Source organism: Pedomonas sp. V897, from assembly GCF_051304405.1.
In the GTDB taxonomy this organism is placed as follows: Bacteria; Pseudomonadota; Alphaproteobacteria; order Sphingomonadales; family Sphingomonadaceae; genus Pedomonas.
The window spans coordinates 286,685-329,700 of record NZ_JBPPGG010000001.1 but is presented as its reverse complement, the minus strand read 5'-3'; the positions used below and the strand labels follow the sequence as shown (position 1 = coordinate 329,700).

The 43,016-nt window shown below is 67.9% G+C and carries 38 protein-coding genes and 1 tRNA gene (1 of these 39 cut by a window edge); 27 read left to right on the top strand and 12 right to left on the bottom strand.

Features of this window, described 5'->3' with window-relative positions; genetic code table 11:
- Nucleotides 1-374 precede the first annotated feature (374 nt).
- Both metC and sseA read right to left on the bottom strand, forming a co-directional pair.
- Complete coding sequence (gene metC, locus ACSJJU_RS01665) at nt 375-1,601, bottom strand: cystathionine beta-lyase (protein ID WP_435913413.1); 1,227 nt, start codon at nt 1,599-1,601, stop codon at nt 375-377.
- A gap of 4 nt (nt 1,602-1,605) precedes the next feature.
- Entirely contained in the window at nt 1,606-2,445 is an 840-nt protein-coding gene (sseA, locus tag ACSJJU_RS01660) for a 3-mercaptopyruvate sulfurtransferase (protein WP_435913412.1), read from the bottom strand.
- 256 nt (nt 2,446-2,701) lie between these two features.
- Here sseA and queF point away from each other — a divergent pair, with 256 nt between their 5' ends.
- Nucleotides 2,702-3,160: a preQ(1) synthase gene (gene queF / locus ACSJJU_RS01655; RefSeq protein ID WP_435913411.1), complete on the top strand. Its 459-nt coding sequence runs from the start codon at nt 2,702-2,704 to the stop codon at nt 3,158-3,160.
- Nucleotides 3,161-3,284: 124 nt separating this feature from the next.
- On the opposite strand, the gene ACSJJU_RS01650 is transcribed toward queF, so the two are convergent.
- The 4 genes from ACSJJU_RS01650 to ACSJJU_RS01635 form a co-directional block, all read right to left on the bottom strand.
- The gene (locus tag ACSJJU_RS01650) at nt 3,285-3,548 is read right to left on the bottom strand and encodes a hypothetical protein (RefSeq protein WP_435913409.1); all 264 of its coding nucleotides are present in this window, start codon (nt 3,546-3,548) and stop codon (nt 3,285-3,287) included.
- Between the two features lie 383 nt (nt 3,549-3,931).
- The gene (gene queE / locus ACSJJU_RS01645) at nt 3,932-4,564 is read right to left on the bottom strand and encodes a 7-carboxy-7-deazaguanine synthase (RefSeq protein ID WP_435913408.1); all 633 of its coding nucleotides are present in this window, start codon (nt 4,562-4,564) and stop codon (nt 3,932-3,934) included.
- A gap of 26 nt (nt 4,565-4,590) precedes the next feature.
- Nucleotides 4,591-5,289, bottom strand: a complete 699-nt coding sequence (gene queC, locus ACSJJU_RS01640) for a 7-cyano-7-deazaguanine synthase QueC (RefSeq protein ID WP_435913407.1) — start codon at nt 5,287-5,289, stop codon at nt 4,591-4,593.
- An 86-nt stretch (nt 5,290-5,375) separates the two neighbouring features.
- Entirely contained in the window at nt 5,376-6,821 is a 1,446-nt protein-coding gene (locus ACSJJU_RS01635; protein WP_435913406.1) for a hypothetical protein, read from the bottom strand.
- Between the two features lie 754 nt (nt 6,822-7,575).
- On the opposite strand from ACSJJU_RS01635, the gene gcvA reads away from it, so the two are divergent.
- From gcvA to acuI, 4 genes are all read left to right on the top strand, one after another.
- A complete protein-coding gene (gene gcvA, locus ACSJJU_RS01630) occupies nt 7,576-8,484 on the top strand; it encodes a transcriptional regulator GcvA (protein ID WP_435913405.1) in 909 nt (302 codons plus the stop codon).
- 129 nt (nt 8,485-8,613) lie between these two features.
- Nucleotides 8,614-9,600 carry an SPFH domain-containing protein gene (locus tag ACSJJU_RS01625; protein ID WP_435913404.1) on the top strand — a complete coding sequence of 329 codons (987 nt, stop codon included), beginning with the start codon at nt 8,614-8,616 and terminating at the stop codon, nt 9,598-9,600.
- 7 nt (nt 9,601-9,607) lie between these two features.
- Nucleotides 9,608-10,057 carry an NfeD family protein gene (locus ACSJJU_RS01620; protein ID WP_435913403.1) on the top strand — a complete coding sequence of 150 codons (450 nt, stop codon included), beginning with the start codon at nt 9,608-9,610 and terminating at the stop codon, nt 10,055-10,057.
- 25 nt (nt 10,058-10,082) lie between these two features.
- Nucleotides 10,083-11,084, top strand: a complete 1,002-nt coding sequence (acuI, locus tag ACSJJU_RS01615; protein ID WP_435913402.1) for an acrylyl-CoA reductase (NADPH) — start codon at nt 10,083-10,085, stop codon at nt 11,082-11,084.
- A gap of 124 nt (nt 11,085-11,208) precedes the next feature.
- Here the strand turns inward: acuI and ACSJJU_RS01610 are convergent, their stop codons facing one another.
- A complete protein-coding gene (locus tag ACSJJU_RS01610; protein ID WP_435913400.1) occupies nt 11,209-12,666 on the bottom strand; it encodes a peptidoglycan DD-metalloendopeptidase family protein in 1,458 nt (485 codons plus the stop codon).
- 330 nt (nt 12,667-12,996) lie between these two features.
- On the opposite strand from ACSJJU_RS01610, the gene ACSJJU_RS01605 reads away from it, so the two are divergent.
- The 7 genes from ACSJJU_RS01605 (at nt 12,997) to ACSJJU_RS01575 (ending at nt 19,219) form a co-directional block, all read left to right on the top strand.
- Nucleotides 12,997-15,570: a helicase-related protein gene (locus ACSJJU_RS01605; RefSeq protein ID WP_435913399.1), complete on the top strand. Its 2,574-nt coding sequence runs from the start codon at nt 12,997-12,999 to the stop codon at nt 15,568-15,570.
- A gap of 33 nt (nt 15,571-15,603) precedes the next feature.
- On the top strand, nt 15,604-15,909 hold the full coding sequence (locus ACSJJU_RS01600; protein WP_435913397.1) for an RNA-binding S4 domain-containing protein: 306 nt from the start codon (nt 15,604-15,606) through the stop codon (nt 15,907-15,909).
- A gap of 110 nt (nt 15,910-16,019) precedes the next feature.
- A complete protein-coding gene (fdxA, locus tag ACSJJU_RS01595; RefSeq protein ID WP_435913396.1) occupies nt 16,020-16,358 on the top strand; it encodes a ferredoxin FdxA in 339 nt (112 codons plus the stop codon).
- 276 nt (nt 16,359-16,634) lie between these two features.
- A complete protein-coding gene (locus tag ACSJJU_RS01590) occupies nt 16,635-17,135 on the top strand; it encodes a CarD family transcriptional regulator (RefSeq protein ID WP_435913394.1) in 501 nt (166 codons plus the stop codon).
- Nucleotides 17,136-17,397: 262 nt separating this feature from the next.
- Nucleotides 17,398-18,036, top strand: a complete 639-nt coding sequence (locus tag ACSJJU_RS01585; RefSeq protein ID WP_435913393.1) for a YceI family protein — start codon at nt 17,398-17,400, stop codon at nt 18,034-18,036.
- 38 nt (nt 18,037-18,074) lie between these two features.
- Nucleotides 18,075-18,641, top strand: a complete 567-nt coding sequence (locus tag ACSJJU_RS01580; protein WP_435913392.1) for a cytochrome b — start codon at nt 18,075-18,077, stop codon at nt 18,639-18,641.
- 11 nt (nt 18,642-18,652) lie between these two features.
- Nucleotides 18,653-19,219: a YceI family protein gene (locus ACSJJU_RS01575; RefSeq protein WP_435913391.1), complete on the top strand. Its 567-nt coding sequence runs from the start codon at nt 18,653-18,655 to the stop codon at nt 19,217-19,219.
- Between the two features lie 191 nt (nt 19,220-19,410).
- Here the strand turns inward: ACSJJU_RS01575 and ACSJJU_RS01570 are convergent, their stop codons facing one another.
- Nucleotides 19,411-20,514 carry a 6-phosphofructokinase gene (locus tag ACSJJU_RS01570; RefSeq protein ID WP_435913390.1) on the bottom strand — a complete coding sequence of 368 codons (1,104 nt, stop codon included), beginning with the start codon at nt 20,512-20,514 and terminating at the stop codon, nt 19,411-19,413.
- Between the two features lie 142 nt (nt 20,515-20,656).
- On the opposite strand from ACSJJU_RS01570, the gene ACSJJU_RS01565 reads away from it, so the two are divergent.
- Both ACSJJU_RS01565 and ACSJJU_RS01560 read left to right on the top strand, forming a co-directional pair.
- A complete protein-coding gene (locus ACSJJU_RS01565; protein WP_435913389.1) occupies nt 20,657-22,099 on the top strand; it encodes an NAD-dependent succinate-semialdehyde dehydrogenase in 1,443 nt (480 codons plus the stop codon).
- A 90-nt stretch (nt 22,100-22,189) separates the two neighbouring features.
- Entirely contained in the window at nt 22,190-22,891 is a 702-nt protein-coding gene (locus tag ACSJJU_RS01560; RefSeq protein WP_435913387.1) for an Hsp20/alpha crystallin family protein, read from the top strand.
- A gap of 147 nt (nt 22,892-23,038) precedes the next feature.
- Here the strand turns inward: ACSJJU_RS01560 and mutL are convergent, their stop codons facing one another.
- Nucleotides 23,039-24,949 carry a DNA mismatch repair endonuclease MutL gene (gene mutL / locus ACSJJU_RS01555; RefSeq protein WP_435914359.1) on the bottom strand — a complete coding sequence of 637 codons (1,911 nt, stop codon included), beginning with the start codon at nt 24,947-24,949 and terminating at the stop codon, nt 23,039-23,041.
- Nucleotides 24,950-25,205: 256 nt separating this feature from the next.
- Here mutL and ACSJJU_RS01550 point away from each other — a divergent pair, with 256 nt between their 5' ends.
- From ACSJJU_RS01550 to ACSJJU_RS01520, 7 genes are all read left to right on the top strand, one after another.
- Nucleotides 25,206-26,252 (top strand): rod shape-determining protein, encoded by a 1,047-nt coding sequence (locus tag ACSJJU_RS01550; protein WP_435913386.1) that lies wholly within the window; start codon nt 25,206-25,208, stop codon nt 26,250-26,252.
- 64 nt (nt 26,253-26,316) lie between these two features.
- A complete protein-coding gene (gene mreC, locus ACSJJU_RS01545; RefSeq protein WP_435913384.1) occupies nt 26,317-27,294 on the top strand; it encodes a rod shape-determining protein MreC in 978 nt (325 codons plus the stop codon).
- The gene (gene mreD / locus ACSJJU_RS01540) at nt 27,291-27,821 is read left to right on the top strand and encodes a rod shape-determining protein MreD (RefSeq protein ID WP_435913383.1); all 531 of its coding nucleotides are present in this window, start codon (nt 27,291-27,293) and stop codon (nt 27,819-27,821) included. Before mreC ends, mreD begins: the two co-directional genes overlap by 4 nt.
- Before the next feature lie 28 nt (nt 27,822-27,849).
- On the top strand, nt 27,850-29,871 hold the full coding sequence (gene mrdA / locus ACSJJU_RS01535) for a penicillin-binding protein 2 (RefSeq protein WP_435913382.1): 2,022 nt from the start codon (nt 27,850-27,852) through the stop codon (nt 29,869-29,871).
- A 3-nt stretch (nt 29,872-29,874) separates the two neighbouring features.
- Nucleotides 29,875-31,011 (top strand): rod shape-determining protein RodA, encoded by a 1,137-nt coding sequence (gene rodA / locus ACSJJU_RS01530; protein ID WP_435913381.1) that lies wholly within the window; start codon nt 29,875-29,877, stop codon nt 31,009-31,011.
- 114 nt (nt 31,012-31,125) lie between these two features.
- Nucleotides 31,126-31,201 (top strand) — tRNA-Lys (locus tag ACSJJU_RS01525).
- A gap of 641 nt (nt 31,202-31,842) precedes the next feature.
- Entirely contained in the window at nt 31,843-32,388 is a 546-nt protein-coding gene (locus ACSJJU_RS01520; RefSeq protein WP_435913380.1) for a hypothetical protein, read from the top strand.
- A gap of 95 nt (nt 32,389-32,483) precedes the next feature.
- Here the strand turns inward: ACSJJU_RS01520 and ACSJJU_RS01515 are convergent, their stop codons facing one another.
- The gene (locus ACSJJU_RS01515) at nt 32,484-32,753 is read right to left on the bottom strand and encodes a dodecin (protein WP_435913379.1); all 270 of its coding nucleotides are present in this window, start codon (nt 32,751-32,753) and stop codon (nt 32,484-32,486) included.
- Nucleotides 32,754-32,994: 241 nt separating this feature from the next.
- Between ACSJJU_RS01515 and ACSJJU_RS01510 the strand changes: the two genes are divergently transcribed.
- The gene (locus ACSJJU_RS01510) at nt 32,995-34,197 is read left to right on the top strand and encodes an LptF/LptG family permease (protein ID WP_435913378.1); all 1,203 of its coding nucleotides are present in this window, start codon (nt 32,995-32,997) and stop codon (nt 34,195-34,197) included.
- 16 nt (nt 34,198-34,213) lie between these two features.
- Here ACSJJU_RS01510 and ACSJJU_RS01505 read toward each other — a convergent pair whose 3' ends face one another.
- Complete coding sequence (locus ACSJJU_RS01505; RefSeq protein ID WP_435913376.1) at nt 34,214-35,425, bottom strand: glycosyltransferase family 4 protein; 1,212 nt, start codon at nt 35,423-35,425, stop codon at nt 34,214-34,216.
- Between the two features lie 465 nt (nt 35,426-35,890).
- Between ACSJJU_RS01505 and ACSJJU_RS01500 the strand changes: the two genes are divergently transcribed.
- Nucleotides 35,891-36,511: an SOS response-associated peptidase gene (locus ACSJJU_RS01500; RefSeq protein WP_435913375.1), complete on the top strand. Its 621-nt coding sequence runs from the start codon at nt 35,891-35,893 to the stop codon at nt 36,509-36,511.
- On the opposite strand, the gene ACSJJU_RS01495 is transcribed toward ACSJJU_RS01500, so the two are convergent.
- Nucleotides 36,508-37,695 carry a glycosyltransferase gene (locus tag ACSJJU_RS01495; RefSeq protein ID WP_435913374.1) on the bottom strand — a complete coding sequence of 396 codons (1,188 nt, stop codon included), beginning with the start codon at nt 37,693-37,695 and terminating at the stop codon, nt 36,508-36,510. The two genes, ACSJJU_RS01500 and ACSJJU_RS01495, sit on opposite strands and share 4 nt — an antisense overlap.
- 164 nt (nt 37,696-37,859) lie before the next feature.
- Here ACSJJU_RS01495 and ACSJJU_RS01490 point away from each other — a divergent pair, with 164 nt between their 5' ends.
- From ACSJJU_RS01490 to ACSJJU_RS01475, 4 genes are all read left to right on the top strand, one after another.
- A complete protein-coding gene (locus ACSJJU_RS01490; protein WP_435913372.1) occupies nt 37,860-38,690 on the top strand; it encodes an outer membrane protein assembly factor BamD in 831 nt (276 codons plus the stop codon).
- Nucleotides 38,691-38,700: 10 nt separating this feature from the next.
- Nucleotides 38,701-40,359, top strand: coding sequence for a DNA repair protein RecN (gene recN / locus ACSJJU_RS01485; protein ID WP_435913371.1), 1,659 nt, complete (start codon nt 38,701-38,703; stop codon nt 40,357-40,359).
- A gap of 234 nt (nt 40,360-40,593) precedes the next feature.
- Nucleotides 40,594-42,762 carry an NAD-dependent DNA ligase LigA gene (ligA, locus tag ACSJJU_RS01480; RefSeq protein ID WP_435913370.1) on the top strand — a complete coding sequence of 723 codons (2,169 nt, stop codon included), beginning with the start codon at nt 40,594-40,596 and terminating at the stop codon, nt 42,760-42,762.
- A gap of 129 nt (nt 42,763-42,891) precedes the next feature.
- Nucleotides 42,892-43,016: the 5' portion of a hypothetical protein gene (locus ACSJJU_RS01475; RefSeq protein ID WP_435913368.1), read on the top strand. It continues 61 nt past the right edge of the window; the window shows 125 of its 186 coding nt (coding positions 1-125); its start codon is at nt 42,892-42,894; its stop codon lies beyond the right edge, outside the window.

Below are 43,016 nucleotides of genomic sequence, written 5' to 3'. Positions count from 1 at the left end.
GGGAAACAAAGAAAAAGGGGGGGGGGGGGGGGGGGTTTGGGGTGGGGGGTCCCCCCCCCCCCCCCCCCCCCCTTGGGAAACATCTAACAAGAATTAGATTTATACACTGCTCCATACTGCTAATTATTCTTGGTTAATTCAACTTTAATTATCCATTTTCCGGATATTTTGCTTCTTACTAAGTAATATTGCTAGATAAAATTATTTTATTTGAAGCCATTGTTCGCCTTTAGGCTCATGCCTGCTCTCTTTGCGGGCCTGTGCTGGAGGCTATTCTGATTTCGTTGAGGTGGTCATGGAGAGGGATTCCGCAGTGTAACGGGATTCGGGAGAAGGTGCTGCCATGGCTCCTTCTCCCTCAACAGTCCTGCAACTCAGGCGATCGGGTTCTTCGCCGTGGCGGCGGCGTAGCGTTCCAGGCCCTGGGCGAGGTCGGCGATGAGGTCGTCCGGGTCCTCGAGGCCGATGTGGAGGCGCAGCATGGGGTGGTCGGTGTGCCAGCGGGTGGCGGTGCGGATGGAGGCCGGATTGATGGGCAGGATCAGGCTTTCGTAGCCGCCCCAGGAGAAGCCCATCTTGAAGTGGTGCATGTGGTCCACCATCGCGGCGAGGTCCGCGCGCTGACCCCGGTTCAGCACCACGGCGAACAGGCCGGTCGCGCCCTTGAAGTCGCGCTTCCAGAGCTCGTGGCCCGGGCAGCCGGGCAGGGCGGGGTGGATGACCCGCTCCACCAGCGGGTGCCCGGCCAGCCACTGCGCCACCTTGAGGCCGCTGGCCTGGTGGCGCTCCAGCCGCACGGGCAGGGTGCGCAGGCCGCGCAGGGCAAGCATGGCGTCGTCCGGCCCGACGCAGTGGCCGAGCTGGGCGGCGGTGGACTTGAGCGGGCCGTACCAGCGCTCGTTGGCGGTGACCGCGCCCATCATCACGTCCGAGTGGCCGCCCACATACTTGGTGAGGGACTGGATGGACATGTCCACGCCCAGCGAAAGGGACGGGAGATACAGCGGCGTCGCCCAGGTGTTGTCGAGAAGGACCGCCGCGCCGTGGGCATGGGCAACCTCGGCGATGGCGGGGATGTCCTGCACCTCGAAGGTGAGCGAGCCCGGCGACTCCACAAACACCGCGCGGGTGTTGGGGCGGATCAGCGCGGCGATGTCCGCGCCGATGGTGGGGTCGTAGTAGGTGGTCTCGACGCCGAGCTGGGCCAGCATCTTGTCGCAGAAGTGGCGGGTGGGCTCGTAGACGCTGTCCACCATCAGGATATGGTCGTTGCCGCCGCCCTTCAGCGTTGCGAACAGCGCAGTGGCAATGGCGGCAACGCCCGAAGGAAACAGCCGGGTGCCAAAGGCCCCCGGCTCAAGGCTGGTGAGCGCTTCCTCCAGCGCCCAGGTGGTGGGCGTGCCATGGCGGCCGTAGAACAGCCCGGCGGCGGGGTTGCGCAGGGCAGCATCGAACGCGGCAAGCGTCGGGAAGACGCAGGTGGAGGCGTGATAAACTGGCGGGTTCACCACGCCGTGGGTCCACTCGGGGCGGCGGCCGCCCTCGATCACCCTGGTCTCTGGTCTGGTTGCAGTTCGGTGTGCTGCCGTCTTGTCCGTCATGCTCTCATGCGCCTGTTACAACGGGGGTGTCGGGCTGACTGCCCCACTCGGTCCACGACCCGTCATAGAGCGCAACCTTGTCATGGCCAAGTAGATGCAGCCCGAAGGCCAGCACCGCCGCCGTAATTCCCGAGCCGCAGGTGGTGACGACCGGGCGGGAGAGGTCGATGCCCGCCTGCTCGAAGGCAGCACGCAGGTCCTCGCCGCGCTTGAAGGTGCCGTCCTCGGCCAGCAGCTGCCGGTAGGGCAGATTGCGCGCGCCCGGGATGTGCCCCGCCCGGAGGCCGGGGCGCGGCTCGGGCTCGGCACCGGCAAAGCGGCTGGCGGAGCGGGCGTCCAGCACCTGCTCGGCCTTGGTGGTGAGGTTGGCCTTCATCTGCTCCAGGGTGCGGACGGCGCTGCGGTCCTCCCACGGGGTGAAGTGGCGATGACGCACCACCGGCTTGCCGGACTCGACAGGGCGACCCTCCGCCTGCCATTTCTGGAAGCCGCCGTCGAGAATGGCGACGCGATGCGCGCCGAACACCCGCAACATCCACCACGCACGGGCGGACGAGCGCAGATCCGAATTGTCGTAGACCACGATGCGGCTGCCGTCGCCCAGCCCCAGCGCCTGCGCGCGGCTGGCGAACTTCTCGGGCGAGGGGAGCATGTGGGGCAGCGGGCTGGAGGTGTCCGCGATCTCGTCGATGTCGAAGAACACCGCGCCCGGAATGTGCGCCGCCTCAAACTCCGCGCGGGCGTTGCGGTTCTCGGCCGGCATATGCCAGCTGGCGTCCACGATCCGCAGGTCGTTCGCGCCAAGCTCGCCCGCCAGCCATTCGGTGCTCACCAAAGCGTCCATGCCGGGTCTCCTCGTGCCGGGTTGAATTCACAGGCCCACAGACAACACTGCAAGGCCGACACCCCTATGCATACAAGGATTTCACTCCGGACGAACGCGAATTAAGGTCGGATGATCGACATGATTGACTCAACATTTTTACATTGTTGACAATCGGGTCATGCGGCGGAGCATCCGTCTCGACGCCAGGGCGGCCGGGCGCGGGGCCCCCGCGCGGGCATTTGACCGGATGCGCGCAGGGGATTAAGCGAAGGCCATGACGACACCTTTCGAAACCACCCAGCTCGGCAAGCAGACCCCGCTTCCCAATTCCCCCGAGGAGGCGCGGCTCGACTATGTGCCCAACCCCCGGAAGGGGCGCAACTACCTGGTGCGCTTCACCTGCCCGGAATTCACCTCGCTCTGCCCGGTGACCGGACAGCCGGACTTCGCCCACCTCGTCATCGATTACATCCCCGACGAGACCATCGTGGAAAGCAAGTCCCTCAAGCTGTTCCTCCACAGTTTCCGCAACCACCGCGCCTTCCACGAAGATTGCACCGTCGGCATCGGTGAACGCCTCGCCACGGAAATGAAACCCAAATGGCTGCGCATCGGCGGCTACTGGTATCCGCGCGGCGGCATCCCCATCGACGTGTTCTGGCAAACCGGCCCCGCCCCCGCCGACGTCTGGGTGCCCGAACAGGGCGTGCCAGGGTATCGCGGCCGGGGGTAAGCCATCCCGCTCGGGGTTTGTTTTTTAAATCAGTTTGATTTTTTTTGCAGAGGGTCTCGGACCCTCTGCACTCCTATTCTTTTTTTCGGCCGTGTTTCCGGTGCGCGCTTGCCCGTAAAACAAGTCAGGCAGTTTTGCGCTGGGCCCTGCGCTTCTTTTGCCTGTTCAGCTTGGTCTTTGTGGCGCTTTCGGTTGGCCAGTATTCTTCTGCCAGTTCGAATTTGGTCTTGCGATCATAAGTGAGGTCTTTGGCACCTGCGATACGTGCCCCTCGCCATATGATGAAGGCGAGCCAGGCAATGCCCCATCCTGCGGCCAGCCACCAAAGCCACGACGGCCGATCTTCAAGATACGCCATTAGTAAAAAGGGGACGCCAATGGGGAACAAGACAGCGCTCCTGCGTCTATAGTTGTGGCTTGCCCATAGCCAATCAACCCAGCGCCGCACACATAAGTAGAATTTCACCAATTTCCCCCTGCATTTGTCTCAATACGAGAGGCCGGGTCCTGTTTCAATGTTGGGAATAATGCTGCAAAATTAATTCTGTGCGTTCGTTGATTGTGTTGCACTGGATACTGTTGCAGATTCACGAATGTCTTCAATAGCGAGCATGCAACCTTGGCAAGAACAGAATGCCCGCGCAACAGGTCGGATGAGAATTTCCGGTGATGGCAAGCGCGGCCCTCAATGAAAGGGAGGTGCAGGAGGGGTGAGCCCCTCCTGCAAAAGAAAACCCTGAAAAATCAAAAAACGAGAACCCGGGGAAACCCTCAGGGAATCCCGATCAGCTTGTGCGTCTGGAGGGACAGCCGCCAGCGGGGATGTTGCAGGCAGTAGTCCGTCGCGGCCTGGGTGTTGGCGGCGCGGTCCGGCCCGTCCATGGGCTGGAGGAAGAAGTGTTCGAAGTCGAGGTGTTCGAACTGCGCCGGGTCGCCGCCTTCCTGCGGGTAGACCAGTTTCAGCTCGTTGCCCTTGTGGACGATGAGGTCGGAACCGAGCTTGGGGCTGACGCACACCCAGTCGATGCCAGCGGGCACCTCCTGCGTGCCGTTGGTCTCGATGGCGATGGTGAAGCCGCGGGCGTGGAGGGCGTCGATGAGGGGCGCATCCAGCTGGAGGAGCGGCTCGCCGCCGGTGCAGACGACGTAGCGGTGGCCGGGGGCGGGGCCCCAGGCGGCCTCCACCGCGTCGGCGAGGGCTTGCGGGCTCGTGAACTTGCCGCCGCCGGGGCCGTCTGTCCCCACGAAGTCGGTGTCGCAGAACTGGCAGATGGCCCTGGCGCGGTCTTCCTCGCGGCCGGTCCACAGGTTGCAGCCGGAGAAGCGCACGAACACCGCGCGGCGGCCGGTGTGCGCGCCTTCGCCCTGAAGGGTGAGGAACAGTTCCTTGACGCTGTAGGTCATCGGTCGGCTTGCCTTTGCCCGCGGGATCAGGCGGGCTCGCAGGCGTAGCGGGTGGGGTCGGGCACGCCGGCCTCGGCGAAGCCCTTGCGGCGCAGCTTGCAGCTGTCGCAGTGGCCGCAGTGCAGCCCCTCGGGCGTCGGGTCGTAGCAGCTCCAGGTGAGGCCGTAGTCCATGCCGAGAGAAAGGCCGGTCTTGATGGTGTCGGCCTTGGTCATCTCGATGAGCGGCGTGTGGATGGTCAGTTTCCAGTCCCCCTCGACGCCGCGCTTGGTGGCCTGAAGCGCCATCGCCTCGAAGGCGCGAATGAAGCCGGGGCGGCAGTCGGGGTAGCCGGAGTAGTCGAGCGCGTTGACGCCGATGAAGATGTCCTCCGCGCCGATCACCTCCGCCCAGCCCAGCGCCAGGCTGAGGAACACGGTGTTGCGCGCGGGCACGTAGGTGATGGGGATGTCGTCCGCCATCGCCGCCTCGTCGCGGTCCTTCGGCACGTCGAAGTGGCCGGTGAGCGCCGAGCCGCCAAAGGCGGAGAGGTTGACCGGCAGCTCCACGTGGCCCTTCGCGCCGAACACCTGCGCCAGGTTGCGGGCACAGTCCAGCTCCACCCGGTGGCGCTGGTTGTAGTCGATGGTCAGCGCGTAGATGTCGTAGCCCTCGCTTTTGGCGATGGCGGCACAGGTGGCCGAATCCAGGCCACCGCTCAGCAATACAACGGCAGATTTGGTCATGGCTTTCCTATGCGCCCTGCGCGCTGCCGGGGCAAGACCTGTCAGGCAGGAGAGGGCGCGCCCGGGCTTGGGCGGTGCGGGCGGCGTCAGCGGTCCGGAGAGATGATCTGCTCCAGCGTCAGGCGATAGGGCGCGAGGATCTTGGCGAACGGGCGCTGGATGGCGTCGCCGCTGAGGAAGTCGAACCCGGCCTCGGCTGCCGTCGCGACGGCCTCGGGCGTGGCGAGGCCGTGGATGAAGGCGGTCATGCGATGGCGGTGGGCCGCCTCGGCGAAGGCTGGCGCGACGCTTGCCAGGCGGTGCGGCGGGCCAAGCTGGCGGGCCTCGAAGCCCATGGCGGAAAAGCCTGCCTCCCTCAGGTTGTGCACGGCGGCGGGCGTGGGCGGCACCAGCGCGGAGACAGCGCGGCAGTAGGGTTTCAGCCAGTGGCGGATCTCGAACGCGGTGTGCGGCGGGAAGCCCTCGGCGAGGCCGCCCACCTCCAGCACGAGGTGGCGGGCGGCGGTGCGTGACAGCGTGGCGCACTGGTCCAGATAGTCCAGCCGCGCCACGCGGTTGACGAGGGTGGTGTAATGCACCGGGCAGACCAGAACGCCGGGTGCGCGGCGCTGGCTCAGCTGCTGGGCGGCGGCCTGCGCCCGGGCGAGGGTCATCAGGTCGAACTCGTAGGTGTCGCGCGGGTCCGCTGCCCGCCGCAGGATATCGTGGCCGTAGTAGATGGCGTCATTGGAGCCATCGATCAGGCACATGCGGATGTAGTACGAGCTGACGGCCTTGCGGCGGACTTGCCACAGCGGCGTATAGGACAGGCCGGTCTGGCTCGCCGTCTCCGTCGCAGACGAGGGTATGGGCGCGGGCATGGGCGCGGGCATCGACGAGGGCGAGAGCGACGCCGTGGGCGCGGTCGGCTGCGCCGGCGCGGCGGGCTGCGGCAACGGGCGCAGGGCATTGGCGAGATGGCGCGCCACCGCTTCCTGGGCCGCTTTCTCGAAATGCTGGTTCAGCAGCGTGTCGATATCTGGCACTTCCTCCACCTGGTTGGTCTCCAGGTTGATGGTGAGCATGGAGACATCGATGGCTTCGTCCCGCTCGCTCATGCCGAACAGCTGCTGCCAGATTTCCTCGACGATGAAGTGGGCTTTCACCCGCGCTTCCTCGGCCGAGAGGTTGGCGAAGATCACCAGGTAGACCAGGTCGCCGTGACGCCGGAACACGTCGTGCGGCTCAAGGCGGCGGCGAAAGGAGGTCTCGATGACCTGCAGGATGCGATCCTGCATCAGGGGCCAGCGCTCCCCCAGCCGCGCGCGGATGGCCTGAAAGCCAAGAATCTGAAGACGCCCCACCGCAACCTGGCCGTGGTCGTGGGCGATGCTTCTCAACTGTTCGGTGAAGTCCTCGGCGTTGATGAGGTGGGCGAGGGCGCCGCCCGCGCCAGAGGATGCCGGGCCGGAAGCCGCTTCGGCTTCGGCTTGCCGCTTGAAGAGCAGGGAGCGGATGCGCTTGCCAAGATTGGTAAAATCAGCCGGAACCATGAAGCATCCGCGTTATCGACCGCACCGGCCAGCTGGATGGAAGAGCCAACAACTCGCCCATGAACTGGAATGCTCGCTAATATAAACTATATGCGGAAAGTAGAATACAATATTTCGACGCGAATTAGTCAATTGTTTAATTTGCTAATATTATCCACCTAGGCGACCGCCCGCGACAGCAAGCGCTGACGAGCGGTTGCGGGCGCTTTTAAGCGCACATCAAGCGTGTGGAAATCAGGCTGACGGGGGGCAACCGTCTGGGGGGAATCGTCGGAGGGCAATCGCCGGAGAAGCAGTCGGCGGGTGGTTTTCAGGCCGTAATGTCGAGCAGCCGCCCCTTGCAGGCCGCCGCCATGCCGTCCGCCAGGGCGAAGCGCGCCGCCAGCCGGCGCTGCGCGTTCTGCGCAGGGTCGGGGTCTGCCGGGCTCACCGGCTGCACCGTCCGCAGTCGCTGCGGCCGGGACACCGGCAACCGTTCTTGCCACGGCGGGGCGGGAAGGGCGGGCGGGATCAGAATGGGACGGCTCCTCAACCTCTTGCACCAAAGGTTAAGCAAGGAGCGGGCCAATCGGCGCAGACCGGCGGAAATCCGCGATTGTCAGGGTTAACGTCGCGCGGCGGGCGCGCGCGTTGTAAAGTCTGCCGACAGGGCGCGGCGCGGTGAGCGCAGGGTGGGCGGGGCGACGCCGCAATTCCCGGGCCGCGTCCCGAAAAGGGTTGAACTGGAGGGCGGAAAGGCTCTAACCCAAGAGACATGAAGCGTACTCATCTGCCGCTGAATGCATTACGCGTTTTCGACGCTGCCGCCCGCCATCTCTCCTTCACCAAAGCGGCGGACGAGCTTGCCGTCACGCCGGCCGCCGTTGGCCAGCACATCCGCGCGCTGGAGGATCTGCTCGGCGTCATCCTGTTCAAGCGGCTGGGTCGCAACCTGGCGCTGACGCCGGAGGCCGAGCGCGCCCTGCCGGCCCTGCGCGACGGCTTCCTCAAGTTCGAGGAGGCGGTGCGGACCCTGCAGGCGGCGCAGACCTCCAAGTCCATCACCATCAGCGTGCCGCCCTCGTTCGCGGCCAAGTGGCTGGTGCCGCGAATCGAGCGGTTCGCCGAAAGCCACCCGGACATGCAGGTGCGGATTTTCGCCGCCATGCAGCTGGTGGACTTCAGCCAGGAGAACATCGACCTCGCGATCCGCTTCGGGCGGGGGGACTACCCCGATCTGGTGGTCGAGAAGCTGCTGGACGAGCATGTCTATCCGGCCTGCGCGCCGTCGCTGCTGGAGCGCTTCCCGATCAGGACTGCGGCGGATCTGGTGAACCTGCCGCTGATCCATGACGAGGCTGCCGACATGGACGACGGCTGCCCCACCTGGCCCATGTGGCTGAAGGCGGCGGGCGTCGATCACCCGGACCCGGAACGGGGCATTCACTTCAACCAGTCGTCGCTGGCCATCGAGGCGGCGACGGCGGGCAAGGGCGTGGTGCTGGCCAAGGCGGCCATCGCGGCGGCGGACATCGAGGCGGGGCGGCTGGTGCGCCTGTTCAACAGCAGCCACGCGGTCGAGTTCGGCTACTATCTGGTCGCCCCCGAGCCGCAGTGGCGGCAGAAGAAGGTGCAGACCTTCGTCAACTGGGTGAAGGCGGAAGCGGCCCGGCATCAGGCCTGATCCCGGGCCTCCCTCATCGCGGCCTCACGGCGCGTCCGGGTGATCCCGGAGGCGGTTGAGCCCCCCTCTGCTTGCCAACCCGGCCGGATGCGTCACAATGGACGCAGATCCGCGAGGGGAGGCTGGTGCATGGGTTCGATCTTCTTTGTCGTTCTGGCGTTCGTGGCCATCGTCACGGTGGCGAAAAGCGTGGTCACGGTGCGTCAGGGCTTCGAGTACACCGTCGAGCGGTTCGGCCGCTTCACCAAGACCCTGACGCCCGGCTTCCATCTGATCGTGCCGTTCGTGGACAGCATCGGCCGGCGCATCAACATGATGGAGCAGGTGCTGGACATTCCGGGGCAGGAGATCATCACCCGCGACAACGCCATGGTGGGCGTCGATGGCGTGGTGTTCTTCCAGGTGCTGGACTCGGCCAAGGCGGCCTACGAGGTGTCGGACCTGATGCTGGCCATCATGAACCTCACCACCACCAACCTGCGCACGGTGATGGGGTCGATGGACCTGGACGAGACGCTCTCCCAGCGCGACGCCATCAACGCCCGCCTGCTGGCGGTGGTGGACAAGGCCACCCACAGCTGGGGCGTGAAGGTGACGCGCGTGGAGATCAAGGACATCCGCCCGCCGCAGGACATCGTCAACGCCATGGCCCGCCAGATGAAGGCCGAGCGCGAGAAGCGCGCCGCCATCCTTGAGGCCGAGGGCCAGCGGAACTCGGAGATCCTGCGGGCCGAGGGCGCCAAGCAGGCGCAGATTCTGGAAGCGGAGGGGCGGCGCGAGGCCGCCTTCCGCGACGCCGAGGCCCGCGAGCGCGCGGCGGAGGCGGAAGCCAAGGCGACCGAACTGGTGAGCGAGGCCATCGCCAGGGGCAGCGCGCAGGCCATCAATTACTTCGTCGCCCAGAAGTATGTGGAGGCGATGACCGCCTTCGCAGAAAGCCGCAACAGCAAGGTGATCTTCATGCCGATGGAGGCGTCGGCGCTGGTCGGCTCGCTGGGCGGCATCGGCGAGCTGGTGAAGGCGGTGGCGGGCGGTGACGGCACGCCGCCAGCGGGTGCCGGAGGCGCTGGCGGCGCGCAGGCGGGCAGCGGCCTGCCGCGCACCGGGGAGCGGTGAGGCGCTCATGAACTGGGATGCGGTGACCGGATTTTTCACCCCCTGGGGCTGGTGGGTGGCGGCGCTGGTGCTGGCGGCGGCCGAGACGGTTGCCCCCGGCGCGTTCCTCTTGTGGCTCGGGATCGCGGCGGGCCTCACCGGCCTCGTGACATTGCTCACGGGGGCGGGCTGGGAGGTCCAGCTGGCGGTGTTCGCCGTGCTGGCGGTCCTCTCGGTGCTGTGGGGGCGCAAGTGGGCGCGGCGGCATCAGGGCAGCGGCCCCAGCAGCGTCAGCCGCCGGGCCGATCAGTTGCCGGGGCGCACCGTGGTGCTGGTCGAGCCCATCGTGCATGGCCGGGGCCGGGCGGAGCTGGACGACACGGTATGGGAAGTGTGCGGCCCGGACGCGCCCGCGGGGACCGTCATGCGGATTTTGCGAACCGAAGGCGCGGCCTTGATCGTTGAACCCGTCGCATAGCGGCGGCACTCGCAAGGAGGGGGCAATGGCAAGCGAGACGGCGGAGCGGTTTCAGGCGCTGATGCTGAGCCGGGAGGGGGAGGCGACGCAGGTCGCGCTGGTCTCCCTCGGCGAGGACGACCTCATGGAGGGGGATGTGGTGGTGGATGTGAGCCACTCCTCCATGAACTACAAGGATGCCCTTGCCCTGACGGGCGCTGCCCCGGTGGTGCGGCGCTTCCCCATGATCCCGGGCATCGACTTTGCCGGGCGCGTGCGTGCCTCGCGCCATCCCGACTTCAAGGCGGGCGACGCGGTGGTGCTGAACGGCTACGGCCTCGGCGAGACCCACTACGGCGGCTACGCCGCCCGCGCCCGGGTGAAAGGCGACTGGCTGGTGCCGCTGGAGAACATCACGCCCTTCGAGGCCATGGCCCTCGGCACGGCGGGCTATACCGCCATGCTGTGCGTGATGGCGCTGGAGCGCCACCTCGTCCGCCAGACCGAAGGGCAGGTGCTGGTGACCGGCGCGGCGGGCGGCGTGGGGAGCGTGGCCGTCGCGCTGCTGGCGGAGCTGGGTTACCGCGTCGTTGCCTCCACCGGGCGGCTGGAGGAGGCGGACTACCTCAAGTCCCTCGGCGCGGAGGAGGTGATCGACCGGCGCGAACTCTCCGAACCGGCGACCAGACCGCTGGGCAAGGAGCGCTGGTGCGGCGCCATCGACACGGTGGGCTCCCATACCCTCGCCAACGTGCTGGCCCAGACGCGCTATGGCGGCTGCGTCGCCGCCTGCGGCCTGGCACAGGGATCGGATCTGCCGGTGACGGTGATGCCCTTCATCCTGCGCTCGGTGACGCTGGCGGGGGTCGATTCCGTGCAGGCGCCCATGGCGCTGCGGCGGGAGGCCTGGCTGCGGCTCGACCAGCTCATCGACCGGGCAAAGCTGCGCGCCATGACCCGCACCGTGCGGCTGGCGGATGTGCCCGCCCTTGCGCCCGACTTTCTGGCCGGGCGGGTGCGCGGCCGCATCGTGGTGGAGATCGGGTAGGGGGGGCGGTCAGACAGAAACGGTCAGACAGAAACGGGCGGCGGCACGTCGCAAAACTGTGCCACCGCCCGCTGCTGCGTGACGAACTGTTGACGCGAACTGTTGAAGCCCGGCCTGGCGGATCTCAGCCCGGCTGCTTGGCCATCTTGCGGGGCGCGACGCCCGCGGCCACCAGCACCTGCTCGGCAGCCTGGTTCTTCGGCAGCGAGCGGAACTTCTGCACCTCGGCCTTGAAGCGGGCCAGCTCGGAGCCGGACAGCGACGAGCCGGTCGGAATCGCCGTGCCCTTGGGGTCGATGGCCTTGCCGTTCTTGTAGACCTCGTAGTGCAGGTGCGGGCCGGTGGACAGGCCCGTGGTGCCCACGTAGCCGATGACCTGCCCCTGCGCCACCTGGACGCCGGGACGGATGCCGGACTTGAAGCCCTTCATGTGGGCGTAGGCGGTTTCGTAGCCGCCCGCGTGGCGAATCTTGACGTAGTTGCCGTGGCCGCCATGGCGGCCGGCGAACACCACCGTGCCGGAGCCCGCCGCCATGATCGGCGTGCCGCTGGGTGCGGCGAAGTCGGTGCCCTTGTGCATGCGGCCATAGCCCAGCACCGGGTGGCGGCGCATGCCGAAGTTGGAGGAGATGCGGGCGCCGTCCACGGGCGTGCGCATCAGCAGCTTCTGGATCGACGAGCCGTCAGGATGGAAGAACTGGCCGCGATCGCCCTTGGGCTGGAACCAGATCAGCTCCACATCCTTGCGCTTGCCGCCGCGCTCCATGTGGGCATAGAGCAGGCGGCCGGTCTTTTCCTCGCCGGTCTCGGCCACTTCGCGCTCGTAGACCAGGCTGAAGCGGTCGCTGGCGGTCACCTCGCGGGCGAAGTCCACGCTGAAGGACAGCGCCTTCACATATTCATTGATCACGGTGGTGGGCACGCCCAGCTGGCGGGCGGAGAGGTAGAGGCTGCGGCCCACTTCGCCCTCGATGCGGGCCGGGGCGCTGATTACCTTGATCGGCAGGGTCTTGACCATGAAGTCATTGCCGACCCGGGCCACCTGCACGTGATTGTCGAAGGAGGGTCGGAAGGAGAGCAGCTGGAGCGGGCGCGGGTCCTTGCTGGAGACGCGGCGGCCCAGCATCAGCTGCGCGCTGGCGCCGCGCGGCGGATCCTTGATCTGGGCGGCCGGGCCCAGGGCCTCGGCAACCTGACGCGCTTCCGTGCGCGAGACGCCCGCCCGGCGCAGAATGGCCTCCAGGCTGGAGTTGCGCTGGAGCGGGATTTCCCGCTGCTCAATCTCCGGCTCGACTTCGGCGGAGATCGCCTTGGCCAGCGGCAGCATGGGCACGCGCTCGCCGGTCTGGGCGCCGGTCATCAGCGGGCCGATGATGGCGGGCTGGATGGCTTCCACCTGCGTGGCGGTGATGATGGGTGCAGTGGCGGAGGGCAGGGGTTGGATGGGGTTGGTGAAGGTCAGCCAGCTGGCAGCGGCAAGCAGGCCGCCCAGCGTCGCCAGACCGCGCCACCACTTCAGGGATCCGATCTGATGGCCAAGGTCGACCGCCAGCTCGAATTCACCCAACGGTTCCGCAGGCACAGAGCCAACGTTATCCGTTTCGCTTTTTGCAAGCGCGACGAAGCCCGTTTTTAGCAAACCCTGGTCTCCTTGAGTCCCTGCACGACTCACCCGCCCAACCAAAGAGACAGGTAATCCAAACACAACAGCTCAGAAAACTGTCGCGCCTAAGTGCTGATGTCAACCAATAGCCAAGCTGAATCCGGCAGAAAGTGTCGAATTTTGTTATTAACAAACTCTTAACATTCCGCTTCGCATACGAAATCCGGGTTTCGATACGGCAAGGCGCACAATATCTGTGGCCAATGGCCCTTGCATTGATGCGGGCTCCGCCTCAGAGTCTTAGACAACATGGGTGCATTGGCTTCGAGCAAGGTTACGGCTGTCCTGGGGCCGACAAATACCGGGAAGACCCATCTGGCGGTTGAGAGGCTGTGCGCCCACTCCTCTGGGATGATTGGCTTTCCGCTGCGTCTGCTCGCCCGGGAGGTCTATGACCGGGTGGTGGCCATCAAGGGCGCGGACCAGGTGGCCCTGATCACCGGCGAGGAGCGAATCGTCCCGCCGAACGCCCGCTATTTCCTCTGCACCGCCGAGTCGATGCCGCTGGACCGGCAGGTCGCCTTCCTCGCGCTCGACGAGGCGCAGCTGGGGGCGGACGACGAACGCGGCCACATCTTCACCGACCGGCTGCTGCGGGCGCGCGGGCGCGACGAGACCATGATTCTCGGCTCCGATCCCCTGCGGCCGCTGATCGCCCGGCTGCTGCCCGATGCGGAGATCATCTCCCGGCCCCGCTTCTCGACGCTGAGCTACGCCGCGCCCCGGAAGCTGTCGCGCCTGCCCAAGCGCACCGCCATCGTCGCCTTCTCGGCCGATCAGGTCTACGCCATCGGCGAGATGCTGCGCCGCCAGCGCGGCGGCGTCGCGGTGGTGATGGGCTCGCTCAGCCCCCGCACCCGCAACGCGCAGGTGGGCATGTATCAGTCGGGCGAGGTGGACTATCTGGTGGCGACCGACGCCATCGGCATGGGCCTCAACATGGATATCAGCCACGTGGCCTTCGCCGGGCTGTCCAAGTTCGACGGCAAGCGCCACCGCCGCCTGACCCCCGCCGAAATGGCCCAGATCGCCGGGCGCGCGGGACGGCACCAGCGGGACGGCACCTTCGGCACCGTGCAGCTGGGCGACGAGCGGCGGCAGCTGACGCCGGAGGAAATCGTCGCCATCGAGAACCACAGCTTCGCGCCGCTGGAGCGCCTGCTCTGGCGCAACGCCGAGCTGGACTTCCAGTCCGTCGGCGGGCTGATCCGCTCGCTCGACGCCCGGCCGCAGCGGCCGGAGCTGATGAAGGCGGAGGACGCCATCGACGTGGCGGTGCTGCGGCGCCTGGCCCACGAGCCGCTGGTGGAGGAGCGGGCGCGCCGCACGGCCCGGGTACGCCGGCTGTGGGACGCCTGCCAGGTGCCGGACTACCGCAAGGTGAGCCCGGACATTCACGCCCGTCTGGTGCTGCGCCTCTACAAGCATCTGACGGAGGGCAACGGCACCCTGCCGACAGACTGGATCGCCGCCGAAATCGCCCGGCTCGACCAGGTGAACGGCGACATCGAGACCATCGCCGGCCGCATCGCGGGCATCCGCACCTGGGCCTACATCTCCCAGCGCGCCGACTGGCTGGACGACCCGAGCCATTGGGCCGGGCGCACCCGGGCGCTGGAGGACAAGCTCTCGGACGTGCTGCACGAGCGGCTCATCCAGCGGTTCGTCGACCGGCGCACCTCGGTGCTGCTGCGCTCGGCGGGCGGACGGGGCGCGCTCGACGTGGAGGTGGACGAGAACGGCGCGGTGGAGGTGGAGGGCCACGCCATCGGCACGCTCTCCGGCTTCACCTTCACCATCGATGCGGACGCCCGTCACGAGGATCGCCGCCGCATGATGGCCGCGGCCGAGCGGGCGCTCTCCGCCGAGATGACGCGCCGCGCCCGGGCGCTGGCGGACAGCGGGGAGGAGGAAATCGGCTTCGAGCTGGGGCCGGAGGCGCCTCATGTGCGCCTGCTCTGGAAGGGGGCACGGGTCGCCTCGCTCACGCCGGGGCGCGACCCGCTCGCCCCGCGCGTGCGGCTGGAGGTCGGGGCGGCCCTGCTGGCCGCCGCCGAGAAGGCGTCCGTGCTGGCCCGGCTGGAAGCCTGGGTGGCGGCGCGCACGCAGGCGCTGCTGAAGCCGCTGGCGCGCCTCTCCCGGCTGGCGGAGGGCGAGGAGGCGAAGAATGTGGGCGGCGCCGCGCGGGGCCTCGCCGTGCATCTGGTGCAGGGGCTGGGCGTGGTGCCGCGCGAGACGGCGCGGGCGCAGGTGGACGCCCTCAGCCGCGACGAGCGGCGCTGGCTGGCGAAGGCAGGCGTCCGGATCGGCGCGCGGCATGTGTTTGCGCCCGCCGTGCTGAAGCCCGCCGCCATGCAGTGGCGCATCGCCCTGTGGGCCGCTGCCCATCCCGAGGCGGGGGCACTGCCCGCCTTGCCGGAGAACGCGCCGGTCAGCGTGGCGGTGGCGCCATCCGCGCCCCGCGCGCTCTACACCGCCGCCGGCTACTGGGTGGTGGGCGACAAGGCAGTGCGGGTGGATCTGGTGGAGCGCCTGCTCGACGTGCTGCGCGAGGAGGCGAGGGGCGGCGCGCCGGTGGTGCCGACCGGCCAGCTCGTCTCCATGGTGGGGCTGAGCCAGGCCGACTTCTCCCGGCTGATGGTGGCGCTCGGCTACCGGCGAACCCTGCTGCCGCCCCGGGAAGGGGCGGCGGAGGGCGAGAAGATCGTGGCGTACAAGTGGAAGGGTCATGCCGCGAACCGTCGGCGCGCGGCGGGAGGCGAGCGCAAGGACGTCGCTGCTTCCTCGCCGTTCGCCGCGCTCGCCGCATGGCGCAGCAGCTAGGCGACAGGGCCAGGAACGAGGAGAGAGACCTGCATGGACAACGGCTCGCAGCGGCTTGACAAGTGGTTGTGGTTTGCCCGTCTGTTCAAAACCCGTGCGGAGGCTGCCGCCATGTGCAGCAGCCGCCACCTCAGGATGGACGGGCGTGTCGTGGACAAGCCGCACGCGGCAGTGCGGGTCGGCTCCGTGATCAGCTTCCCCAAGGCGGGACGGGTGGTCGTGGTGAAGGTGGAGGGCTTCGCCGAACGGCGCGGCCCCTATGCCACGGCCCGGCTGCTCTACAGCGACATGAGCCCGGCCATGCCCGCGGCGGACGCCCGGCTGCCCGCCACCGCGTAAGGCAGCGCGCGTAATCCGCGCACTGGCCGGGATTCGCCCAGATGGGTGTTGACGGACTCCGGGGCCTTCGGTAGCAGACGGTCAATCGAGTGGAAGGAGCCGGACCAGAGATGGCCTACGTCGTTACCGACGCGTGCATTCGTTGCAAGTACATGGACTGCGTTGAGGTGTGCCCTGTGGATTGCTTCTACGAGGGCGAGAACATGCTCGTGATCAGCCCGAGCGAATGCATCGACTGCGGCGTGTGCGAGCCGGAATGCCCGGCAGAGGCCATTCTGCCGGATACGGAACCCGGCCTTGAGTCCTGGCTCGAGCTGAACGCCAAATATGCGGCCATCTGGCCGAACATCACCACCAAGGGAACCCCGCCCGCCGATGCGGACGAGTTCAAGGGCGTGAAGGGCAAGCTCGAGGCCTATTTCTCGGAGAAGCCGGGCCAGGGCAGCTGACCGTCTTCCCGCACGTTTGAAACAGTGCCGACCCCCGCGTTCGTCTCGAACGCGGGGCGTTTCACGTTGCATTGCGGCATAAAGGAGTGGAAATTCTGCTCTGTTTATGTTACATGCTTGCGACGTTGTCTAACGCACGAAATTGAACTGTTTTGGCGCAACGGCTCCAGTCAGTCCCCATCCCCGGATTTCAGCGGGCACCCCGCGGCCATTCCCGATGGCCAGCGCTGAAACGGTATGAGTCGTGCTAGTGCAGAGAAGCGACAGGAAACAAGAATGGCGGCAAAATCCCTTAAGTTCGTCGTGGGCGACTATGTTGTGTATCCCAAGCATGGCGTCGGACGGGTCGTTGAACTGGAAACCACGGAAGTGGCCGGTTTTCCGCTTGAACTCTATGTCATCCGCTTCGAAAAGGAACGCATGACTCTGCGCGTGCCGATGAACAAGGCGGAAGCCGTTGGTATGCGCAAGCTCTCCAGCCAGGCCACCCTTCAGGAAGCGCTTACGACGCTCAAGGGCAAGCCGCGGATCAAGCGCACCATGTGGTCGCGCCGGGCGCAGGAATACGAAGCCAAGATCAACTCCGGCGATCTGGTCTCCATCGCCGAGGTGGTGCGCGACCTGCACCGCGCCGAGGACCAGCCGGAGCAGTCCTACTCCGAGCGGCAGATCTACGAGGCGGCCATCAGCCGTCTGGCCCGCGAGCTGGCCGCGATGGAAAACATCGACGAGCAGACCGCCCAGGACAAGATCCACAAGGTGCTCAAGGCCGCCTGAGGCCCGCGCACCGCGCCTTTCGAGAGCGGCCGCCCCTCACGGGCGGCCGTTCTCGTTCGGGCCCATTCTCGCGGGGCTGACACGCCCCGTTGTTCACGGGACGTGGAGAATGAAACCGCAGGTCTCCGGCTCGCCAGAGGCCGGGCCCCAGCTTATCTATGGACAGGTCATATCCCCGAAGAAACGGCGCCCTTGCTGATGGACGCTCCTTTGAGGGATGCTAGATTATGGTTCGGATATTTCTGGGGGAAGGTAAGACGCAATGAAGCACAAGATTCTGGCTGCACTGGTCGCCGCTCCGCTCCTGGCGGGCGGCATGGCAGGAAGCGTTGCCGCCGTCGCGCAGACGGCCGCCCCGGCGCTCGAGGTGCCGGCCGGCACCTACAAGATCGATCCCACCCACGCCAGCGTCATCTGGCAGGTGAACCACCTCGGCCTGTCGAACTACACGGCGCGCTTCACCAAGTTCGACGCCACGCTGACGTTCGACCCGGCGAACCCGGAGAAAAGCAGCCTGACCGTGACCATCGACCCCAAGTCGGTGCGCACGGACTATCCGTTCCCCGAGAAGGAGGACTTCGACGCCAAGATCGCGGGGCCGGATTTCTTCGACGCGGCCCGGTTCCCGGAGATCCGGTTCGTCTCTACCAGGGTTGAGCGCACCGGCGCGGACGCGGGCCGGGTCCATGGCGACCTGACCTTCCACGGCGTCACCAAGCCGGTGGTGATGGACGTGAAGCTCGTCGGCGCGAAGAAGCACCCGATGCGGGGCATCGGCGCCATGGGCTTCTCCGCCACCACCACCTTCAAGCGCTCGGACTTCGGCGTGAACAACCTGGTGCCGTTCGTGGGCGACGAGGTGACGGTGCAGGTGGAGGCCGAGTTCCTCGAGGAAAAGTAAGCCGTACGTCCGTTGCCCTGAGCGTGGGAGGCCGCGTCATGAGCCGGTATTCGACTGTCGCGATTGTTCTGCACTGGCTGATCGCCCTGGCGATGATTGCCCTCCTCGTGATGGGCTTCTGGATGGGCGATGCCATCAAGAAACCGGAGACGCAGGCGCTGGCCTTCGAGGTGTTCCAGATCCACAAGTCGCTGGGCCTGACCGTGCTGGTGCTGACACTGGTGCGGCTGGCCTGGCGGCTGGGACACCGGCCGCCGCCGCTGCCGTACTCCATGCCGGGCTGGCAGAAGACGGCGGCGCACGCCACCGCCTGGGCCTTCTATGCGCTGCTCCTCATCATGCCGCTGTCCGGCTGGGTGATCGTCTCCACCAGCCCGTTCGGCCTGCCCACGATGTGGTTCGGGCTGTTCGAATGGCCGCACCTCACGCCGCTCGCCGAGGCGGCCAACCGCATCCAGATCAACGGGGCCGCCGAGGAGGTGCACGAACTGCTCGCGCTGGGCGCGGTGGGCCTCCTGGCCCTGCACGTGGCGGGCGCGCTCAAGCACCACTTCATCGATCGGGACGATGTGCTCACCCGCATGATCCCGTGGCTCGCCCGATAAGGAGGATGGCTATGCCCAGGTTTTTCGCTTTCCTGCCCGCCGGGGCCGTGGCGCTACTGGCGCTGACCGGCACCGCCGACGCGCGGCCGTGGGCGGTGGACGCCAAGAAGAGCGCCATCACCTTCAGCGGCCAGCACGTGGGCAAGACATTCAACGGCAGCTTCCAGACGTGGCAGGCGAGCATCGACTTCGATCCCGCCAAACCGGAGGCGGCGAAGGTGTCGGTGACCATCGACCTCGCCTCGGCGCAGACGGGCGATGCCATGTACGACAAGACCCTGCCGTCCGCCGACTGGTTCGACGTGGCCAAGGCGCGCAACGCCACCTTCACGGCAACCAGGATCACGAAGACCGGCGAGAACAGCTACGTCGCCGACGGCCAGCTCACCATTCGCGGCAAGAGCGTGCCGGTGAAGCTGCCGTTCACGCTCGCTATCGCCGGCAACACCGCCACCATGGACGGCAAGGTGACACTCACACGCACGGCCTGGGGCATCGGCAGCGGCTCCGACGCCAAGGGCGAGTGGGTCTCCCTGCAAATCCCCGTGCAGGTGAAGGTGGTGGCCACCGCGAAGTGATTTTTTCCGGGACGTGATTTTTTCCGGGACGTGATTTTTTTCGCAGGAGGGACTCGGTCCCTCCTGCACCTCCCGTCATTGATCGGGACGTGCGCGTGAGGGCGGGCGCGGCCCTGAAAAACGAATGGGGGATCGCCAAGGGGGTCAGCGACCCCCTTGGCCTGAATCCTGAAATCAGCCCGGATGTCCCCTCAGTACAGGAACATCGGCATGCCCTCGACCGAGGCGATCTTGGCGCGGTGGGTCTGCGGATCGTAGAGGCGGGACACGTCCAGCTTTTTCACCTGTTCGAGCACGGTGCCGATGGGCACGTGTTCGTAGTTGCCGTCGCGCAGGGCGACGAGCCGTCCGGTCTCGCCCCGTTCGATGAGCTGCACGGCGAGCGTGCCGAAGGCGAAGCCCACCATGCGGTCGAGCGCGTCGGGCGCGCCCGCGCGCATGAGGTAGGCCAGTTCCTGCACCACCGTGCCGACGCCGCTTTTCTCCTCGATCTGGCGGGCGAGGCGCTGGCCGACGCCGATCGGGTTGCGCTGGGTGTTGGAGCGGGAGAGCTGGTCCTCGCCCTCCGTCTCGCTGGCGAGCCTGGCCCCTTCGGAGATGACCAGCACGGAATAGTTCTCGGGGTTGGCCTCGCGGTCGGCCACCAGCTGGGCGATGAGGCGGTCCTCGTCCACCGGCACCTCGGCAATGGCGATGCGGTCCGCCTGTGCGAGGAAGCCGGAGAGGAGGGCGGTCTCGCCGCTGCGCCGGCCGAACAGCTCGACGATCGCGATGCGCTCGTGGCTCGCCGTGGTGGTCCGCAGCGCGTTGATGGCTGCCACCGAGCGGCTGACGGCGGTGGAAAAGCCGATGCAGTAGTCCGTGCCGTAGACGTCGTTGTCCATCGTCTTGGGGATGGAGATCACCGGCATCCCGAGGCTGGAGAGGTGGGCGGAGAAGCGCAGGGTGCCATCGCCGCCGAGCGTCACCATCACGTCGATGCCCATGGCCTTCAGCACCGCGCGGACGTGGTCGGTGCGGTCGCCCTCGGGCTGGCGGCGCGGGTCGGTGCGGGAGGTGTGCAGGATGGTGCCGCCCCGGCGGTCGATGCCGCGCACGCGGGCAGGGGTCAGCTCGATGCTGCCGTTGCCCGCGGTCATGTCCAGGAGGTCGGGGTCGATGGACATCACCCCCTGCCAGCCGCGCAGGAAGCCGGTCACCGCCCAGCCGCGCTCCGCCGCGCCCTCAACGATCGCCTTGATGCAGGGGTTGAGCCCCGGAACGTCGCCCCCACCCGTCAGAATTCCTATCCGCATACCTGTCATCCTTGCCTGATGGGGCTAATATAGCCTCAACTTTTCTGTTTACACGGCGCCTTGCGCCCCGGGCGTGCGATCCGGGGCGGGACCGCCGGTACCATGACGGCGCCCCCATGCGGAAGCCGGAGGGAGAGACAAGATGGATGTGGCAACCCTGAGAAAAGCCTACGTGGACGGCGCATGGCTCGATGGCCGCGCGCGGTTCGAGGTGACCAACCCGGCGACCGGCGAGGTGCTGGCCCATGTGCCCGATCTGGGCGCGGAGGAGACGAAACAGGCCATCGAGGCGGCGCATCGCGCCTTTCCCGCCTGGGCGGGCAAGACCGCCAAGGAGCGGTCGCAGATCCTGCGGCGCTGGTTCGAGGCGATCATGGCCAACGCCGACAGCCTCGCCCGGCTGATGACCCAGGAACAGGGCAAGCCGCTCGCGGAATCGCGCGGCGAGGTGGTCTATGGCGCGTCGTTCATCGAGTGGTTCGCGGAGGAGGCCAAGCGGGCCTATGGCGAGGTGATCCCGACCACCATGGGCAACAAGCGCTTCCTCACCATCCGCCAGCCTGTCGGCGTGGTGGCCGCCATCACGCCCTGGAACTTCCCCATCGCCATGATCACCCGCAAGGCGGGGCCGGCGCTGGCGGCGGGCTGCACCATGGTGATCAAGCCGCCCGCCGAGACGCCGCTGTGCGCGCTGGAGCTGGCGCGGCTGGCGGAGGAGGCGGGGGTGCCGCCGGGGGTGCTCAACATCGTCACCACCACCGACTCCAAAACCGTGGGCAAGGTGCTGTGCGAAAGCCCGCTGGTGAAGGCGCTCTCCTTCACCGGCTCGACCGAGGTGGGCAAGATCCTCTACCGGCAGTGCGCCGACACGGTGAAGAAGCTGGGGCTGGAGCTGGGCGGCAACGCGCCGCTGCTGGTGTTCGACGACGCGGACCTCGACCAGGCGATCGAGGGTGCGCTGGCCTCCAAGTACCGCAACGCGGGGCAGACCTGCGTGTGCGCCAACCGCATCCTCGTGCAGAGCGGCATTTACGACGCCTTCGCCCACCGGCTCGCCGAGCGGGTCGCCCGGATGAAGGTGGGCAACGGCCTTGAGGACGGCGTTGCCATCGGCCCGCTCATCACCAGCGACGCGGTGGAAAAGGTGGAACGTCTGGTGGAGGACGCGCTCAAGGGCGGCGCAAAGGCGATCATCGGCGGCAAGCGCGCGGCCATGGGCGGCCTGTTCTACGAGCCGACCGTGCTGACCGACGCCACCGACCGGATGGACCTGTTCCGGGAGGAGATCTTCGGGCCGGTCGCGCCCCTGTTCCGCTTCGAGACGGAGGAGGAGGCCGTGCGCCTCGCCAACAACACCCAGTACGGGCTCGCCGCCTACCTCTTCACCCGCGACGTCAACCGGGTGTTCCGGGTGAGCGAGGCGCTGGAATACGGCATGGTGGGGGTGAACGACGGCATCCTCTCGGCCGAGGTGGTGCCGTTCGGCGGCGTGAAGGAATCCGGCCTTGGCCGCGAGGGCGGCCGCGAGGGCATGGAGGAGTTCCTCGAGACCAAATACATCTGCCTCGGCGGCCTCAACCGGTAAGCACGGATTGCGACGAGCGGCGGGGGTGCCATGCATCCCCCGCCCGGGCCGCACGTTGCCTCAGGCGACACCAACCTGAGGAGACGGGTCATGGCCATGCGTGATTTGACGCCGCGCAATCGCGGCGGTCTCTCCGGCGGCGGTCTCTCCGGCGGCGGGTTCGGCCCGGGTGACTGGCAGAGCCCCATGCTGAACCTGCGCCGGGACATCGAGAGCATGTTCGAGGACATGTTCCGGGGCGGCTTCGCGCCACTCGCCCGCATGGGCGGCGCCTCCCTGCCAGGGCTGGCGGGGATGGCCGGCTCCGCCGCCTGGCCCAGCATCGAGGTGAGCGAGACCGACAGCGAGATTCGCATCACCGCCGAAGTGCCGGGCCTCAGCGAGAACGATGTTGAGCTGATGATCGAGGAGGGCGTGCTCACCATCCGCGGCGAGAAAAAGACCGAAACGGAGGACCGGGAGCGCGGCTACTCGGAGCGCTACTACGGCCACTTCGAGCGGCGCATCGGCCTGCCCGCCGGGGTGGACGAGGAAAACGCACAGGCCGATTTCCACAACGGCGTGCTCCGCATCACGCTGCGCAAGACCCAGGAAGGGCAGCGGGCCCGGCGCATTCCCATCGGTGCGCGGGGCGAGGCCGGGCGTCAGCCGGGGCGCGCGCAGGAGCGGCCGGCCATGCAGCAGGCGGCAGCGGGCCCCGCAAAGCGCCAGCACCCGCAACAGCACCCGCAACAGCAAGCGCAGCAGGGCGAGCCTTCCGCCTACGAGCCGCCGCGCCAGCCGCAGGAATAGGGGGGCTTTGCCGGAGATAGGCAAAAACCTATTGACATTGGTATTGCGCAATGAGAAGGTGGCGCGGTTGCTGTTGCGCGCTGCGTTTCGCTCTTTCTCATTGTGGGAAACGAAACGGGGTGCGCCGCCCGGCGCACCTGCGTGGGGCTAGCGACGGCCGAACAGCTTCTCGATGTCCGCCTGATGCAGCTTGAGCCAGGTGGGGCGGCCGTGGTTGCACTGGCCGGAGTTGGGCGTCGCTTCCATCTCGCGCAGGAGGGCGTTCATCTCCTCGACCGACAGCCGTCGCCCGGCGCGCACCGAGCCGTGGCAGGCCATGGTGGCGCAGACCTCGTGCAGCTTCTCCTGCAACGAGAAGGCCTCGCCCAGATGGACGATCTCGTCGGCAAGGTCGCGGACCAGGCCGATCACGTCCGCCTTGCCGAGGAGGGCCGGGACCTCGCGCACCAGCACCGCCGCCGGGCCGAAGCGTTCGATGACCAGCCCGAGGGCCTCCAGCTCGGCGGCGCGGCTCTCCAGCGCATCGGCCGCGATCTGGTCCAGCTCCGCCACCTCCGGCAGCAGGAGGAGCTGGCGCTTGATGCCGCCCTCGGTCAGCGCCGCCTTCATGCGCTCGTAGACAAGCCGCTCGTGGGCCGCGTGCTGGTCCACGATCACCATGCCGCCGTCCGCCGTCTCGGCGACGATGTAGGTGTTGTTGATCTGGGCGCGGGCGGCCCCCAGGGGAAAGCGGGTGGCGTCCTCCGCTTCCGGCGCGGGCTCGGGCCGGGCCGCGGCGCTGGAGGCCGCGGGCGCCTGGGGCGCGAAGTCGGCGAGCCGGGGCTGGGCGGAGAGGGCCGGTGCGGCTGCGCCTGTACCGGTACCGCCGGTGTTGTAGCTGACGGACCAGTCCGCCAGGCGCGGGGAGAGTGTCGAGCCCGAAGCATGGCCGGAGGGGCGGGACTGGTAGCCGAACCCGGCCCCCGGGTTGTAGGGCGGCGCGGCGGACGGGGCGTCCGCCTGGCTGCTCCGGCCCAGCGCGCCGAGCGCCGCGCTGGCGACGGTGGTCGCGGTGCGCTGGCCCGCCGCCTGGAGCCCCGCGCGCAGGCCGCCGACGATCAGCCCGCGCACCAGGGCGGCGTCGGCGAAGCGCACCTCGGCCTTGGTGGGGTGAACGTTCACGTCCACGAACCCCTCGGGCGTCTCCAGGAACAGCACGACGACGGGAAAGCGGTCGTGGGCCAGCACGTCCTGATAGGCGCCGCGAATGGCGCCGAGGAGCAGGCGGTCCCGCACCGGGCGGCCGTCCACGAACAGGAACTGGTGGTCGCCCACGCCCCGGTTGTAGGTGGGCAGGCTCGCAAAGCCGGACAGGCGCAGACCCTCCCGGCTCACGTCCACCGGAATGGCGTTGTCGGTGAACTCGACGCCCAGCACGTCCGTCAGGCGGCCCGCGCCGGCGGTGAACAGATCCCCGGACTGGGCCGCGCTCTGGAACACGGTGCGGCCGTTGTGGGTGACGGTGAAGCCCACATGCGGGTGGGCCATGGCCAGACGGCGGATGATGTCGAGGCAGGCGGCCAGCTCCGACCGCTCGGACTTGAGGAATTTCAGCCGGGCGGGCAGGCGGGCGAACAGGTCCATCACCGAAATGCGGGTGCCCGGGTTCATGCCGGTGGGGGCATCGGCCGTCACCTGGCCGTAGTCCACCTTCACCCGCCAGCCGGTCTCCTGGGCGGTGGGGCGGCTGGCGATCTCGAGGCAGCTGACCGAGGCGATGGAGGGCAGCGCCTCGCCGCGAAACCCGAGCGAGCGGATCTGCGACAGGTCGTCCGTTGGCAGCTTGGAGGTGGCGTGGCGCTCCAGCGCCAGCCGGATCTCCTCCGGCGTCATGCCGCAGCCGTCGTCGGTGATGCGGATGAGTCGGCGCCCGCCGTCCTCCAGGTCGATGGCAATGCGCCGCCCGCCCGCGTCCAGCGAATTCTCCAGCAGTTCCTTGACGGCGTTGGCCGGGCGCTCGACCACTTCGCCGGCGGCGATCTGGTTGATGAGATGATCGGGGAGGCGACGGATGCTCATGGGGGTGCTGGTCAGGGAGCTGCTCATGGGGCGGCACTTTACCGGGGCGGACGGACCCGCGCCAGCGCCCAGTCGCCCGACTGCCAAAATCGAATGGATGGATTAGTCGAATTGGGCGTGCGGCGTTTTATGGTAAAATCAACTTTCTGCTTGGCGATGCGCGGCTGAGCCTTCATTGTGCGCGGCTGAAACACTGTGATTCGAGTTGCTTCCGTATTGAAGCAGCCGTTACGCCATACACCATACGGAACGATACATGGCAGGGATGTTCAGCCGCTTTCTCAGTTTCCTTTCCTCGGACATGGCCATCGACCTCGGCACCGCCAACACGCTCGTCTACGTGCGGGGGCGGGGCGTGGTGCTCAACGAGCCGTCCGTCGTTGCCATCCAGAACGACAACGGCCGCAAGCACGTTCTGGCCGTGGGCAACGAAGCCAAGCTGATGATGGGCCGCACGCCCGGCAACATCGAGGTCATCCGGCCGCTGCGCGACGGCGTGATCGCCGACATCTTCGTGGCGGAGGAAATGATCAAGCATTTCATCCGCAAGGTGCACAACCGCCGCTCCTTCGCCTCGCCGGAGATCGTGATCTGCGTGCCGTCCGGCTCCACGTCGGTGGAACGCCGCGCCATCCGCGACGCCGCCAACAACGCGGGCGCCAGCCAGGTCTACCTCATCGAGGAGCCCATGGCGGCGGCCATCGGCGCGGGCCTGCCGGTGATCGAGCCGACCGGCTCCATGGTGGTGGACATCGGCGGCGGCACCACGGAAGTGGCCGTGCTGTCGCTGCGCGGCATCGCCTATGCCACCTCGGTGCGCGTGGGCGGCGACAAGATGGACGAGGCCATCATCAACTACGTGCGGCGCAACCATAACCTGCTGATCGGCGACTCCACCGCCGAGCGCATCAAGAAGGAAATCGGCATCGCCTATCCGCCCGCCGACGGCCAGGGCCTGACCCTGGAGATCAAGGGCCGCGACCTGATGAACGGCGTGCCGAAGGAAATCATCATCAATCAGGCCCAGGTTGCCGAAGCTCTCTCCGAAACCGTCTCCGCCATCATCGAGGGCGTGAAGGTGGCTCTGGAGAACACGGCGCCCGAACTGGCGGCCGACATCGTGGACAAGGGCATCGTGCTCACCGGCGGCGGCGCGCTGCTGACCGACATCGACCGGGTGCTGCGCGAGCACACGGGCCTGCCGGTCTCCGTGGCGGAAGAACCGTTGAGCTGCGTGGCCCTGGGGACAGGACGGGCGCTGGAAGACCCCATCTATCGCGGCGTCCTGACCACAGCCTACTAAGCGGGGACCCATGGCAGGACCTGCCTGGGACTCGGTTGGCCGCTGAACGCACAGGGGGCCCGGCATGCCGTTGCCGCAAGGCACGACACCTTCCTACCAGCCGGCGCGGTGGCGCTGGTTCCTGTCGCGCGTCCTGATTATCGTGCTGGTGCTGACGGGCGCCCTGCTGATGGTGCTCAACCGCTCGTCCGTGCGCTTCGGCGACAGCCTGTCCGCCGCCGCGCTGGACAGCGTGGCCCCCGTGCTCTCCGCCATGCGCGCGCCCTTCGAATGGATCAAGGCCGCCTCGGGGGAGGTGGAGAGCTATTTCCTCGTGCGCTCCCGCAACCGCACGCTGGAGCGGGAAGTGGCGCGCCTTCAGGAAATGGAAAGCCGCTACCGCACGGTGCTCACCGAAAACCGCCGCCTCAAGCAGCTGCTGGGCATCATCGAGCCCCGGCAGGACGTGGTGGGCGCGGCGCGCATCGTCGGCTCGACGGCGGGCTCCTACGTGCGCAGCGCCATCATCCTGCGCGGCGCGCGCGACGGCGTCGCCGTGGGGCAGCCGGTGCGCGACGCGGACGGGCTGGTGGGGCAGGTGATCGACGTGGGCCACACCTCGGCCCGCATCCTGCTGCTGACCGACCATGCCAGCCGCGTGCCCGTGCGCGTGGAGGAGAGCAACCGCACCGCCATCGCCGCCGGCATGAACGAGAAGGAGCTGGTGCTCCAGTTCCTCTCGCCGGGGCGGCCGCTGAAGGCCGGTGACCGGCTGGTGACCTCGGGCGACGGCGGCACCTTCCCGCCGGGCATTCCGGTGGCGATCATCACCAACCCCCATGGTCCCGAGCCGCGGGCGCTGCCGGTGGCCAATCCGGGCGGCCTCGACTTCGTGACCATCCTGCGGCCGTTCGTGCCGGAGGCCATCATCAACCCGGACCTGCCGGCCGCCGCCGACGGCGCGCCGCAGCCGTCCGCGCCCCCGCCGTTCCCGCTGCCGGACAAGCCGCTGCCGGGGGTTCAGCCCGCGCCCGAGGCGCAGGCGCCCGCAGGTTCGCGATGACGGAACCCTGGGCGCTCCTCAGCCGGGAAGAGCGATTGGCGCTGGCGGCGTCCAGCTGGCGGCGGGTGATGCCCACCGTCATGACCATCCTCTCCGTGATCGGCATGGTGCTGCCGGTGTTCCTGCCCGGCCCGATCTTGCCGCACCTGCCGTTCCTGTGCGTCTTCTACTGGTCGATCCACCGGCCGGACCTGATGCCGAGCTGGGCCGCGTTCCTCGCCGGGATCGTGGTGGATGCCACGCTCACCCTGCCGGTCGGGCTCAACGCCACCCTGTTCACGGTGTTCTCGGCGGGGCTTGCCAGCCAGGTGCAGGTGTTCCGCTCCCGCCCGTTCGTGTTCAGCCTGGCAGTGGGGAGTTTTGTCGTTCTGCTCTTCCAACTGCTGAGCTGGGCGCTATTGCTGATCTTCCAGCCGGGGCTGCGGCTCGAGCCGTTTCTGGTGCAGGGCGTCGTCACCCTGGCAATGATGCCTTTCGTGTTCCGGGTCGGGGCCTTCCTTCAGGTCCGGATCGTGGACAGGTTTTGATCGTGGGACGAGGGGCTGCTTCCCGCCAATGAGCATGGAAACCGAAGCCGACCGCATCCGCGTGTTCACGCGCCGCGCCCTCATTCTGGGCGGCGCGAAGGCGATGGTGTTCGCCACGCTCGCGGCGCGCATGGGCTATCTCTCGGTTTTCGAGAACAACCGCTACAAGCTGCTGGCGGAGGACAACCGCATCTCCATCCGCCCGATCCTGCCGCGCCGGGGCCTGATCCTCGACCGCAACGGCTATCCGCTGGCGCTCAACCGGCAGGACTACCGCCTCACCCTCGTGCCGGAGGAGGTGGAGGATCTGGAGGCGACGCTGGACGCCATTCACCGCGTCATCCCGCTGGACGAGGAAGACCGGCAGAAGGTGCGGGACATGGTGAAGCGTGTGCCCGGCTTCATGCCGGTGGAGGTGGTGCGGGACATCGACTGGCAGGCCTTCACCGCCATCAACGTGCAGTTGCCGACGCTCTCCGGCGTGCAGCCGGTGCAGGGCTACACCCGCTACTATCCCGATGGCGAGGCGGTCGCCCATGTGCTCGGCTACGTGGGCGCGCCCAACGACAAGGTGCTGGAGCAGGACCCGGACCCCATCCTGCGCCTGCCGGGCTTCAAGGTGGGCCGGGGCGGCGTCGAGCAGACCCTCGACAAGACCCTGCGCGGGCGGGCCGGCGCCGACCGGGTGGAGGTGAACGCGCGCGGGCGCATCCTGCGCTCCCTCGGGCGGACGGAGGACACGCCGGGCGACGCGGTGACCCTGACGCTGGACCGGGAGCTTCAGGTCTATGCCGCCTGGCGGCTCCAGGGCGAGGCGGCCTCCGCCGTGGTGATCGACGTGCACACCGGCGACATCCTGGCCCTGTGCTCTACCCCGGCGTTCGACCCCAACGACTTCTCGGGCGGCATCAAGACCCGCGTGTGGAAGGCGCTGCTGGAGGACGAGAAGCACCCGCTGCTCAACAAGCCGCTGCAGGGCCTCTATCCGCCCGGCTCCACCTTCAAGATGGTGGTGACGCTGGCGGCGCTGGAAGCGGGCATCCGCCCGGAGGAGGGGGTGTTCTGCTCCGGCCGCTACATGCTGGGCAGCCACGCCTTCCACTGCTGGAAGCGGGGCGGCCACGGCCACGTGAACATGCGCCGCGCCATCTTCCAGAGCTGCGATACCTGGTACTACGACATCAGCCGCCGCATCGGCATCGACGCCATCGCCCGCATGGCGCGGCGCTTCGGCCTCGGCCAGGAATACGACCTGCCGCTGCCCTCGCAGCGCTCGGGCCTGGTGCCGGACCCGGCGTGGAAGCGCAAGCGCTACGGCAAGCCCTGGCTGGCGGGCGAGACGCTGAACGCCTCCATCGGCCAGGGCTACATGCAGGCAACGCCGCTGCAACTGGCGGTGATGACCGCCCGGCTGGCCAGCGGGCGCGAGGTGGTGCCCCGGCTGCTGCGCGCGGAAGGGGCGGTCGCCCCGGCCCGGCCGCTGGGCGTGCCGGAGGAGCATCTGCGGCTGGTGCGCGAGGCGATGAGCGCCGTGATCAACTCGGCGGAGGGGACGGCGCGCGTCGCCCGCCTCCGGCTGCCGGGCGTCACCATGGCGGGCAAGACCGGCACGGCGCAGGTGCGGCGCATCTCGGCGGCGGAGCGGCGCACCGGCGTGCTCAACAACAATCAGTTGCCGTGGCGCTTCCGCGACCACGCGCTGTTCGTGGCCTATGCGCCGGTCGAGGCGCCGCGCTACGCCTGCGCCGTGGTGGTGGACCATGGCGGCTCGGGCTCGGCGGCGGCCTCGCCGGTGGCGCGGGACATCATGACCTTCCTGCTGGCGCGGGAGCGCCGGGACGCGGGCGAGTCCGTGCCCGAATGGGAGGTGCCCGACACGCCGCCCGCGCTGCCGCAGGCAACCGCCGGGGCAGCGGAGGCGCTGCCCGGGGAGGCCGGGGCGGGGGCTGACGCAGCGCCGGCACCGGCGCCTGCGCCTGCGCCGGACGCGGCCGCCGATCCGGCCGCCGGGACGGTCGCCACCGTTCAGGATGCAACCCAGGGAGGCTGAGCGATGGTGGTGGACAATCCGACGATCCCCGAGAAGCTGCGCCGCCTCAACTGGTGGATCGTGCTGGTCATCGTCGTGCTGACGGGCTTCGGCCTTGCCGTGCTCTATTCGGCCGCCGGGGGCGGGGGCAGCTTCCATCCCTATGCCGCCAAGCAGGGGCTGCGCTTTGCCCTGTTCCTGCTGCTGATGCTGGGGCTGGCCACCATCGACCTCAAATGGTGGCTGAAGCTGGCCTATCCCTCCTACGGCGTGGTGCTGTTCCTGCTGATCCTGGTGGAGGTGCTCGGCAAGGTGGCAGGCGGCGCGCAGCGCTGGGTGGACCTGGGCGTCATCCGGCTCCAGCCCTCCGAGTTCATGAAGATCACCATCGTGCTGGCGCTGGCCCGCTATTACCACAACCTGCCGCGGGTCTACGTGACCAGCTTCTACCACATGCTGCCCCCGCTCGCGATGATCGCGGTGCCGGTGGGGCTCGTGCTGCTTCAGCCGGACCTCGGCACCTCCATCCTGATCGTCTGCGGCGGCATCGGCGTCATGTTCCTGGCGGGGGTGCGGGCCTGGCTGTTCTGGACCGGCGGCGCGCTCATGGCCGCCGCCCTGCCGGTGGCGTGGAACCTGATGCACGACTACCAGCAGCGGCGGGTGCTGATCTTCCTCAACCCCGAAATGGACCCGCTCGGCTCGGGCTATCACATCACCCAGTCCAAGATCGCCATCGGCTCGGGCGGCATCTTCGGCAAGGGCTACCTCCAGGGCACCCAGAGCCATCTCAACTTCCTGCCGGAGATGCACACGGACTTCGTGTTTGCCATGATGTCGGAGGAGTGGGGACTCATGGGCGGGCTGTTCCTGCTCGCCTGCTACGGCATCCTGCTGGGCTGGGGGCTGTGGACCGCCATCACCTCCCGCTCGCAGTTCGGGCGGCTGCTGGCCATGGGCCTGACGCTGACCGTTTTCCTCTACGTTGCCATCAACCTGATGATGGTGATGGGGCTCGCGCCGGTGGTGGGTGTGCCGCTGCCGCTCATGTCCTACGGCGGCTCGGCCATGCTGACGGTGATGATCGCCTTCGGGATTCTGTTTTCCTGCTCGCTCAACCGCGACAAGGTCATGCTGAGCGAGGGACCGAACCCGCACTAGGGCGGAAAAAACGTCAACAAGTTCAGTACCTTGTGAAATTTTTTCAAAAAAAGTGAAAGAAGGTCTGGACAGAAGTCGGAAAACGGCTTAAACGCCGCGGCCTCGACAGCGAGTGGACGCATAGCTCAGTTGGTAGAGCAGCTGACTCTTAATCAGCGGGTCCTAGGTTCGAATCCTAGTGCGTCCACCACTCTTTCCAAGCACTTAGCTGCTGTCTCACTTCCCTTGAAATCGATCCGTTGGGAGCGCATTGGCAGCCCCGATGCCGGACCGGGGATGGCCTTGGCACGGCGGCGCAGGCCCGCCGCCTGAACACACCGTTCTGAACACGCCGGCCTGCGCCCACTTGCCGAAAGAACCTGCAAACGCCCCGGTCGCATGGCCGGGGTGTTTTCGTTTGTGCGTTCGTTTGCGCGCGTCCGCCCGCGGTGCGCTGAAATTTTATTTCAGCTTGGCCGAAGAAAGATGCGCAAGCGGAACAGAAAAGTTCGAAAAATGCGGTGTTTCGAGAGAAAAACTGACGGTCTGTTAGTCTTGCGTTCATGTTCGCTACCAGAAGATGAGTCCGACTAGATTTCGGCGAGTAGATGACCTCTACGAACCGAGTAGTAATGCTGTAATTGCGTAAGAATTAACCATGTTGCACTTGCGTAATGTGGGTCGTGGTCTGTTTTAATTCCGCAACAAGAGCGCGCAATATTTGTCCGGGCACGCCCTGGCGTGTCTTGTTCTGGCCTTGATCGCTCTGTCCCGGGGCCGCTTTTCACTCACAGGCTGAGGGGCAAGGGGGGTCAGGGCGTCCGGCAGTATTTGATGGGGAAAGGGGAGACGATGGCACCCGCTGACATCGAATGGGTATTTGGGATTGTGCGGGCGGGGCGTGACTACCAGGGCATGGAACATGCCAAGTCAGGCGGCGCGGGATACGAATTCACCGCAACCGTCATCGTCCGGGGCCGAACGGCAGAGATCGTTGGCGGCGCTGGACGCCTCACGCCCGTCCTCGCCAAGGAAATCGAAGTCAACCTGTATGAGCAGGGCATCACCACCGCGATCTGGGAGCGGTACAACGGTGACCCCAAACGGATCGTGCGGGAGACGCGCGGGCGATCCGCCAGGGACGATCCGAAAGCCGACGCGGATCTGGCGCGCGCCCTGCACAGCAGCACGCCGGCCACCAACACCGGCCCTGCCAGCCCTGCTGCCGTGAACGGGGCTGCCCTGAACGGGGTCGGACTGAACGGGGGCAACCTGAATGGGGCGGGGGCGTTCGTGAGCGGCTTCCGCCCGGACGTGGACAGCCTGCGCGGCAAGCCGCCCGGCAGCGCCGTCAGCGCGCTGGACCGGGGCTTGCGGCAGAAGGTCGGAACCGGCTGACGAACCGGCGGATCGGGCGTATCCGGGCGGGGATGTCAGGCCGGTCGTGAGGCCGGAGGCGGCGGCAGCAGGGATGCCTGCCGGAGAGGGCGACGTCAGGACTCGTCCTCCTCGTCGTCCTCGTCCTCATCCTCATCCTCGTCGTCGTCTTCCTCATCCTCGTCGAGGGTGAAGCCCACCTTGAGCACGACCTGATAATGGCTCACATCGCCGTCCTCGATGTGGCCCCGGATCTGCTGCACCTCGAACCAGCGCAGGTTCCTGAGCGACGTGCTGGCCCGGGAAATCGCCGACAGAATGGCGTCATCAATGCTCGTCTCCGACGAGCCGACCAGCTCGACAATCTTGTAGATGTGATCCTGCATGGGAATTGCTCCTGCCGCCCCGCTTCCGAGCGGTTAAGGGACAACGCCACAGCGCGGCGGGCGGTTCCCCCTGTGGTGCGGACGCCCCGCCGGTGCTTTTTGTCGACCGCTCCCTGCGTGGGTGAGTGGCCATGGGCCAGGTCAGGTGATATGTCGCAACGAACCGGACACACGGTGCGGAGCCCCCGCGACGCACCGGGAGTTTTGTCGCTTTGCGCAACTGGAGGGCACGGGACGCAGCATGTTCACGCGTATTGATCGGTACATGGGACGGTTGATGATCGTGCCGATGATCGCCACCCTCACCATCGCCGCCATGCTGCTGCTGCTGGAGCGCATGCTCAACCTGTTCAACTTCGTCATCACGGAGGGCGGGCCGGTCTCGGTGGTCTGGCAGATGCTGGCCAACCTCATGCCGGAGCAGTTCGGCTTCGCCCTGCCGATCAGCCTGCTGCTCGGCGTGATGATGGCGGTGCGCACCCTGGCGCTCAACAGCGAGCTGGACGCCCTCCTGGGCTCGGGCGTCAGCCACGGCCGCCTGCTGCGGGTGCCGCTCATCATGGCGGGCGTCCTCGCGCTGGTGACCGTGTGGCTGGTGGGCTACGAGCAGCCCTATTCCCGCTACGCCTATGAACGCCTGCGCTTCGAGTTGCAGAGCGGCGCGCTCGGCGCCAGCATCAAGGTGGGCGAGTTCACCCACCTCGACGACAAGGTGGTGATGCGGGTGGAAGCCTCGGAGGACGGCGGGCAGCGGCTGAGCGGCGTCTTCCTGCGGGCGGAGGGCAAGTCATACGGCACGGTGGTCGCCTCGGCGGAGCGGGCGCGGTTCCTCGCCACCGACAACCCGGACGTGCTGCTCCTGCGCCTGTTCAAGGGCGTGCTGGTGCAGGACAAGCCGGGGCAGGGCGCGCCGCGCGCCCTCAGCTTCAGTCTGCACGACATCCCGATCAACCTGCCGCGCCTCGAGTCCTTCCGCGAGCGGGGCAAGCAGCTGGAATTCACCCTGTCGGAGCTGTGGCAGGTGAGCAGCGATCCGGGCCGCCCCGAGACGGTGCAGCATCTGGCCCAGGGCACGCTGCACCGCCGGCTGGTGCAGGTGGCCGTGCTGCTGCCGCTGCCGTTCCTGGGGCTGGCGCTCGCGGTGCCGCCCAAGCGCAGCACCACGTCGCTCGGCATTTTCGTCGGCATCTTCCTGCTTCTGCTGCTCAACGAGTTCAACAAGGCCGGGGAGGCGGCCGTGCAACTGGGCGCGGCACCGCCCTGGCTTGCCATCTGGACGCCGTTTGCCGGGTTCTGCGCGCTCTCGCTGGGCGCCTACTGGACGCTGGTGCGGCGCGTGGGCGGCCATCCGCTCGCGCTGCTGTTCGCCGTCAGCAACCGGACGGGCCGGATGCTCTCCCGCTTGCAGAAGAAGCTGCCGCTCCTGGCGCGGCAGCGGGATTGAGTACGGGGCGGATCGGTCAGGACAGGATGCGGACCGGCTCGGCAGGCGCGGCCGCGACCGGCCGGGCCTGAGCCGCCGCGTGCTGGGCGAGCACTTCCCGGTAGTGGCCGACCAGAGTCTCCATCACCTTGTCCCAGTCGTACTGGGCGCTCAGCTTGCGGCCCGCCGCGCCCATCTGGCGGCGCAGGATGCCGTTTTCCACCAGCTCCTGGGTGCGGGCCACGTAATCCTCGATGCTGGTCGGCGTGATCAGGTGCCCGGACACGCCCGGGACGACCAGCGACCGGCTGCCGGTGGCATTGGCGCAGATGGTCGGCAGGCCGGACGCCATGGCCTCCAGCGTGACATTGCCGAACGCCTCGGTGGTGCTGGGATTGATGAAGATGTCGGCACTGGCGTAGGCGCGGGCCAGATCATCGCCGCCCAGGAAGCCGGTGAAGATGGCGCGGGGCAACCGCTCCTGCATGTACTGGCGCTCGGGACCATCGCCGACGATCAGCACCTTGTGCGGCACACGGCGCTGGTCCAGCCCCTCGGAGAGGGCGGCGAGCACGTCCAGCCCCTTCTCCAGCACCAGACGGCCGACGAACAGCAGCACCACCTCGTCCGCCCCGATGCCGAGCGACTGCCGCCAGCCCCAGTCCCGCCGGGCGGGGTGGAACTGCCGCCGGTCGACGCCCCGGCTCCAGATGCGGATGTTGCGGGCCAGCCCCTCGTTCAGCAGCGACTCGGCGGTGCAGGCGCACGGCGCGTAGGTCTGGGCGCACTGGTGGTAGAAGTTGCGCATCCGGCGCAGCACGACGGACTGGAGCCAGTCCAGCCCGTAGTATTTCAGGTAGGTCTCGAAGCGGGTGTGGAACGAGGCCACGGCCGGAATGCCCAGACGCCGCGCCTGCTTCAGGGCGGAAAAGCCGAGCAGGTCGGGCGCGGAGAGATGCAGCAGGGTGGGGCGGAAGGCGATGAGATCCTGCCGCACGGACCGGGGCAGGCCCAGGGCGATTCGGTACTCGGTGCGGCGCGGCAGGGGAATGGACGGGACGGAAATCAGCGTGCCCGCAGGCTCGAACGCGGGCGTGTCGGTGGTGGGCGAATAGACCCTGACCGGAATGCCCTGACGTTCCAGATAGGCGACAAGGCGGTTGAGAGTCAGGTTCGCGCCATCGGCTACGTAGTTGTAGTTGCCCGAGAAAACGGCAACCCGCAGTTCGGGAGCGGAAGTCGGGGCCAAGCTCCTCTGAAAATCCGTCTGCCGGTCAATGCCTGCCTGGGTGCCAAGAACCGGCATTTTGTCCGCCTGTAACATCCGATGCCACTCGCTTATCTGGTCAGAACCGGTTGGCGGCCCTCCATAACGGCTTCATGGCGAAGGCCACGCACAGATGCAACAATCTACAACAGGTCGCGGCGCGACACCAAAAGCGTTGGAGGCTGGAACGCCGCAGGCCTGCCTCGGGTTCAAACGGGGGCGGGCGCCGGGCATCCGGCGGCACTGCGGGCCGGGGGCGGGGCGTCCGGCCGCGCAAGTTCCGTTGCAAGAATGAAAAACCGGACCACGGCCTGCCGGGCGGCCGCAACCGGGGGCGGGGCGCCGTGGTGCGCCGGATCTGTCCGGCCGGGCCGAATGCTGTATTGTCGCACGCGGCGGCGGCGCCCCTGACGGGCGCTGCGGCACGGGTTCCGGGGAGGCGAGTTGATGTGCAACCTCTATTCCATGACGGCAGCGCCCGAGGCGATTCGCCGGCTGTTCGGCGTGACAGGCGGCGCGACGCCCAACGTGCCGCCGCTGGAGCGCATCCGCCCGACCGACCGGGTGCCGGTGGTGCGCCAGGCCAGCGACGGCAACCGGGAGCTGGCGCTGATGCGCTGGGGCTTCGTGCTGCCGCAGGGCGATAAGGCGCCCAAGCCCGTCACCAACGCCCGCAGCGACAAGGTGAATGTTTCCCCGTTCTGGAAGCCGTCGTTCGAGAGCCGCCGCTGCCTCGTGCCGGTGACCGCCTTTGGCGAATGGACCGAGGCTGCCCCCAAGATCCTGCACTGGTTTCGCCTGAAAGGCGCGGAGGAGGGACTGTTCGCCTTTGCCGGGCTGTGGCGGCCGTGGCAGGGGGCGCTGCGGGGCGAGACGGTCTCGCTCGAGACCATGGCGTTCCTGACCACCGCACCCAATGCGGAGATGGCGCCCATTCACTCCAAATCCATGCCGGTCATCCTGACGCAGGATCAGTATGACGTATGGCTGAACGGCACGGCGCAGGAGGCCTTGCGCCTCGCCCGGCCGCTGGCGGACGGCCTGCTCGAGGTGGAGAAGGCGGGCTAGCCCGCCGCCCGGCGGCGATGCCGGGCGATCGTCTCCCGCAGAATGTCCAGCTTGGTCTCCACGTGGCGCTGCCAGGTGAAGCGTTCGGCGCAGGCGCGCACCGCCTCGCGCGGTAGCGGCGCGGCCAGCACCGCCCGCAGGGCGGCGGCGACCGCCTCGGGCGTGCGCTCCTCCACCACCCGCCCGGCCTCGGGCCGGTCCACCACCTCCCGCGCGCCGCCCACGGGGGTGATGACCAGCGGCGTGCCGCAGGCGAGCGATTCGAGCCACACATTGGCCAGACCCTCCCGCTTGCTGGTGAGGGCGAACACGTCGGCCGCCTGATAGAGGGCGGGCAGGGCGTCATGGGCGATGTTGCCGAGGAAGCGGACCCGCTCGCCAAGGCCGAGCGATGCGGCGAGCTGCTCAAGGCTGGCGCGCAGCGGGCCGTGCCCGGCGATGGCCAGATCCGCGTCGGGAACGAGCGCCACGGCGCGGATGAGCAGGGCGTGGTCCTTCACGTCCGTCAGCGAGCCGACAGAGAGAATGGTCGGGCGGGTGAAGCCGTGGCTTGCCCGCGCCGCAGCCCGGTCTCCGGCGGCGAAGCGCTCCAGATCGACGGCGGTGTAGTGCACCGCGATGTCCTGCGCCGCCATGCCGAGGGCGACCATCTCCGCCCTGAGCGCGGCGGAGACGGCGGTGAGGCTGTCCACCTGGCGGGCGGCCTCCAGCATCGCCCGGCGGGCGGCGGGGCGGCGGCCCCAGAAGGCGATGTCCGACCCGCGCGCCTTGAGGGTGACGGGCAGGTCGAACTGGCGGGCGACCGCCACGGCGGCCACGCCGCAGGGGTAGAAGAACTGGGCGTCGATCACGTCCGGCACGAAGCCCTCATCCATCAACCGGCGGAGCGCGGCGGCCCCGGCGCGGGCGATGAGGCGGGGGTTCAGCCGCCAGCCGAGGGCTGGCAGCAGGGGAAAGCGCGGGCGCTCGACGGCCAGGCCGCGCCACGTCTCCTGCCGCGGCAGGGCGGCGACGGCGGCGTAACGGGGATGGCGCGACAGCGGCCAGGGCGGCACCCCGTTGGGGGCGATGACCCGGGTCTCGACCCCGGCATCGGCGACGCGGCGGACGGCGTTCTCGACGAAAATGCCGAAGTTCGGCTGCGCCGCGTTCGGATAGAGCGTTGAGAAAACGAGAACCTTCAAGGGGGCCTCCCGAAAGCGAGCCGTCACGCCTGACTTGTGGCAGCTATGGCAGCACACGGCCCGCGCATCAACGGCCAGCATCGTGCGGGCGGTTGGAGAGTCGTGCGCATCTGCCTCTTCTGGATCTTGGCCCGGGCTCTCTGCTCCGCTAAAGGAAAAGGATGATGAGATACGACTCGAAGCTGCCCGTCCGCCGTCTGATGCTCGCCGTGTGCGCGAGCCTGGCCCTCGTCTCCTGTGCCAAGGGCAACAAGGAGCTGAAGTATGTGGCCCGCGATGTGGAGACACTCTACAACCTCGGCGCGGATACGCTGGCGAAGGGCCAGTATCTCCAGGCTGCGCTCCTGTTCGACGAGGTGGAGCGCCAGCACCCCTATTCGGCCTGGGCACGGCGGGCGCAGCTGATGTCGTCCTTCTCCTACTACCAGGCCAACAAGTATCAGGAGGCCATCCTCTCGGCGCAGCGGTTCCTGTCGCTGCACCCGGGCAACAAGGACGCGGCCTACGCCTATTACCTGATCGCCGTCTCCTACTACGAGCAGATCTCGGACGTGCGGCGGGACCAGAAGATCACCGAGCAGGCGCTGAACGCGCTCAACGAACTGGTGCGCCGCTATCCCGACACGCCCTACGCGGCCGACGCGCGCCTGAAGCTGGACCTGACCAAGGACCATCTGGCGGGCAAGGAAATGGAAGTGGGCCGCTGGTATCAGGTGCGCGGCGAATACCTGGCGGCGATCCATCGCTTCCGCAACGTGGTCGAGACCTACGACACCACCTCCCACGTGCCCGAGGCGCTGCACCGCCTGACCGAATGCTATCTCTCGCTGGGTATGCGCGCCGAAGCGCAGCGCTCCGCCGCCGTTCTGGGCTACAACTACCCCGGGTCCAAGTGGTACAAGCGCTCCTACGACCTGCTGGGCGGCGGCAAGCTGGTCAGCACGGCGCCGTCCGGCCCGGCCGCGGGCGCGAACTCAGATCAGATCGGGGGATAACCGCCTGCCAATGCTGGCATCGCTTACAATCCGCGATGTGGTGCTGATCGAGGCATTGACCATCGACTTCGAGCCAGGGCTGTGTGTCCTGACCGGCGAGACGGGTGCGGGCAAATCCATTCTGCTGGACAGCCTGGGGCTGGCGCTGGGCGCGCGTGCCGAATCCGCGATGGTGCGCCAGGGTGCCGCGCAGGCCAGCGTGACGGCGGCTTTCGAACTTCCCTACGATCACCCGGCACGCCAGATGGTGCGGGAGGCAGGCCTCGAGGACGGCGAGCCGCTGCTGCTGCGCCGCATCCTCAAAGCCGATGGCGGCTCGCGCGCCTACATCAACGACCAGCCGGTGGGCGTCAGCCTGCTGCGCGAGGTGGGCGGGCTGCTGGTGGAAGTCCACGGCCAGCACGACGAGCGCGGCCTGCTCAATCCGCGCGGCCACCGCGACCTGCTGGACGCCTTCGGCCAGTACGACGAGGCGCTGGCGGCCACGGCGGGCAGCCATGCAGCGTGGGTGGCGGCGCGGGACGCGCTGGAGCGGGCCCGGGCCAGCCTCCAGGAAGCGGAGCGCGACCGGGAATGGCTCGCTCATGCCGTCGATGAATTGCAGCGGCTGAAGCCGGAGCCGGGCGAGGAGCAGCAGCTGGCGGACGAGCGCGCCGCCATGCTCAAGGGCCAGAAACTGGCGGGTGATCTCGATCTCGTTCTGGAATGCCTCGGCGGCAGCGAGGGCGGCCTGTCCAAACTGCGCCAGGCGGCGCGCAAGCTGGAACGGCTCGCGGTCGAGGACGAGGCGCTGGCCCGGGCGCTCGAAGCGCTGGACCGGGCGGTGGACGACGCCTCGGACGCGGAGGACACGCTCATCCGCGCCCGCCATGCCATGGATTACGATCCGGCGCGGGTGGAGGCGGTGGAAACCCGCCTGTTCGACCTCCGGGCGATGGCGCGCAAGCACAAGGTGCAGGTGGACGATCTGGCCGCGCTCGCGGAGGAGCTTTCCGCCCGGCTGGCGACGCTGGAGGCAGGCGAGGCGGGCATGGCCCGGCTGGAAGCCGAGGAGCGGCAGGCGTGGAAGCGCTTCGCGGAAGCCTGCGAGCGGCTGCACCAGCTGCGCGTGCAGGCCGCCGCCCAGCTGGACGCGGCGATGGCGCGGGAGCTGCCGCCGCTCAAGCTGGACGCGGCGCGGTTCAGGACGGTGGTCGAGACCCTGCCGGAGAGCGCGTGGGGCCCGGGTGGCTCCGACCGGGTGGAGTTCACCGTCTCCACCAACCCGAACGCGCCGTTCGGCCCGCTGATGAAGATCGCCTCCGGTGGCGAGATGTCCCGCTTCATCCTGGCGCTCAAGGTGGCGTTGGCGGGCGAGGGCGTGGCCGGCACGCTGGTGTTCGACGAAATCGACCGGGGCGTCGGCGGCTCGGTGGCCTCGGCCATCGGCGAGCGCCTCAGCCGCCTCGGCCGCGAAACCCAGGTGCTGGTCGTCACCCACTCGCCGCAGGTGGCCGCAAGCGCCGACTGCCAGTGGCAGATCTCCAAGGCCGCCAACGAGGACGGAATGCGGACCTCCGTCCACCGCCTCAGCCAGCACGAGCGGCGCGAGGAGATCGCCCGTATGCTCTCGGGCGACATCGTCACCGACGAAGCCCGCGCCCAGGCGCAGCGGTTGCTCAAGGCATAGGATTTTCGGGAATTCCAGTATGATGCGAGGGACTCAGTCCCTCGCGCTCCCATTCGTTTTACAGGGCCGTGCCCTTCATGAAGCGCGCGTCCGTTTCTTTCGCCTGATATATTGGGACGCGTTTCCAGTACGCGCTGGAAGCGCGTCCCTTTGAATTGAAAGGGAGGTGCAGGAGGGTTAAGACCCTCCTGCAAAAGGAAAGCCTGTCCCTGAAGAACAGAAAGCGTAGGTCCCGTGGATCGTCTCCTGCTGCGCCGAAAGGCGGTTGATGCCCTGTCGGAAAAGGAAGCCAAGGCGGAACTGGGCTGGCTGGCGGCGGAGATCGCCGAGCACAACAAGCGCTACTATCAGGAAGATGCCCCCACCATCTCCGACGCGGATTACGACGCGCTGGTGCAGCGTCACCGGGCGATCGAGGCGCGGTTTCCCCACCTCGTCGACCTGTTCAGCGCGCCGCACCAGGTGGGCGCGGCGCCCTCGGGCAAGTTCGGCAAGATCCGCCATGCCCGGCCCATGCTCTCCCTCGACAACGCCTTCGAGGACGGGGACGTGGTCGATTTTCTCGCGCGGGTGAAAAGCTTCCTCAAGCTGGGCACGGAGGCTGACGTGTGCATCGTCGCCGAGCCCAAGATCGACGGCCTGTCCATGTCCCTGCGCTACGAGAAGGGCAAGCTGGTCTCGGCCGCGACGCGCGGCGACGGCAGCGAGGGCGAGGACGTGACCGCCAACGTGCGCACCATCGCCGACGTGCCGCCGCACCTGTTCGGGGAAGGCTGGCCCGAGGTGCTGGAGGTGCGCGGCGAGATCTACATGCCCAAGGCCGCGTTCCTGCGGCTCAACGAGGCGCAGGCGGCGGCGGGCGAGAAGGTGTTCGCCAACCCGCGCAACGCGGCGGCGGGAAGCCTGCGCCAGCTTGACCCCACGGTGACGGCCAAGCGCCCGCTGCGGTTCTTCGCCTATGCGTGGGGCGAGGTGTCGTCGCTGCCGGCGGACACCCAGTGGGGCATGTTGCAGAAGCTGAAAGAGTACGGTTTCCCGGTCAACGAGCGCATCCGCCGCTGTGAGACGCTGGAGGAGATTCTCGCCTACTACCGCCAGACCGAGGCGGAGCGGGCGAGCCTCGACTACGACATCGACGGCGTGGTCTATAAGGTGGACCGGCTGGACTGGCAGGACCGGCTGGGGCAGGTGGCGCGCTCGCCGCGCTGGGCCATCGCCCACAAGTTCCCCGCCGAGCAGGCGACGACCGTGCTGCGCGCCATTGATATCCAGGTGGGACGCACCGGGGCGCTGACGCCGGTGGCCAAGCTGGAGCCGGTGACGGTGGGCGGCGTCGTTGTCTCCAACGCGACGCTGCACAACGAGGACGAGATCGCCCGCAAGGACGTGCGCATCGGCGATACGGTGATCGTGCAGCGGGCCGGCGACGTGATCCCGCAGATCGTGGGCGTGGTGCTGGAGAAGCGCCCGCAGCCGGAGCCGGCGCGCTATGAATTCCCGCACACCTGCCCGGCCTGCGGCAGCACCGCGGAGCGGGAGGCGGGCGAGGCCATCCGCCGCTGCACCGGCGGCCTGATCTGCCCGGCGCAGCGGGTCGAGCGCCTGCGCCATTTCGTGTCCCGCACCGCCTTCGATATCGAGGGGCTGGGCGAGCGCAGCATCGAGGCGTTCTTCGCGGACGGGTTCATCAGCGCCCCCGCCGACATCTTCCGGCTGCACTTGCGCGCCGACGAGATCAAGCAGCGGGAGGGCTGGGGGCCGCAGTCGGTCAACAACCTGCTGGCCGCCATCGAGGCGCGGCGCACCATCGCGCTGGACCGCTTCATCTACGCGCTCGGCATCCGCCACGTGGGTGAGGTGACGGCCCGCGATCTCGCCAAGGGCTACGGCACCATCGAGGCGCTGCGCACGGCGCTGGAGACGCTGGGGCGGGAGCGGCAGGGGCTGGTGGGCCAGTGGCGCGCCAACGGCATGAGCGAGGCGGAGGCCGACAAGCGTCTGGCCGCCGAAATGCAGGCGCGCATCGGCATCGCCCAGATCGGCCCGGTGGTGGCCGAGGCGCTGATCGATTTCTTCGCCGAGCCGCACAATGTGGCGGTGGTCGATGACCTGCTGTCCGAAATCACGGTGGAGCCGTTCGTGTTCGAGACCGTGCAGTCGGAGGTGAGCGGCAAGACCATGGTGTTCACCGGCACGCTCGAACAGATGACCCGCGAGGAGGCGGAAAGCCGGGCCGAGCGGCTGGGGGCCAAGATCGCCAAATCGGTTTCCAAGAAGACCGACATCGTGGTGGCGGGGCCGGGCGCGGGCTCCAAGCTGAAGAAGGCGGCCGAGCTGGGCGTGACGGTGATCGACGAGGCGGCGTGGCTGGAAATCCTGGCGCGGGCCGGTGCCCGGCCCTAGCTCGTTACTGTATGCAAAAAAGGCATAGCTGAGCTGCTTTTTGCTGCACTGCAAAACGCAGGGTGAATCTCATAGATACGCGCCACGGCCCACGAGGGGGCCGGGATGTTTTTCCAGGAGATTCCCCCCATGACCGCGCTTCAGGCTCGTGTGAATGGTGTAAATAGCGTTGAAAACCAGGCGGTTCAGCAGAAGGCCGCCGTTGCGGGCCCGGAGTCCCATGCCAAGCAGGCGCTGCGCCGCAATCGGCGCCG

Bases quoted from the DNA above. Each gene is read 5' to 3' on its own strand.
- metC (WP_435913413.1), bottom strand. From the start codon at position 1,601: ATGACGGACAAGACGGCAGCACACCGAACTGCAACCAGACCAGAGACC.
- sseA (WP_435913412.1), bottom strand. From the start codon at position 2,445: ATGGACGCTTTGGTGAGCACCGAATGGCTGGCGGGCGAGCTTGGCGCG.
- queF (WP_435913411.1), top strand. From the start codon at position 2,702: ATGACGACACCTTTCGAAACCACCCAGCTCGGCAAGCAGACCCCGCTT.
- queE (WP_435913408.1), bottom strand. From the start codon at position 4,564: ATGACCTACAGCGTCAAGGAACTGTTCCTCACCCTTCAGGGCGAAGGC.
- queC (WP_435913407.1), bottom strand. From the start codon at position 5,289: ATGACCAAATCTGCCGTTGTATTGCTGAGCGGTGGCCTGGATTCGGCC.
- ACSJJU_RS01635 (WP_435913406.1), bottom strand. From the start codon at position 6,821: ATGGTTCCGGCTGATTTTACCAATCTTGGCAAGCGCATCCGCTCCCTG.
- gcvA (WP_435913405.1), top strand. From the start codon at position 7,576: ATGAAGCGTACTCATCTGCCGCTGAATGCATTACGCGTTTTCGACGCT.
- ACSJJU_RS01625 (WP_435913404.1), top strand. From the start codon at position 8,614: ATGGGTTCGATCTTCTTTGTCGTTCTGGCGTTCGTGGCCATCGTCACG.
- ACSJJU_RS01620 (WP_435913403.1), top strand. From the start codon at position 9,608: ATGAACTGGGATGCGGTGACCGGATTTTTCACCCCCTGGGGCTGGTGG.
- acuI (WP_435913402.1), top strand. From the start codon at position 10,083: ATGGCAAGCGAGACGGCGGAGCGGTTTCAGGCGCTGATGCTGAGCCGG.
- ACSJJU_RS01605 (WP_435913399.1), top strand. From the start codon at position 12,997: ATGGGTGCATTGGCTTCGAGCAAGGTTACGGCTGTCCTGGGGCCGACA.
- ACSJJU_RS01600 (WP_435913397.1), top strand. From the start codon at position 15,604: ATGGACAACGGCTCGCAGCGGCTTGACAAGTGGTTGTGGTTTGCCCGT.
- fdxA (WP_435913396.1), top strand. From the start codon at position 16,020: ATGGCCTACGTCGTTACCGACGCGTGCATTCGTTGCAAGTACATGGAC.
- ACSJJU_RS01590 (WP_435913394.1), top strand. From the start codon at position 16,635: ATGGCGGCAAAATCCCTTAAGTTCGTCGTGGGCGACTATGTTGTGTAT.
- ACSJJU_RS01585 (WP_435913393.1), top strand. From the start codon at position 17,398: ATGAAGCACAAGATTCTGGCTGCACTGGTCGCCGCTCCGCTCCTGGCG.
- ACSJJU_RS01580 (WP_435913392.1), top strand. From the start codon at position 18,075: ATGAGCCGGTATTCGACTGTCGCGATTGTTCTGCACTGGCTGATCGCC.
- ACSJJU_RS01575 (WP_435913391.1), top strand. From the start codon at position 18,653: ATGCCCAGGTTTTTCGCTTTCCTGCCCGCCGGGGCCGTGGCGCTACTG.
- ACSJJU_RS01570 (WP_435913390.1), bottom strand. From the start codon at position 20,514: ATGCGGATAGGAATTCTGACGGGTGGGGGCGACGTTCCGGGGCTCAAC.
- ACSJJU_RS01565 (WP_435913389.1), top strand. From the start codon at position 20,657: ATGGATGTGGCAACCCTGAGAAAAGCCTACGTGGACGGCGCATGGCTC.
- ACSJJU_RS01560 (WP_435913387.1), top strand. From the start codon at position 22,190: ATGGCCATGCGTGATTTGACGCCGCGCAATCGCGGCGGTCTCTCCGGC.
- mutL (WP_435914359.1), bottom strand. From the start codon at position 24,949: ATGAGCATCCGTCGCCTCCCCGATCATCTCATCAACCAGATCGCCGCC.
- ACSJJU_RS01550 (WP_435913386.1), top strand. From the start codon at position 25,206: ATGGCAGGGATGTTCAGCCGCTTTCTCAGTTTCCTTTCCTCGGACATG.
- mreC (WP_435913384.1), top strand. From the start codon at position 26,317: ATGCCGTTGCCGCAAGGCACGACACCTTCCTACCAGCCGGCGCGGTGG.
- mreD (WP_435913383.1), top strand. From the start codon at position 27,291: ATGACGGAACCCTGGGCGCTCCTCAGCCGGGAAGAGCGATTGGCGCTG.
- mrdA (WP_435913382.1), top strand. From the start codon at position 27,850: ATGAGCATGGAAACCGAAGCCGACCGCATCCGCGTGTTCACGCGCCGC.
- rodA (WP_435913381.1), top strand. From the start codon at position 29,875: ATGGTGGTGGACAATCCGACGATCCCCGAGAAGCTGCGCCGCCTCAAC.
- ACSJJU_RS01520 (WP_435913380.1), top strand. From the start codon at position 31,843: ATGGCACCCGCTGACATCGAATGGGTATTTGGGATTGTGCGGGCGGGG.
- ACSJJU_RS01515 (WP_435913379.1), bottom strand. From the start codon at position 32,753: ATGCAGGATCACATCTACAAGATTGTCGAGCTGGTCGGCTCGTCGGAG.
- ACSJJU_RS01510 (WP_435913378.1), top strand. From the start codon at position 32,995: ATGTTCACGCGTATTGATCGGTACATGGGACGGTTGATGATCGTGCCG.
- ACSJJU_RS01500 (WP_435913375.1), top strand. From the start codon at position 35,891: ATGTGCAACCTCTATTCCATGACGGCAGCGCCCGAGGCGATTCGCCGG.
- ACSJJU_RS01490 (WP_435913372.1), top strand. From the start codon at position 37,860: ATGAGATACGACTCGAAGCTGCCCGTCCGCCGTCTGATGCTCGCCGTG.
- recN (WP_435913371.1), top strand. From the start codon at position 38,701: ATGCTGGCATCGCTTACAATCCGCGATGTGGTGCTGATCGAGGCATTG.